This window comes from Bacteroidales bacterium (genome assembly GCA_012517825.1).
In the GTDB taxonomy this organism is placed as follows: domain Bacteria; phylum Bacteroidota; class Bacteroidia; order Bacteroidales; family JAAYUG01; genus JAAYUG01.
The window spans coordinates 1-57,671 of sequence record JAAYUG010000007.1 but is presented as its reverse complement, the minus strand read 5'-3'; the positions used below and the strand labels follow the sequence as shown (position 1 = coordinate 57,671).

46 protein-coding genes are annotated in these 57,671 nt (G+C 42.3%); 27 read left to right on the top strand and 19 right to left on the bottom strand.

The window, feature by feature from the left end; genetic code table 11:
- Positions 1 to 225 precede the first annotated feature (225 nt).
- The 8 genes from GX419_00550 to GX419_00515 form a co-directional block, all read right to left on the bottom strand.
- On the bottom strand, positions 226 to 690 hold the full coding sequence (locus tag GX419_00550; protein NLI23182.1) for a hypothetical protein: 465 nt from the start codon (positions 688 to 690) through the stop codon (positions 226 to 228).
- 73 nt (positions 691 to 763) lie between these two features.
- Positions 764 to 1,945 (bottom strand): acyloxyacyl hydrolase, encoded by a 1,182-nt coding sequence (locus GX419_00545; protein NLI23181.1) that lies wholly within the window; start codon positions 1,943 to 1,945, stop codon positions 764 to 766.
- 15 nt (positions 1,946 to 1,960) lie between these two features.
- Positions 1,961 to 4,993 (bottom strand): efflux RND transporter permease subunit, encoded by a 3,033-nt coding sequence (locus tag GX419_00540; GenBank protein NLI23180.1) that lies wholly within the window; start codon positions 4,991 to 4,993, stop codon positions 1,961 to 1,963.
- 1 nt (position 4,994) lies between these two features.
- A complete protein-coding gene (locus GX419_00535; protein ID NLI23179.1) occupies positions 4,995 to 5,921 on the bottom strand; it encodes an efflux RND transporter periplasmic adaptor subunit in 927 nt (308 codons plus the stop codon).
- A 10-nt stretch (positions 5,922 to 5,931) separates the two neighbouring features.
- Positions 5,932 to 7,215, bottom strand: coding sequence for a TolC family protein (locus tag GX419_00530; protein NLI23178.1), 1,284 nt, complete (start codon positions 7,213 to 7,215; stop codon positions 5,932 to 5,934).
- 10 nt (positions 7,216 to 7,225) lie between these two features.
- Positions 7,226 to 8,467, bottom strand: coding sequence for a HAMP domain-containing histidine kinase (locus tag GX419_00525; protein ID NLI23177.1), 1,242 nt, complete (start codon positions 8,465 to 8,467; stop codon positions 7,226 to 7,228).
- Positions 8,464 to 9,141: a response regulator transcription factor gene (locus GX419_00520; GenBank protein ID NLI23176.1), complete on the bottom strand. Its 678-nt coding sequence runs from the start codon at positions 9,139 to 9,141 to the stop codon at positions 8,464 to 8,466. The genes GX419_00525 and GX419_00520 overlap by 4 nt, the downstream gene beginning before the upstream one ends.
- A gap of 486 nt (positions 9,142 to 9,627) precedes the next feature.
- Entirely contained in the window at positions 9,628 to 10,212 is a 585-nt protein-coding gene (locus GX419_00515; protein NLI23175.1) for a hypothetical protein, read from the bottom strand.
- Between the two features lie 138 nt (positions 10,213 to 10,350).
- Between GX419_00515 and GX419_00510 the strand changes: the two genes are divergently transcribed.
- The 7 genes from GX419_00510 (at position 10,351) to GX419_00480 (ending at position 19,656) form a co-directional block, all read left to right on the top strand.
- Positions 10,351 to 11,520, top strand: coding sequence for a glycosyltransferase family 4 protein (locus tag GX419_00510; protein NLI23174.1), 1,170 nt, complete (start codon positions 10,351 to 10,353; stop codon positions 11,518 to 11,520).
- Positions 11,501 to 12,097, top strand: a complete 597-nt coding sequence (locus GX419_00505) for a ribonuclease HII (protein NLI23173.1) — start codon at positions 11,501 to 11,503, stop codon at positions 12,095 to 12,097. The genes GX419_00510 and GX419_00505 overlap by 20 nt, the downstream gene beginning before the upstream one ends.
- A 130-nt stretch (positions 12,098 to 12,227) precedes the next feature.
- Entirely contained in the window at positions 12,228 to 14,384 is a 2,157-nt protein-coding gene (locus GX419_00500) for a S46 family peptidase (protein NLI23172.1), read from the top strand.
- 9 nt (positions 14,385 to 14,393) lie between these two features.
- On the top strand, positions 14,394 to 14,864 hold the full coding sequence (gene rnhA / locus GX419_00495) for a ribonuclease HI (GenBank protein NLI23171.1): 471 nt from the start codon (positions 14,394 to 14,396) through the stop codon (positions 14,862 to 14,864).
- A gap of 162 nt (positions 14,865 to 15,026) precedes the next feature.
- Positions 15,027 to 17,450 carry an FtsX-like permease family protein gene (locus GX419_00490; GenBank protein NLI23170.1) on the top strand — a complete coding sequence of 808 codons (2,424 nt, stop codon included), beginning with the start codon at positions 15,027 to 15,029 and terminating at the stop codon, positions 17,448 to 17,450.
- 193 nt (positions 17,451 to 17,643) lie between these two features.
- A complete protein-coding gene (locus GX419_00485; GenBank protein NLI23169.1) occupies positions 17,644 to 19,032 on the top strand; it encodes an RtcB family protein in 1,389 nt (462 codons plus the stop codon).
- 120 nt (positions 19,033 to 19,152) lie between these two features.
- Positions 19,153 to 19,656 (top strand): hypothetical protein, encoded by a 504-nt coding sequence (locus tag GX419_00480; protein NLI23168.1) that lies wholly within the window; start codon positions 19,153 to 19,155, stop codon positions 19,654 to 19,656.
- Here the strand turns inward: GX419_00480 and GX419_00475 are convergent.
- Entirely contained in the window at positions 19,646 to 20,356 is a 711-nt protein-coding gene (locus tag GX419_00475; protein NLI23167.1) for a hypothetical protein, read from the bottom strand. The two genes, GX419_00480 and GX419_00475, sit on opposite strands and share 11 nt — an antisense overlap.
- Positions 20,357 to 20,426: 70 nt before the next feature.
- On the opposite strand from GX419_00475, the gene GX419_00470 reads away from it, so the two are divergent.
- From GX419_00470 to GX419_00445, 6 genes are all read left to right on the top strand, one after another.
- Positions 20,427 to 20,984 (top strand): RNA polymerase sigma-70 factor, encoded by a 558-nt coding sequence (locus tag GX419_00470; GenBank protein ID NLI23166.1) that lies wholly within the window; start codon positions 20,427 to 20,429, stop codon positions 20,982 to 20,984.
- Between the two features lie 61 nt (positions 20,985 to 21,045).
- The gene (locus GX419_00465; GenBank protein ID NLI23165.1) at positions 21,046 to 22,248 is read left to right on the top strand and encodes a FecR family protein; all 1,203 of its coding nucleotides are present in this window, start codon (positions 21,046 to 21,048) and stop codon (positions 22,246 to 22,248) included.
- Positions 22,249 to 22,735: 487 nt separating this feature from the next.
- Positions 22,736 to 25,795, top strand: coding sequence for a TonB-dependent receptor (locus tag GX419_00460; GenBank protein NLI23164.1), 3,060 nt, complete (start codon positions 22,736 to 22,738; stop codon positions 25,793 to 25,795).
- An 11-nt stretch (positions 25,796 to 25,806) separates the two neighbouring features.
- Positions 25,807 to 27,645: a RagB/SusD family nutrient uptake outer membrane protein gene (locus GX419_00455; protein ID NLI23163.1), complete on the top strand. Its 1,839-nt coding sequence runs from the start codon at positions 25,807 to 25,809 to the stop codon at positions 27,643 to 27,645.
- 162 nt (positions 27,646 to 27,807) lie between these two features.
- On the top strand, positions 27,808 to 28,578 hold the full coding sequence (locus GX419_00450; GenBank protein NLI23162.1) for a DUF4296 domain-containing protein: 771 nt from the start codon (positions 27,808 to 27,810) through the stop codon (positions 28,576 to 28,578).
- A gap of 1 nt (position 28,579) precedes the next feature.
- Positions 28,580 to 29,785 carry an amidohydrolase family protein gene (locus tag GX419_00445; protein ID NLI23161.1) on the top strand — a complete coding sequence of 402 codons (1,206 nt, stop codon included), beginning with the start codon at positions 28,580 to 28,582 and terminating at the stop codon, positions 29,783 to 29,785.
- A gap of 21 nt (positions 29,786 to 29,806) precedes the next feature.
- Here GX419_00445 and GX419_00440 read toward each other — a convergent pair whose 3' ends face one another.
- From GX419_00440 to GX419_00405, 8 genes are all read right to left on the bottom strand, one after another.
- Positions 29,807 to 30,664 (bottom strand): DUF4249 domain-containing protein, encoded by an 858-nt coding sequence (locus tag GX419_00440; protein NLI23160.1) that lies wholly within the window; start codon positions 30,662 to 30,664, stop codon positions 29,807 to 29,809.
- Positions 30,665 to 30,666: 2 nt separating this feature from the next.
- Positions 30,667 to 33,003 (bottom strand): TonB-dependent receptor, encoded by a 2,337-nt coding sequence (locus GX419_00435; protein NLI23159.1) that lies wholly within the window; start codon positions 33,001 to 33,003, stop codon positions 30,667 to 30,669.
- A 189-nt stretch (positions 33,004 to 33,192) separates the two neighbouring features.
- Positions 33,193 to 33,696, bottom strand: coding sequence for a UpxY family transcription antiterminator (locus GX419_00430; GenBank protein NLI23158.1), 504 nt, complete (start codon positions 33,694 to 33,696; stop codon positions 33,193 to 33,195).
- A 4-nt stretch (positions 33,697 to 33,700) separates the two neighbouring features.
- Positions 33,701 to 34,804 (bottom strand): GDP-L-fucose synthase, encoded by a 1,104-nt coding sequence (locus GX419_00425; protein NLI23157.1) that lies wholly within the window; start codon positions 34,802 to 34,804, stop codon positions 33,701 to 33,703.
- 24 nt (positions 34,805 to 34,828) lie between these two features.
- Positions 34,829 to 35,959, bottom strand: coding sequence for a GDP-mannose 4,6-dehydratase (gene gmd / locus GX419_00420; protein NLI23156.1), 1,131 nt, complete (start codon positions 35,957 to 35,959; stop codon positions 34,829 to 34,831).
- Positions 35,960 to 36,082: 123 nt separating this feature from the next.
- Complete coding sequence (locus tag GX419_00415; GenBank protein NLI23155.1) at positions 36,083 to 36,619, bottom strand: VOC family protein; 537 nt, start codon at positions 36,617 to 36,619, stop codon at positions 36,083 to 36,085.
- 56 nt (positions 36,620 to 36,675) lie between these two features.
- The gene (locus tag GX419_00410) at positions 36,676 to 37,038 is read right to left on the bottom strand and encodes a YraN family protein (protein NLI23154.1); all 363 of its coding nucleotides are present in this window, start codon (positions 37,036 to 37,038) and stop codon (positions 36,676 to 36,678) included.
- 3 nt (positions 37,039 to 37,041) lie between these two features.
- The gene (locus GX419_00405) at positions 37,042 to 37,953 is read right to left on the bottom strand and encodes an LD-carboxypeptidase (GenBank protein ID NLI23153.1); all 912 of its coding nucleotides are present in this window, start codon (positions 37,951 to 37,953) and stop codon (positions 37,042 to 37,044) included.
- A gap of 56 nt (positions 37,954 to 38,009) precedes the next feature.
- Between GX419_00405 and metG the strand changes: the two genes are divergently transcribed.
- Positions 38,010 to 40,046 (top strand): methionine--tRNA ligase, encoded by a 2,037-nt coding sequence (metG, locus tag GX419_00400; GenBank protein ID NLI23152.1) that lies wholly within the window; start codon positions 38,010 to 38,012, stop codon positions 40,044 to 40,046.
- A 20-nt stretch (positions 40,047 to 40,066) separates the two neighbouring features.
- Here metG and GX419_00395 read toward each other — a convergent pair whose 3' ends face one another.
- Entirely contained in the window at positions 40,067 to 41,047 is a 981-nt protein-coding gene (locus GX419_00395; protein ID NLI23151.1) for an SPOR domain-containing protein, read from the bottom strand.
- Positions 41,048 to 42,193: 1,146 nt separating this feature from the next.
- Here GX419_00395 and GX419_00390 point away from each other — a divergent pair.
- The 13 genes from GX419_00390 to GX419_00330 all read left to right on the top strand — a co-directional run bounded on the left by GX419_00390 (position 42,194) and on the right by GX419_00330 (position 55,414).
- Entirely contained in the window at positions 42,194 to 42,466 is a 273-nt protein-coding gene (locus tag GX419_00390; GenBank protein NLI23150.1) for a hypothetical protein, read from the top strand.
- Between the two features lie 81 nt (positions 42,467 to 42,547).
- Positions 42,548 to 43,621 (top strand): exopolysaccharide biosynthesis protein, encoded by a 1,074-nt coding sequence (locus tag GX419_00385; GenBank protein NLI23149.1) that lies wholly within the window; start codon positions 42,548 to 42,550, stop codon positions 43,619 to 43,621.
- 19 nt (positions 43,622 to 43,640) lie between these two features.
- Positions 43,641 to 45,179 carry a lipopolysaccharide biosynthesis protein gene (locus GX419_00380; protein ID NLI23148.1) on the top strand — a complete coding sequence of 513 codons (1,539 nt, stop codon included), beginning with the start codon at positions 43,641 to 43,643 and terminating at the stop codon, positions 45,177 to 45,179.
- Positions 45,180 to 45,181: 2 nt separating this feature from the next.
- Positions 45,182 to 46,195 carry a nitroreductase family protein gene (locus tag GX419_00375; GenBank protein ID NLI23147.1) on the top strand — a complete coding sequence of 338 codons (1,014 nt, stop codon included), beginning with the start codon at positions 45,182 to 45,184 and terminating at the stop codon, positions 46,193 to 46,195.
- The gene (locus tag GX419_00370; GenBank protein ID NLI23146.1) at positions 46,185 to 47,339 is read left to right on the top strand and encodes a polysaccharide pyruvyl transferase family protein; all 1,155 of its coding nucleotides are present in this window, start codon (positions 46,185 to 46,187) and stop codon (positions 47,337 to 47,339) included. The genes GX419_00375 and GX419_00370 overlap by 11 nt, the downstream gene beginning before the upstream one ends.
- On the top strand, positions 47,336 to 48,532 hold the full coding sequence (locus GX419_00365; protein NLI23145.1) for a hypothetical protein: 1,197 nt from the start codon (positions 47,336 to 47,338) through the stop codon (positions 48,530 to 48,532). Before GX419_00370 ends, GX419_00365 begins: the two co-directional genes overlap by 4 nt.
- Entirely contained in the window at positions 48,522 to 49,670 is a 1,149-nt protein-coding gene (locus GX419_00360; GenBank protein NLI23144.1) for a glycosyltransferase family 4 protein, read from the top strand. Before GX419_00365 ends, GX419_00360 begins: the two co-directional genes overlap by 11 nt.
- Positions 49,671 to 49,732: 62 nt before the next feature.
- Positions 49,733 to 50,833: a glycosyl transferase gene (locus tag GX419_00355; protein ID NLI23143.1), complete on the top strand. Its 1,101-nt coding sequence runs from the start codon at positions 49,733 to 49,735 to the stop codon at positions 50,831 to 50,833.
- Between the two features lie 4 nt (positions 50,834 to 50,837).
- Positions 50,838 to 51,539 carry a glycosyltransferase family 2 protein gene (locus GX419_00350; protein ID NLI23142.1) on the top strand — a complete coding sequence of 234 codons (702 nt, stop codon included), beginning with the start codon at positions 50,838 to 50,840 and terminating at the stop codon, positions 51,537 to 51,539.
- Between the two features lie 18 nt (positions 51,540 to 51,557).
- On the top strand, positions 51,558 to 52,811 hold the full coding sequence (locus tag GX419_00345; protein ID NLI23141.1) for a hypothetical protein: 1,254 nt from the start codon (positions 51,558 to 51,560) through the stop codon (positions 52,809 to 52,811).
- Positions 52,804 to 53,613 carry a glycosyltransferase gene (locus GX419_00340; protein NLI23140.1) on the top strand — a complete coding sequence of 270 codons (810 nt, stop codon included), beginning with the start codon at positions 52,804 to 52,806 and terminating at the stop codon, positions 53,611 to 53,613. The genes GX419_00345 and GX419_00340 overlap by 8 nt, the downstream gene beginning before the upstream one ends.
- A gap of 5 nt (positions 53,614 to 53,618) precedes the next feature.
- Positions 53,619 to 54,833 carry a DegT/DnrJ/EryC1/StrS aminotransferase family protein gene (locus tag GX419_00335; protein NLI23139.1) on the top strand — a complete coding sequence of 405 codons (1,215 nt, stop codon included), beginning with the start codon at positions 53,619 to 53,621 and terminating at the stop codon, positions 54,831 to 54,833.
- Positions 54,830 to 55,414 carry a sugar transferase gene (locus GX419_00330; GenBank protein NLI23138.1) on the top strand — a complete coding sequence of 195 codons (585 nt, stop codon included), beginning with the start codon at positions 54,830 to 54,832 and terminating at the stop codon, positions 55,412 to 55,414. The genes GX419_00335 and GX419_00330 overlap by 4 nt, the downstream gene beginning before the upstream one ends.
- 471 nt (positions 55,415 to 55,885) lie before the next feature.
- Here GX419_00330 and GX419_00325 read toward each other — a convergent pair whose 3' ends face one another.
- The gene (locus GX419_00325; GenBank protein NLI23137.1) at positions 55,886 to 57,319 is read right to left on the bottom strand and encodes a capsule assembly Wzi family protein; all 1,434 of its coding nucleotides are present in this window, start codon (positions 57,317 to 57,319) and stop codon (positions 55,886 to 55,888) included.
- Between the last annotated feature and the right edge of the window lie 352 nt (positions 57,320 to 57,671).

Genomic DNA, 57,671 nt, shown 5'->3' with positions numbered 1-57,671 from the left:
TTTTGTTCATTGGCTTAAAATTATCGATTCCTTTCCATAATCCTGTTTGATGAATCAGGGGGCTTGAAGAATAAAAAAAAGTTGGGTAGGATGAAGAAAAAGGAACTGCAAGGTGAGCCATTATACCCGCAGGCAATTTTAAAGAAAGGGCGCTTGCTGAAGGTAACGTTTAACGTTAACCAGGTACAAGCGCCCAGAAATCAATTATTTACGAGGTTTCGAAAACTATTTTTCTTCTTTCTCATTTTCTTCTTTAATTGTCAGCTTTTTGATAAGTTTTCCATTAGGATCAAAAACAGCTTCCATTTTTTCCTCGCCTTTACTGAGCACAAACTCATACACTTTCCCTTTGGCCGTTTCAGAAACTTCTGATGCGTCAGTTTTGTAACTCACAAATTCTTTGGCAATCGCAGTTTTTACAGCGCCAGGGATCTCATTTGCGCTGATCTTGTATTCTGTTTCCATCCAGGCTCCGGTATTGTCAAAGTTTGCCGAATAGTTTCTACCGTCCATTTTAAATTCTGCTTCCCACTCTTTGTCATTTTCCTTAGCCCATTTCACATTGGTGGCTTTGGGGAATTTTTGTGTAAAAGAAGATTTGACCACGGACGGGACATTTTTTTCAGTTTGTCCGTAACTAAATATGCTCATCAGCAGAGCAGCTGAAATAATTAAAAGCTTTGTTTTCATTGTACTTGGTTTTAAATTGTTAATTTAAACAAGCAAATGTAAACTACGATTCTAAAGGAATTTTCAAGCTGTGTCAATCACTGAGTATTCTATACCCTAATGTCCATTCTATATGGTCGGAAACGTGAAAAGCGTAATCACGAAGAATTATTCCGACAAAAATATTATCTGTTATCTGGTATTTAAGGCCAATTCTCTGATGAAAGTTCGGCGATTCATTTTTTATTTTTTTTCGGTAAAGATAAAACGCAGGTTGCAGGACCAATGATACTTTATTTGCAACGAGCTCATAGGAAGGATAGATACTTAGCTGAAGTTTGTCTGTAAGAGGACCATCCACAGGATCCAGTTCGTTTTTTTCAATTGCAACCTGGGCATTGACGGAACCATCATAAGAAACTGTCACTCCAAATCCGATTTTTGACCTATAACTAATATGCCTGTTATAACCGAATGAAATACCAAAAACCGGGAAAAAGACTCCTTCATATTTTTCCATTATGTCAATACTAACCGAATCAAAAATGACATTCTTTGCGCCGCCGTAGGCAGAAACAAGCCACTCATTTTCTCCCTGAAATTCTGGCACCTTCCGCCTTACAAGGGAGGGAGGTTCATAAAAATTATATTTAAGTCCAATCTTTGGAGCAACAGTATTTATTCCAAAATTTGGTTTTTTAAGTGCTCCATTGGAAAAATGAGTAAGACTAAAACCTGTAATAAGTTCAATCCTCTCAGTTAAATTGTATTGCAGGTTTAACCCGGCATCAATAATAAAAGATTCCCCGGCACCAATAGCAATATTATATTTATTGGTAACCGGATCAAAAGATTTCCAGTTAAAAGTGGCACCAAAACCAAGTTCGTAATTAAAACACAGCTTATCCCATCTTTTAAATGGGGCATTAAAGAATCCGTACACAGCTATCGGGAAACCTATTTCCTCCGGGTTGTAAAAATCGGCAACGTAAACCCCAATCCCCCAATTGGGATATTTATATAATTGTTGCCAAAGTTTGTCTCCTGTTGTCTGGTTGGAAAATTTCAGGGAAAATGTCTGAAAAGCATTGATTCTTGTTGCTTCAATATTGGTTCCCCTTAAGAAATTGTTTGTAGCAAATACATATCCATTCTGATATATTCCCTGTATGGATAGATTTTCCCATATCCTGCTTTTATATTTACCCGCAGAATCATTTTGCGCCTGAGAAAAAATTGAAATTGATAAAAAAAACAAGATACAGGAGATTCTCATCTAAGAGATTGAATTTTAATCTTCTTGTGTTTCCGATGCGCTATTTCTAATTATCAACTTCAAAAGGCCAGGCAATACAATTAATAACAATGGTAATGCTAAAATGAAACCTCCAATGACCGCAATTGCTAAAGGTTGATGCATTTGTGCACCGGTACCAATGCCCAATGCAAGGGGGAAAAGTGCAACTATAGCGCCTAAAGCCGTCATCAGGTTAGGCCGTAAACGAGCTGAAACAGCGCGTATAAGTGCATTATTTCCTCCATTTTTCAATTCTGATAAATACTGCTGTATTGTGAAGATAGAGTTTTCACCAATAATTCCTATGATCATAATCAGTCCGGTGTAGCTTCCCACATTCAGAGGCGTATGGGTAAGATATAAGGCAATGACACTACCTGCAATTCCCATCACGCTTATAAATAGCACGATAAGAGAATATTTCAGTTTTTTGAACATAAATAAAACAACAGCAAAAACCAGTAAGCCGCCTGCAATAAGTATCTTCAGTAATTCGGCAAACGAATTTTGTTGCTCAGCATAAGAACCTCCATAAACGATCTGGTAAGATGGAGGCAAACTTATGCTTTTCATTTTATGTTGAATGTCTTTCATCACACCTCCCAGGTCCCTGTTATTTAACCTTGCAGTAATTACTCCCATGGACTGGAGGTTTTCGCGCTGAATTTCAGAAACGCCACTTAAAACTGTAAAATCAGCAAAATCGGATAATGGAACATAATTGCCTGAGGAAGTACATATCTCAACTTGTTTTACTGCATCAAGCGGAGTTTTATTATTGACCGGGAATATCATCCGGATGTTTGTTAACTGTTCTTTTTCCGGTACCGTTCCCACAACTAATCCGTCGAGATAAACACTGATTTGTTCCTGAAGCTGTGATGGGGTGAGCCCGAATTGTTTCAGTTTTCCTTCTCTGGGCAAAACTTTCATTACCGGGCCGACAACTACAATGCCATTAAATACATCGGCAGTGCCTGCGACAGTTCGTATGCTGTCTGCCGCTTGTTTTGACAATTTCAGTAATTCGTTATGGTCGCTGCCGAAAATTTTTATTTCTATGGGTTGCACACTACTCATCAAATCGCCCAGCATATCACCTATTACCTGACCAAAATCAACAGTTAGGGCAGGTAATGTACTTTCTATTTTCTTCCGTATTTCATCCGATACCTCAACTGTAGTCCGGTTTCTTTTTTTCTTTAACTCAATAAGGTAATCACCACGGTTTGGCTCGGTAATAAAGAAGCCCATCTGCGTTCCGGTGCGCCGCGAATAAGTTTTTACTTCAGGAATTGCTTCGATGATTTTATCTACTTCGTTCAGCATCCGGTCAGTTTCCTCCAGGGAGGTGCCTGCCGGACTATTGTAATCCAGCACAATTGAACCTTCGTCCATGTCGGGAAGGAAACCTGTCTGCAATCTCGGGAAAATGAATATAATACTGATAACCAATAGTATAATGAAAACGCCGATTAAATACGGTTTTTTATATAAAGTTTCAAGCCATTTGTATTCCGGAGCATGGAATGCACGATTTTTCCCGGAAAAATTTTTATCATTGGAAAATAGCAGGTATATAACCGGCAATCCTATCCAGGTAATAAAAAACGAACATAACAGGGTTACGATCATTGTTTCCGTGAGAATTTTAAAATAAGCACCGGCAATTCCTGTCATCAATTCAAATGGAATAAGGATAACAATGGTACTTAATGACGAGCTTACCATGGCAGGGAACAGGTACTGAACGGCTTTCCCGACCAGTTCATTTGATTTTTTCTGCGGATTTGCCTCGTGTGCACGGTGAATCTGTTCCAAAACAATGATGGCATCGTCATTTATCAAACCTATAGCTGCCGCGATAGCACCGATGGTCATAATGTTAAAATCTGACCCGATTGAATGCAACACAATAAAAGTGAGTGCCAACGTTAACGGAATGGTAACAAGAAGTACCAAACTTGCTTTATACGATCGCAAAAACACGATGACAACAACAATTGAGAGCAATAATCCGATCCAGAGCACATCAATAATACTTCTGATGCTGCTGTTAACAAATTCAGCCTGGTTATAATACTGTTTCAGAATAACACCTTTGGGAAGAAGATGATTTAGTTCAGCAGCTTTTTCAGAGACCTGAGTCACCACATCAATCAGGTTGCTGTTGGGTTGTTTCACTATAGCTACAAGAGGGAAATCGCGTCCATCGGCTTTGATTTTCACGTATTCGTTTTTTTCTGAAATTTCCACCCGGCCTATATCCGAGATTTTAATCTGACGGTTGGCATCATTAAACAGGACCAGGTTTTCAAGCTGTTCTTTGCTGGAAATAGTGGCATCGGTTACCGTTAGGTAAAGCCGCTTGTAATCAATAGTATAGCCGTTCGATTTAATAAAACCGGTTTGCTGAATGGCCGAAGCAATATCCTGTGTACTGATTTTTAAAAGTTTAAGTTTTTGAATATCAGGAATAATCCTATATTCCTTTTCCCTCCCTCCAATCACCTGAACAGCTGCAACTCCATCCACACGTGATAAATACGGCTTTACAGTGTATTCGGCAATCAGTTTCAGCTCAATCTGGCTCTTGGTATCCGATTGAAGCGAATATCCTATCACTGGCAGGATGGAAGGGTTCATTTTCTCAACTGTAATCTGTACATCAGGTGGCAGAGAGTTTTTAATCTGGTTAATTCGTGATTCAACCTGTTGTTTATCAAGGTCAATGTCGGAGCCCCAATCCATGAAAGCTGAAATTTCGCAACTTCCCATGCTGGTTATACTGCGGATCAGTTTCAGGTTTTCAACTTGTTTGATAGCATTTTCGAGCGGTTTTGTAACCGTTACCATCATCTTGTCAACTGGCTGTTCGCCGTTTTCAGCAATAATCTTAATTTTTGGGAAAGTTACATTGGGGAGCAAGGACGTTTTCATCATTTTATATGATAACGCACCACCTGTTAAAATGATCAGCAGCATTACTGCTACCGGACTTTTGAATCTGACAAATATCTTCTCCATATTATTTTACGACTTTTACTATGGTGCTGTCGGGCAACCCGTAAGCGCCTTCGCTTATTAAAGTGTCATTTACCGAAATATCTGGGGAAAAGATTTCAACCATCCGATTGTTTTCAAATCCTTTTTTAACAGGTACATTGATGGCAAGGCTGTCGTGCAGAATTTTCATCACCCAAAACGCCTGCTGTGCTTCGTTGGTCAACAGAGCTTCCTTGGGAATCAACATGGCGTTAGAATGGTTTGACCGGACAAATTGAACGATGACATTCAAATTTTCAGGTACCTGTCGGTTATCCCGGACTTTTATCAGAACATCCTGCGTTTGCGTTACTGCATTGATTAAAGGCATTATTTTAACAATATTCCCATCGAGGAAGGTGCTGTCGGGCAATATAATCTTACATGCTTTATTAATTTTGATCCATTTGTTGTATTGATACGGAACATTTACCAGCACTGTTATTTCCTTATTGGCAACAATGGTGCAAAGTTGGGCGCCTTCGGCAACAAACATTCCCGTTGAATTGGCATTCAAGTCGCTTATGATGCCATCAGATGGGGCAAGGATACTTACTATTCCGCTTTTTAATGAGGCCAGTTCCTGATCAAGTCCTGAATTTTCCAACGCTCTGTTTTCTTTGGTCTGAATTTCGAAAAGAAGATCATTTTTATGCACCTCATCACCATACTGAACATTCACTTTTTTCACGTATCCGGTGATGGATGAAATAACAGCATCTTTTTTCAGAAATACTGTTTTGCCGTTTAAACTAACGATATCATCAATTTCACCATATATAACAGTTGTTGTTTTGACCGCTACCTTGGGTACATCGGTATTTATTGTCGTATCTATGGTTTTGCTTTTGCACGAAACAAAAAATCCGAGCAAAAAGGTTATTAAAATAAAATTTACTGCTGATTTCATAAAGTTCCTATTAGTAATTCCAATAATTGTATGAGATGATTAATGCCTTTTCTTCCAGGTCGAGCAGAGCGCGTTCATGCTTTTTTTCGGCCAGGTCTCTGAATATTGTTTTATAATCAATTACTGAAATTTCACCTTGCGCCAGTTTGGCCCGATAAACCTTCAGAAGTTTATCGTATTCGTTTAACTGGCTGTCGGCCAGAACCTTTCGCTTTTCAACCAAATCAATCTGTTTCAGAATGGCATTTTCATTAATCTCCTTTTGGGTGATAAAATGCTGCTTCTCAAAATCGATCGTTTGAAGGGTTATCTCCGTTTTCTGCTTTAACAGTTTCCTCTGGTAGCCATCAAAAATATTCCAGCCAAGGGTAAGTCCGGTGCTGAAACCAAACCGGTTGAACGCCGGCAGGTAAACGGCATTCATACCAGCATTGACAAAAAAATTGAGCTGTGGTTTGTATTTAAGGTTGCTGATGTTCTGTTCAGCAATAATGCCAAGACTGTCGAGCCGGTAAGAATTTACAAATTCTGAAGCTGTAACTGGAGGATTTTTTATTTGTGGTTTAATTTCCTCAAGGTCAACAATAACGGTGTCCTTAATTCCACTGAGCAGGTTCAGGTCAAACAGGTTCGTCAGGTAATCCGACTGCGCACTTTCGTAATTCAGTTTAAAATTATCATATTCAATCTGCAACAACATTAAATCTGACTGTGTATAAACAGCATTTTCAACTAATTTTTGCATTAAGTCCATTTGCTCGCCAAGTACCAGCAAAAGCTGCCGGTTTGTTTCAGCTGTCCTTTTTGCTTTCAGGCAAAGAAGGTATTGCTGACTAATTATTCTTTCCAGTTCGTGCGCAGTAAGCGTAATACGATTTTCATTTATCTGTCGCGAAATGTCGGCCATTTCAGAATAAGCTCCAAAACGGGAACCTGTGAACAAAGGTTGTCTGAGCGATATAACCGACTGATACTGTCCGCCATCGGTCAATGCCATGTCGTAACCGGAGTAACTGTTTGCGCCATTCGAAACCAGTTGGAAACGGTTGCGATTATTGTCATGTGCAATAATAGGGGCTAACAAGGCACTGGCTTCTACGTTGATTTCAGGCTTTGTAAGGATATTTCTGATTTGTTCCAGGTCAAGACCGACAATCTTATTGTTGTTGTTCGCCTGGTTAATCAGTGGACTTGATGCCTTGGCTTGTCTGATGTAAAAATCCAGGTTCCGTTGCTGAGCACCTATAAATCCGGGTAAACATAACAATACTATTTGTACAATATAGGTTTTCAATTTTTACGGTTTAAATTTTTGAATTAATTATAAAACAATGGTAATCATTCTTCAGGTAACGAATATTCAGATTACTGGTCTCACAGATTTTTTTAACAATCGCCAGGCCCAGTCCATATGACTTCGGGTTGCCACTGACAAAACGATTGAAAATAGTATCATCCGTCAGTAAGTTATTTTCACCGGTGTTACATATTTCAAAAGTTTTTGCGTTCATAAATATTCTGATATCGCCGCCAACGATATTATGATTAATGGCATTTGAAAATAAATTGTTAATTAATATATCTGCAAGCTGTTCATTCATTTCAACTATAAAATCCTGCTCTATTAGCAACTTTATATCCAGTTTTTTTGCTTCAAAAAGAATGGAAAATTCCTTTTCCTTACGGCTTACAAGCTCTTTGAAAGAGATTTCTTTATCAGTTATGAATTGTTTGTTTTCGATTTTTGCAAGTAAAATAAGACTTTGATTCAATGCAGAAAGCCGTTTTAAAGCATTTATAGATTTAACCACTCTTTGAAAGGTTTCTTCCTTCAAATCCTGTTGAAGGATTTGCTCCAAATTGAGCAAAGCAATCGAAAGAGGGGTTTGAATTTCATGCGAGACATTTTCTGTAAACTCTTTCAGCATTAAATAATCCGACTTCAATTTATGCGTTAAATTATTGATTACCTGATTCAGTCGCTGAAACTCTTCGATGCTTGTTTCTAAAAGTGAAATATTTTGATTTTGACTCAAGCCGAAGCTTTCAATTTCATGAAGATTATGTTCAAAATCGGCCCATACTGTTTTATTCATTCTTTTTGTTATAAAGAACGATATAATAAATGCTGAAGAAAGCAACGTGAAAAGGGTAAGAGCTAAAATTAAAATCAAATCTTCATTTTCAAAAGACGATTGACGCAATTTTACCAGATACCATGAATCATTAACTTTAATTTTTTTTGAATATTCCAGGAAGATTTCGTCTTCGTTCTCCATTTCATTCCGTATAATCACTTCTTTGAATGTTGGTTTGATAACAGGTGCCTCGCTGGTCTTTTGTATTTCAATAATCGGATAGAGGTTTGGAATTTCTCCTGTATTTGCGATCTCTTTCTCTATGAGATACATTTTTCCCAGTAGTCTTTCTTTCGCCCCGCGCATGATGATAATATGCAGAACAAAATATCCGGCAATCGTTACCGTAAGCAGGATGGTAGTAAAAAGTATCAAATAATTGCGGTTAATTTTCGTCAAAAATTTCATTTCTCCGAAAGTTTGTAGCCCATCCCGTAAATTGTTCTGATATAATCTTTCCCACCTGCCTGTTTTATTTTTTTGCGGATATTATTCAGGTGTGTATAAATAAAATCAAAACTATCTGCCAGATCAATGGTATCCTCCCATAAGTGTTCTGCAATTGCTTCCTTTGTCAGAACACGGTTTTGGTTTACTATAAAGAACAGTAGTATATCATACTCCTTTTTAGTAAGCGTAAGTTGCTGATCATTGATTGTGACGATTTTACTGTCTGTGTTAATTGTTATTTCGTTAAAAGTTACAATATCAGAACCAGAAAAGTTTCTTCTTCGCAGCAAAGCTTTTATCCTCGAATTTAATTCTGACAACTGAAAAGGTTTTGTCAAATAATCATCTGCACCCTGGTCGAGGCCGATAATTTTATCATCTAATGAGTTTTTTGCCGAAAGAATAATAATTCCTGCTTTGATATTGTATTTTTTGATTGTTTTTAGCAAATCAAGACCATTACCATCGGGTAAAGTAATATCTAACAGAATAATATCATATTCGTAAATAGTAATTTTGTCATATGCTTTGGAAAAATTTTCAGCCAATTCGCAGATGTAATTTTCTTTGGTGAGATAGTTGCTTATCTCAGTCAGTAATTCAATTTCATCTTCAACAATAAGGACCTTCATGAAGCAAAGTTACTGAATAATTCTAAAGGAAATCTAAAGTATCTTTTTGGAAAGCATAAGATAAGACAGACAGGTGTGAATTTTGCCTATGGGTTTGACCTCTATTAATCGGATTTTTTGTAGATTGTGAAGTAAATAAAAATTTTTTCATTTTAAATTTTTCATTGCAAGAAACAAGATTATTTATTTGATATACAGATGTTTGTTGGAGAAACTTGGCCGGTACGACTCGTTCGAATTTGACTTTTTTTCAAACGCTTCCATGGTTTTCGAAGGAGTGAAAAGAAGTTCCCTCTATTTTATGCTTTCTGATATTTGATAATTCGTTGTAAAAATGTGGTTCCCTTACTTTCTTTAATACATACTTTTTTAAGCCAGGATTGCGCATTAGGAGAGAAGCGAACTAATGCGCAGTGCGTTGGCATTTTGCGCCCCCATCCGGGCAAACCCCGCTGTAACAAAATGAAAGCCTGAGGCTATGCGGCTTTATTTATAAAAAACACCGATTAGGCCTATTCCCAGCATAAATATTTTCCCTCCGTAATGGTGATCATTCTGATCATTCAAACTCAGGGCATGATAATTGCCTTCGAACGTTAATCCTACATATTTTCTTATGGGAATAACAATGCCAAGCCCTCCGAAGATATCACTGCCAACTGCTTCAACTGTATTTCCTGACCAGATGTCTGTTTTGAAATTGGCCCCATAATACCTTACTCCAAAAGTAATAAAGGGGAAACCCTGGCTTTTTTGTCCTCCGGCCGCCAGACCAATGTGAGGCCCTATGCCATATGTTGTGGAATACCAATCACCCTGTGACTGGCGGCCATAGCCGAATCCCAGACCCAGAAAAACATTCCGTGCAACAAAACGGCTTGCACCAAGGCCAAAAATTGCTGAATTGCTGTAATGACCATGGCTGTCTTCAAAAAGAGAACCGCCACTGCTTGAAAAATTGCCCGTAATATTAAACAATCCTGCTCCCTTGTCGGTGGCATATTCCTGTGCCTGGAGCAATCCCGCTGAAAAAAAGCAGGCAAAGAAAACAACAGAAATTTTATGAATCATGTTTTTCATTTTTTAGTTGAACAATCGGTTGGTTATTCAGTAAATCGAATGTATCATTTTTCCGGCAATTAAACAAAGAATACCCCGGAATTATTTTTCTTACCTGCCTAAAAATTTGTTACTTTACAGGTAAGTTTAATGCTGTACGAAAGAATGCCTTACCGGATTGCCGTGAATACGCGTTTGCTGCTGGCCGGGAAACTGGACGGAATCGGCAATTTCACCTACGAAACCCTGAGAAGGCTTGTTACAGAACACCCGGAACATGAGTTCTGGTTTCTTTTTGACCGGCCCTTTTCGAAAGAATTTCTGTTTGGTCCGAATGTAAAACCGTTGGTCATACCTCCTCCTGCCCGTCACCCTGTGCTCTGGCACATATGGTTTCAGTGGTCTTTACCCCTGGCAATACGACGGATAAAGCCCCACCTTTTTTTATCGCCCGACGGGTTTCTGCCGCTCCGCTGCTCTGTGCCCTGCATACCCGTTATTCACGATCTGAACTTTGAACACCGCCCTCAGGATCTTCCTTTTCTTACCCGCACCTTTTACCATCATTTTTTTCCGCGCTTTGCCAGAAAGGCCGCCCGCATTGTCACCGTCTCGGAATACAGCCGGACCGACATCTCCCGTACCTACACCATTCCGGAAAGCAAAATTGACGTTTGTTACAACGGCGCTTCCGAAAGGTTTGTTCCGCTGCCTCCCGACGAACAAATGAGGGTCCGCAGAACGTTTACGGGTGGAAGCCCTTATTTTATAATGGTTGGTTCGCTTCACCCCAGAAAAAACATTGTCACGGCCCTGAAGGCATTTGAACTCTACCGCAGGGAAAATCCTTCCGGCATCAAACTGGTTCTTGCAGGTCCTGCCTGGTTTGGGAAAAAGGAAATACACCACACCTGGAAAAAAATGCAATACAGGACGGATGTGATTTTTACCGGCAGGGTGCCCACAGAAACCCTGCATCGGCTGCTGGCCTCCTCCCTTGCCCTGGTATGCATTTCCCACTTCGAAGGTTTCGGAATTCCACTGCTTGAAGCGATGCACTGCGATGTTCCGGTTATTGCTTCCCGGGTAACTTCGTTGCCCGAAGTGGCCGGTGATGCTGCCCTGTACGTTGATCCGAACGATGCGGCTTCGGTGGCACGGGCTATGGAAACCCTCAGTAACGATGACAATATCCGTCAGAGCCTCATTGAAAAAGGACGCCTGCGCCGCAATGTTTTCAGCTGGGACCGCACGGCCGGCCTCCTCTGGCAAAGCATGGAAAACGTTCTCAGGAGCAACCATGATGCAACTGCACTATAACCCTTCGTGCATTGAGGCCGGATGCGATGAGGCCGGCAGAGGATGTCTCGCAGGACCGGTCTTCGCTGCGGCCGTAATTCTTCCTCCCGATTTCCTGGAACCCCGCCTGCGCGATTCAAAAAAACTCAGTCCATCCCTCCGCTACGAACTGCGTGAAATCATTCTCAGCAAAGCCCTTGCCTGGGGCGTAGGCATGGCCTCACCCGCAGAAATCGACCGGCTCAACATCCTCAGGGCAACTTTCCTTGCCATGCACAGAGCCATTGAGAAGCTTTCCCCCGTGCCCGACCTCCTGCTGATTGACGGAAACCGCTTTGTACCTTACAAAGACATCCCTTACCACTGCATTGTCAAGGGAGATGACCTCCTGGCTCCCGTTGCCGCCGCATCGGTACTTGCCAAAACCTTCCGCGACGACTATATGGTGCAACTGCATGATGAGTTTCCCCAGTACGGATGGAACAAAAACAAAGGGTACCCTACCCTGTTCCACCGCCAGGCACTCACCCTCAGCGGCCCCTCGCCCCATCACAGGAGATCTTTTTTGCATCCGGTTCAGAAAGAACTATTCACATAAAAAAAATCATTAGTTTTGAAACCAAAGTTTGGTGTTGGAAAAATGCCCTGTTGACCTGACGTGACCACCCGGCAGACCAACGGAAGTTTCCTTACAGATGTGCAAAACAATAACCTTTTAAACGTGTAATATGAAAAAACTGTTCCTGTTACTGGCGCTCGTCATTTCTTTCTCATTCCGGCTTTTTGCCGACGAAGGCATGTGGCTTCTTCCGCTGGTTGAAAGGCTGAATATCACCAAAATGCAGCAGCTTGGCCTCAGGCTTACGGCCGAAGACATTTACAGCATCAATCACTCCTCGCTGAAAGATGCTGTGGTTGCTCTGGACCATGGCATGTGTACGGCTGAGTTTATTTCGGCCGAAGGGCTTCTGCTCACCAACCACCATTGCGGTTTCAGCGAAATACAGGCACACAGCACCCTCGAACACGATTACCTGACCAACGGCTTCTGGGCTATGACCCGCGACCAGGAACTTCCCAATCCCGGAAAAACCGTTACCTTTCTTATCCGGATGGAAGATGTAAGCGACCGCATCCTTTCAGGCCTCACCTACGACATGACCGAAGATGAACGCAGCAAAAAAATTAAAGAAATCAGCGATAAGATTACCAAAGAAGCTACCGACAGCATCAACAAATACGAGGCAAAAGTGGAATCGTTTTTCGAAGGGAATAAGTTCTATCTTCTTGTTTACCAAACATATAAGGATGTCCGGCTGGTCGGAGCCCCTCCCTCCTCCATAGGTAAATTCGGGGGCGATACCGATAACTGGATGTGGCCCAGGCACACAGGCGATTTTTCCCTGTTCAGGGTTTACTGCGCGCCCGATGGCTCTCCGGCTGAATATTCACCCAACAACGTTCCCCTGAAACCCAAAAAATTCCTGCCCGTATCCATCAAAGGGGTACACAAAGGAGATTATACCATGATCATGGGGTATCCCGGAAGAACCGACCGGTACCTCCCTTCATGGGGAATACTGGAAACCCAGCAGATTAACAATCCCATCCGCATCAAAGTGCGAGGTATGAAACTCGATATCTGGCAGCGCGATATGAACGCTGACCCGAAAATCAGGCTCCAGTATGCCGACAAATACGCTACTTCCAGCAACTACTACAAATATTCCATCGGGCAGCAGAGAGGGTTCAGGCTTCTGCCCCTCATCGGAGAAAGGCAGGCACTGGAAAAAAATTTTTCTGACTGGGTTGCGGCCAATCCGGAAAGAAAAGCCCGATACGGCAACGCCCTCCAGCTGATCCGCGATGCATACGACGGGAGAAAAGAATACGTTCAGGCTTCGCAATACCTGATGGAAGCCCTCTACAACGGTATTGAAGTCCTCGAATATTCGCTGGTTATCGATAAACTCTATATGGCCCTGCGGTTTGGAAAAGACAGCGCCGCACGTGCTAAAGCCTATGCCGACGAAATCAAAAAGAATGCCCATAAATTCTATAAAGACTATAACCTGGAAACCGATAAAAAGACAGCCGCGGCCATGCTGAAACTCTTTTACGATAACGTCGCCCAGGAATTTCATCCCGATATTTTCAGCACCATTCAGAAAAAATACAAGGGAGATTTTAACCGGTATGTCGATTACCTGTATTCGAAATCCATTTTTGTAAAAGAAGATCTGTTTCTTAATTTTCTCAGCAAACCGGATCTGAACAAACTGGACAAAGACCCGGTAATCGTTCTGCTGAAATCATTTCTTTCGAAATACTTTGAAATTGATGCCATGATGTCGCGTTTCAATGCAAACCTTGATCGCGGGCAAAGACTTTTTCTGGCCGGCCTGATGGAAATGCAGAACGACAGGGTATTTTACCCCGATGCCAACAGCACCATGCGGCTTACTTATGGTACCGTGGGAGATTATAAGCCCATGGACGCGGTGTTTTATGATTACAAAACCACCCTGGCAGGCGTGATCGAGAAAGAGGATCCGGGAAGCCTTGATTTTGCAGTGGAACCCAAACTGAAAGAACTGTTCAGAAACAAGGATTATGGCCGCTACGGAGAAAACGGGGAAATGCCGGTGTGCTTTATTACCAACAACGACATCACAGGAGGAAATTCAGGCAGTCCGGTTATGAACGCAAACGGAGAACTGGTAGGCATTGCATTTGACGGAAACTGGGAAGGAATGACCGGCGACATCCAGTATGACCCTGAAAAACAGAAAACCATCTGTGTCGATATCCGGTATGTACTTTTCATTATTGACAAGTTTGCCGGAGCCTCGCATTTGCTGAATGAAATGCAGATTGTTGAATAGATTCCGGCCATGCCGCATCACGTAACCATTTACACCGACGGCGCTGCTAAAGGAAATCCCGGCCCCGGAGGATACGGTATTATCCTTGTCTCCGGCAATCACCGCAAGGAAGTGGCCCGCGGGTTCCGGCTTACCACCAACAACCGGATGGAACTTATGGCTGTTATCGAAGCCCTGAAAATGCTTAAATTTCCCGGAACTGTTGTCGACATCTACAGCGATTCACGATATGTGGTAGACGCCGTGGAAAAAGGCTGGGTATTTGCATGGGAAAAAAAGAACTTTGCCAAAAAGAAAAATGCCGACCTGTGGAAACAGTTTCTTGAACTCTACCGACGGCATCAGGTAAAATTCCACTGGCTGAAAGGGCATAACGACCATCCTGAAAATACCCGCTGTGACCAGCTTGCCGTTCAGGCGGCTTCTGCTACGGGCACGGAAGAAGATACCGGCTACCAGCCCGAAAATCAGGAAGAATAAACCCGGGCCTGTCTGATTTCGTACATCCGGTTGTACGAAAGCGGACATTTTAATCACCAACCAGAGCATTTGATTTTAGCTTAACTATTTGTAGACTATTGTATTGCTTGCATTGGTATATAATTTGTTTCAAGGCTTTGTTGAACACATAATAAGCCGCTTATGTTTACCAGTTTCTTCAAGGTTGCCCTGCGTGTTTTATGGAGGCAGAAAGGATATACTTTCATTAACATCACCGGCCTTGCCATTGGGCTGGGCAGTGCCATCCTGATCCTGCTCTACGTTCTGGGAGAAAAACATTATGATACCTTTCATACCAATGCAGACAATATCTACCGACTGTATCTTGACGGAAAGATTGGGGAAGACCGCCTGCGCGGTGCATGGACCTGTGCACCTCTGGGCCCAACCCTTAAAAAAGATTTTCCTGAAGTTGTGGACGCCGTGCGAATTCAGGAAACCGGCAATACCCTTATAAAAATTGATGACAAAAGCTTTCTGGAAAACAACATCCTGTATGCCGATTCGGGCTTTTTTACCATGTTCACTTTCCCGCTGCTGAAAGGTGACCCCAAAAAAGTTCTCACGGAACCCAATACAGTAGTTCTTACCAAAACCACCGCCTCCAGGATGTTTGGCGACGCCGACCCCGTTGGAAAGCTGATCCGGTTCGAAACCGATACTACCTGGTACCGGATTACCGGCGTTGCCCAGGACCCACCGGTCAACTCCCAGTTCCGTTTCAATATGATAGTCACCTTCAGGTCAATTAAATACTATGACCTCACAAAGTGGATCAGCAACAGCTTTTATACCTATGTCCAGCTGCAAAACGGCTTTCCTGCGCAACAGCTGGAAGATAAAATTCCCGACATGCTGAAAAAATATATCGGAAACGAAATAAAATCCATGATGGGAATCGAACTGGAAGATTGGCTCAGTGCAGGCAATCAGTACGGTTACAAATTGCAACCGCTGCTTGATGTACACCTTGATAATTCGGTGCAGGGCGGAATTGTTCCTGCCGTGAACAAACGGTACCTGATAATTTTTTCCTTCATTGCCGCCTTTATCATCATCATGGCATGCATCAACTACATGAACATGGCCACGGCCCGGTCGGCCACAAGAGCAAGGGAAGTCGGCATCAGAAAGGTGGCAGGTTCTGACCGCAAAACCTTGATTTTTCAGTTTCTTACCGAATCGGTAATTATTACTTTCCTGGCCCTCATTCTTGCCGTTATCCTTGTGGATCTGGTCACTCCATGGTTTAATAATACCATGAACCTCTCCATCAGCCTGAACCTTTTCGGAGGCTCCCTCATGTGGGCTGTCCTGCTTACCGCCGCGGTAGTAATCGGAATTCTGGCCGGTATATACCCTTCCTTTCTTCTTTCAACCTACTCTCCGGTCAAAGTGTTAAAAAGTGGTTTTTCGCAGGGAAAGGGTAATTCCTCTCTGCGCAGAATCCTGGTTACTCTTCAGTTTGTTATTTCCGTTGCCATTTTGTGCGGAACGGTTGTTATCTATCAGCAGTTAAAATACCTGCAAACCAAAGATCTTGGCTTTAACAGGGAAAACCTGCTGGTAATCGAACGGGGTGGTTCCCTTCGGGAAAATAATAAAGTTTTCATCGAAGAGGTAAAGAAATTTCCCGGTGTAACGAACGTTTGTGTCAGCACCGCTATTCCCGGCCGGCTGAACAATTACAACGGGTATGGTATGGAAGGAAAGGAAGCCAACAAGACCTACCTCATGCAGACCTTCTGGACAGACGATAAATTTGCCGAAACCTACCAGCTCAAACTGGTGGAAGGCCGTTATCTCTCGGCCGATTTTGCGACTGATTCCTCTGCCGCAGTTATTAACGAAGTGGCAAAACGGCAGTTCGGTATTGAAGATATTTCCAAAACACGGTTTATCCTGCCGGCCTTTGAGGGTTCATTTAAATTTCTTCAGGTTGTTGGTGTTGTGAACGATTTCAACATCGAATCCCTTCGTTCCGAAATTAAGCCTTCCATCTTTATAATGCGCCCCAAGGACTGGAACTGGGGTTATATCTCCATCCGGCTGAAACCGGCTGATATGCAGAACTCCATTTCGCAGATCGAAAACCTCTGGAACAAATTGACCAGCAATGAACCGTTTCAGTATTTCTTTCTCGATGATGAACTGAACAAGCAATACCAGGAAGAGAAACGCACAGGAAACCTTGCCCTGTTTTTCACTATTCTTGCCATCAGCATTGCCTGCCTCGGCCTGCTGGGACTTGTTTCCTATTCAATTGCACGGCGGACAAAAGAAATAGGCGTCAGAAAAATCATGGGCAGTGACCCCTGGTCGATCGTGCTTCTTCTCTCTTCGGAAACCATGACCCTGATTGCCATCGCATCCCTTATTGCCTGGCCTCTGGCATGGTTCTACCTGAAAAACTGGCTTACCGATTTTGCCTATCGCATCCATCTGAACCCGCTGGTTTTTATATTAACCACCTTTCTGGTAATCCTTATTTCTGTCGGCACCATTCTGTGGCAAACTTACAGGGCCGCTTTGCGCAATCCGGCTGAAGCTCTGCGGTACGAGTAAGTGCATGCGAACTTCCGTCAGGGGTTTCTTCCGTTTCCTGATAAAGGATTCAGGATAAAAGGCCTGTTTTGATTATCTTAGCATGTGATAAAATGGCGCGATGAAACCACATGTTTTGCAAACACAACACCTTTAAATAGAATTTTATAAAACATGTGGGTTCCATCCGAAATTTAAGATCAATTTTGTCCGGATGAAAAAAGTTCAGTTGAAAGCCAGGGAGTTGAAGAAAGCAGGAATAGGGAATGCTGATGCTTCCCTCATTAATAAAATTCTGCAAAAGCATTACCCTGGGCTCCGGAAGCCGGAAGCACTTGAACTCTTAAGGGAATTAACCGCCTTTCCTTCTCTGCGTGAACAGCATCCCCTGCTTTCAGAGGTTCTTTTTCCTGCCGCGAAGAAGGCTCCGGAACGTCCGCAAAAACTCAGAGAAGAACCTGTACCTTATACCCTTTTTGGAAAAGAATATATAGATCCGAAGGCCATTCAGCAAATGGAGCTTGCCGTGCGCCTGCCGGTCGCTGTATCGGGCGCCCTGATGCCCGATGCCCATGCAGGCTATGGATTGCCTATCGGAGGGGTACTGGCAACCGAAAATGCAGTGATTCCGTTCGGAGTGGGAATGGATATCGGCTGCCGGGTTTGCCTTTCCGTCTTTGCTATTCCTCCGGAAAAACTTTCGGAAGCTCATGACTATTTTAAGAAGATTCTCATCAGGAATACCTTTTTTGGCGATGATTACTTTAAAGGGCACAAGGAACATCCGGTGATGGACAGGGAAGAATTCAGGGAAATTCCCCTGCTGAAAAAGATGAAAGACAAGGCGTATGAACAGCTGGGTACTTCCGGCCACGGGAACCATTTTGTTGACATTGGGATCGTGGAGGTTCCCGACCCGTCACAGCTTCCGGTTCCGCCAGGCCTTTATGTCGGCATACTTTCCCATTCGGGTTCAAGGAACCTGGGAGCCGAAATCGCCCGGTATTATACGCGAATTGCCAGAGAAAAATGCGGACTTACAGGCGAAGCAGGCAATCTTTCCTGGCTTGATCTCCGGAGTGCCGAAGGTCAGGAGTACTGGAAAGCCATGACCCTGGCCGGTGATTATGCAGCCGCCAATCATGAATTGATCCACCGGCGAATTGCAGAAGAACTCGGCGAACCATGGATTCTCCGCATCGAAAACCATCACAATTTCGCCTGGAAGGAAAAAGATCCTGTCAGCGGACGCGAAGTGATTATCCATCGAAAAGGTGCTACACCCGCCGCAAAAAATGATACAGGAGTTATTCCGGGAACGATGATTGCTCCCGGGTATCTTGTCCGAGGGCGAGGAAATCCCCTATCCCTTCATTCCTCATCCCATGGGGCCGGGCGCCGCATCTCGCGAACCCAGGCCAGAAGCCAGATTACCAAAAAAGAACTCTACGAAATGCTTCAACAACATGGTGTGGAGTTAATCGGCGGTGACATTGACGAAGCCCCTACAGCGTATAAAGATATAGGCGAAGTGATGTCGCTCCAGGCCGAACTGGTGGATATTCTCGCCATTTTTCGCCCCAAAATCGTCAGAATGTGCTGACAAAACCGAAACAAAGCACGAAACACAATACAAAATTCGAAGCCGGAACACAACATAAAAAAACAAAGGATTTGTATTATCTTCGCCCCCTGTTGATTCATTCTTTTAAAACTTTATAATATGAAGCGGATTCTGATTCTGGTTTTCGTAATAACCCTGGCAACGGCAAGCCTTTCGGCACAATGCCCTATGCCGGTAGGAGGCAAACAGGTTAATCTGGGAATCGGTCTTTCCGGATGGGGACTTCCGGTTTATGCCGGTTTTGATGTGGGCGTACACAGAGATATAACTGTTGGCCTGGAAGGTTCTTTCCGGTCATATGTCGAACGCATTAATCATGTGAACTATACTAATTCCATTATTGGAATCGCCGGAAATGGCAATTACCATTTTAATACCCTTCTTGACATTCCCAGCCAGTGGGATTTTTATGCCGGTCTGACCCTTGGTTTCTATATATGGTCCTCTCCTGCGGATTATCCGGGTACCCATGCCACAGGAGTTGGTCTGGGCGGCCAGATCGGTGGAAGATATTTCCTTAATAAAAATTTCGGGCTGAATCTGGAACTGGGCGGAGGAAGTACAACAGCCGGAGGCAAATTCGGCATAACCCTTATTCTGTAATACCTTTTTCTTCTTCATATTCCCCTTTCCCCACCGGGAAGAGGGGAATTTTCTTTTTAACGCAGAGATCCATCAAGGCCCATAGTATAAGGCTCACACCCAGCATTTCTCCTCCTTCCTCCAGAATCGTTTGAACAAACTGGCCGTTGCTCTTATAAGGAAATAAATTGGCCAGTTCATCCATAACCGTGGCAGAGCCTGTGAAAATGACCACCCCTGCCAGGCTTCTCCACAAAAGATGCATGTTCCCCCTGAACAAATCCCGTAAAGACCAGAACAGGTAAACCAGGAAACCGAACAATATGGGCCCCAGAATAAATCCCCATATGCCGGAATACCACCATCGCGAACCGGCCCTCACATCGTTCGGCATAATGGCATAACCAATCGTCTCGTGCACCATAATGATCTCATCGGCCGACAGGAAAAGAAAACCTGCCGCCAGAAGAAAAAGTGCCCAGAATTTCCGGCTGCTGATGTTTCCGAATGTGAAAGCCAGCCCGAATAAATACCAGCTGACAACAAACAGCTGAAGGGATGAAAACCACGACTGGATGGTATTTTCATCCTCAATACATAACAGCTTGTGCAGGTACCCTTCCGGATTCCCATAGAAGAAACCGAAAACATATCCGGTCACCAGAAGGCATTCAATTGCAACAAGAGAGATAAAAAAATACCGGTTTGTTTTTATCTTCACGGTTGAAATGTTGAGTTTGTTTTTTCGAAAAATTCAGATCAATTTAACAAAAGATTTTCATTAATTTCATATGAGTCCTCTTGAAAAACAATTATGGGAGAAAATACAAGAAGGGGACCTGCATGCTTTCCGGATTCTTTTTGATACCTATTACCCTTTGCTTCTCAGCTATGCATATGGCATTCTGCTCGTAAAGGAAGATGCCGAAGAAGTGGCCATGGACCTGTTCAGCGATCTTTGGAATCACCGTACCACCATACAGATTGACTTCTCCCTGAAATCATACCTTGTCAAAAGCATCCATAACAGGTGCCTAAACCTGCTCAGGCAACAAAAAACCAGAGGAAGCAAAGTGAACCTCGATCTGTATGACCTGGTTCAGACGGAGCTGACTGACAAAGGAAATTCCATAGTGGAAAATCTTGAAGGTAAAGAAATGGAAAAAGAAATCCTTCATGCCGTTGACAGCCTTCCTTCGCAGTGCCGTGAAGTATTTTACCTGAGCCGGTTTAAACAGATGAAGATTAAGGAAATTGCCGCCTACCTTAAAATTTCAGAAAGCACTGTGAAAACACAGCTTGCCAGGGCACTGGAAAAGCTTTCCGCACGCATAAAGAGGCATGAGTAATTTTCTCAAAAGTTTTTTTAGTTGATTGTAGACTTTCAGGAACCGTTTATTGTCTTATTATATGCTGAGAAGAACCATGGAAAACAACGAAAATGATATTGAAAGAATCAAGGAACTGATAGGAGGATATCTCGCAGGTTCTCTTTCAGATGAAGAAGAAAATGTTCTCCTTATTTCTGTCAGAAACAATGCGGAATACCGCCGGCTGTTTGCAGAAGCTCAGCAGGCATGGCAGGTGGCGGCGTTGGCTCAGCCTCCCGATCCCGGAATTCTGGAATCTCAATGGGACAAACTGAAAAACCGAATCCAACCATCCGCCCGTAACATTTCCTCTCTGGTGCGTTCTCTTTCAGGAAGCAAACGCACAATCCGGATATTGCTCACCGGCGCCGCTGCTGTAATTGTTCTTTTGATCGGCTCTGTCTTCCTCTTCCTGTCAAAACACAGTGAGATGATGCCAAAAGATCAACCTTTGCATTTTACTGTAAATGTGCCAAATGGTACCCGTTCGGAAATAACACTGACCGACGGTACCAGGGTATGGCTCAATGCAGGAAGCATTCTGGAATATGCCCCCGACTATAATCTGAATTCCCGTGAGGTAAAATTATGCGGTGAAGCGTTTTTTCAGGTGGTTACCAATAAAAATAAACCTTTTATTGTAAAAACTTCCGGAATCAGTATTACAGCCTTCGGAACATCATTTAACGTGAAAGCATATCCTGACGATCGAACAATTACGGCTACCCTGGTGGAAGGAAAAATTAAAGTGGAAGGAACAAAACCGGATAAAAAGAAGTTTGCCTACATTCTGGCACCCAATCAAAATGTTGTAATTGAAAAAGATCCTTTGCCCGTTCAAAGGGAAGAAAAACCCGGTAACGAAAAAGACGATGCAGCAAACCAGCAAAAACTGATTCCTCCGGTTTACAAAAGCATCCGCCTGAATGAACAAATCAACCCGCTTCCCTATATTTCATGGAAAGACAAACGATGGGTCATTGAAAAAGAATCGCTGAATGACCTTATTGTCAGTCTGGAAAGAAGATATAATGTTAAAATTTCGTTTGATGCGCAGGAGCTCAGAAATTTTACTTTTACCGGCATCATTCAGAATGAAACCTTTGAACAGGTGCTGAAAATTCTCCAGCTGACTGCACCCATAAAATACGACCTTGCACCGGGAGAAGCACGGATTTATGCCGACCAAGAGCGTCTAACCCACTTCCGCACTTTGATGAGCAATAGCCAAAATACCCAATAAACCTGTTTTTATGTCTAACCTAAAACTAACCACCCCATGACAAAAGCACCCTAAAAACAGAACCGACACCTCGCAAGGCGAAATGCCGGTTCATAATGGCCTTAATGTCGGCATACCGGGCAGGGTATGCCATCCATTAATGTTTAACCAATTCATTTACAAAAGTATGAAAATAAAAGATTCATTCCCGGGTTCTTATCCGGGTATTCTGAACAAAATATTTCTAATCATGAGGATTTCAATGTTACTGATCTGCGTGTTCACGTTTAACGTAACAGCTACCAGTGTTTTTTCCCAGGGAAGTAAGTTTACGTTTGATGCGCACAATAAAACAGTCAGGGATGTCCTGAAACAAATTGAATCCCAAAGCGACATCCGTTTCTTTTACAACGACGGATTCCTTGACCTTAATAAAAAAGTGGAAATGAATGTCGATGATATGAGTGTGGGTGACATTCTGAATAACCTGACAGCAGGTACGAACCTCATGTACAGGGTGCTTGAAAACAACCTGATTGTTATTGCTCCCCGCGAAAGCACGCAGCAGAATGTGATCACAGGGAAAGTCACTGACGCTTCCAGCGGAGAACCCCTCCCGGGAGTAAACATTGTCATTAAAGGGACCACCATTGGCACTACATCCGATATCAACGGAAAATTTACCATTTCTGTGCCCAATCAGGATGCAGTACTGGTGTTCTCCTTCGTCGGCTATGTAACGGCAGAGATACCGGTTGCCGGCAAAAACACTCTGGAGGTGGCTCTGGAACAGGAAGTACAAAAACTCGATGAAGTTGTGGTAGTGGGTTACGGTACCACAAAAAGGGTCACTCTTACCGGTTCTGTCAGCTCGGTGCAGGGAGATGAACTCAAGCAGTCTCCTTCTACCAACTTCAGCAACACATTGATTGGCAGGGTTCCCGGGCTTGTAGCCATAACCCAGAGCGGGGAACCGGGCTATGACGGAGCTGTTATCCGCATCCGGGGCGCCAATACATTGGGAAACAATGACCCGTTAATTGTAATCGACGGTATCCCTCACCGTAATATGGAACGCCTTGATCCGGCCGATATTGAAAGCTTTACGGTTCTGAAAGATGCTTCAGCCGCCATTTATGGTACCCAGGCCGCCAATGGTGTAATTCTGATCACAACCAAAAGAGGTCAGACAGGAAAACCCAGAATAACCATCAATGTCAACGGTGGTTTCAACCAGCCTACCCGCATCCCTGATATGGCCGACGCTGCTACCTATGCAACCATGCTGAACGAAATCGCTTATTACAAATCTCCGGCCAACGGTCGGTTCCAGGTTTACACACAGGACGATATTGACCTGTTCCGTAATGGCAAGGACCCGTGGGGACATCCGAATACCGACTGGTTTCACACCGTTTTTAAACCCTGGTCAAACCAGAATTATGAAAACGTTTCTATTTCAGGCGGTACCGAAAGCATGAAATATTTTATCTCGCTTGGCAACAAGTTTGAAGACGGCTATTACCATCATAGCGCAACCTACTATTCCCAGCAGGATTTCCGAAGCAATATCGACGGAAAAATCTCCCAGAATATTGACGTATCGTTCGATGTATCAGGCCGGCAGGAAAACCGGAATTTCCCAACCCGCAGTGCAGGAGCCATTTTCCGTATGCTGATGCGCGGAAAACCCCAGATGCCTGCCTTCTGGCCAAACGGTATGCCGGGCCCCGATATCGAGTATGGCGATAATCCGGCTGTTACATCCACCGATGCTACCGGATATGACCGCGATAAACGGTACATCCTCGAAAGCAACCTGAGAATGAATGTCAGGATACCCTGGGTAAAAGGCCTTTCTGTCCAGGGAAATGCCTCCTTCGATAAAGCTTTCCGGTATCAGAAGCGCTTTGAAACACCCTGGTATCTTTATTCATGGGATGGAAAAACGTATGACGCAAATGGTGTTCCTGTTCTCATCAAAGGGAAAAGAGGTCTGGATGCTCCTCAGTTGACACAGCAGGCAGAAGATGGGCAGCAGATTACCTATAACCTGTTTGCTACCTATGAATTCTCTTCAGGAGACAACCATTTTAAGGTGATGGCCGGTACCGAAAGCCAGAAAGGAATATTCAACTGGTTCAATGCTTTCCGCAAGAATTATGTTACCAGCCTGATTGACCAGTTATTTGCCGGTGCCACCGACCAGTATATGTCAAACAACGGATCTGCTTCCCAAAGTGCCCACAGAAGCTACTTCGGCCGTGTAAATTATGACTATGCCCAGAAATATTTGGCTGAATTTGTTCTCCGTTACGACGGCTCCTACATGTTCGAAAAACAATACGGTCTTTTCCCGGGAATATCTCTTGGATGGCGCATCAGCGAAGAAAACTTCTGGAAAGATTATATCAGTTTCTTTGACGATTTCAAACTCCGGGCTTCATGGGGTCAGACAGGAAACGACCGCATTTATTATGACGGCGCTCTTCAGGAATACAAATACCTGGCACTATATGAATTCATTGCTAACCGCAGTTATGTGTTCGGCGTGAGCAACGACAACAAGCTTCTGTACGAAAGAGCCGTTCCAAACCCCAATGTTACCTGGGAAGTGGCCAATCAGTCCAACATCGGATTCAATGCAACCTTCCTGGACACCCATATGACACTGGAAGCCGATTATTTCTATAACCTCCGCACCAATATTCTCTGGAGACGAAATGCTTCGGTTCCGTCAACGGCAGGAATGTCTCTTCCTCCTGAAAACATAGGGAAAGTTTCCAATAAGGGGTTTGAATTCATTCTGGGTTACAGAGGTTCTGCCGGTGATTTCCGTTATACCCTTTCATTGAACGGAAGTTATGCCAAGAACAAAATTGTCTTCTGGGATGAAACACCGGGGATTCCCGAATACCAGAAATCTACCGGCCGCCCGATGGGTTCTTCCTTATATTATGAAGCTATTGGCGTATTCAAAGACCAGGCAGCTGTTGATGCCTATCCGCACTGGGCAGGTGCACGACCCGGTGACATTATTTTCAAGGACGTCAATGACGACGGAGTTATAGACGGTCTTGACCGCGTAATGAATGAAAAAAGCAGCCTGCCAAGGTTTGTCGGAGGTTTTTCTGCCAGCCTGGGATATAAAAACTGGGATTTGTCCATGCTGATCCAGGGTGCAGCCGGCGCCGTGGTTTATATTAACCCTGAGTCCGGTGAAATTGGCAACTTCTATGAAGAATATGCCAAAAACCGCTGGACCCCCGAACATCAAAGTATAACCTATCCCCGCGCATGGAACCGCGATAACGAATACTGGAGAAGCCAGGCTAATACCTTCTGGCTCAGGCCAACCGATTATATCCGGTTGAAAAACCTCGAAATCGGATATACTCTTCCTGCAAAAATCAATACCAGATTTGGTATACAGTCCCTGCGCATCTATGCCAATGGATTCAATCTGCTGACACTTGACAAAGTGAAACTGATCGACCCGGAAGTAACCGCCGGAACATCCTATCCGCTCCAGAGGATAGTTAATCTTGGACTGACATTAACCTTTTAAGCACGAGAACTATGAAAAAGCTAATTCACATAACGATACTGATCGCATTTGTCAGCGTCATGGTATCCTGCCAGAAAGACTTTCTCAGTCTGAAACCACTGTCTGATTATTCAGATGCCGACGTCTGGAAAGACCCTGCCCTGATAGAAACCTTCGTCAATACAATGTACCGGAATGCTCTGGGTTTCCCATTTTCCATTGAACGGCTTTCCGACTACGTTGATGAATCAAACTTTACTCCCGACTGGGGTGTAACCGATTTCAACAAAAGCCTTATTACCGCCGACGGGTTGATGGGATGGGAAGTTGACTGGGCAACACCTCATACCCTGCATTACCGCTGGGCTCCGCTTTATGCAAATGTCAGGGCCTGCAATATTTTCTTTTCCAAAATTAAGGACGCCCCTTTCGACGATGAAAGCTTCCGTCAGCGGCTTATGGGCGAAGTCTATTTCCTGAGAGGTTATACATACCATTATCTGGTTGCCCTTTATGGCGGAGTTCCGATTATCACAGAACCTTACAGCCTTAACGATAATTTTGAAGTTGCCCGCAATACATACGAAGAGTGTATCAATTTTATCGTTAGTCAGTTTGACTCAGCCGCCATGTATCTGCCCCTTTCATATCCATCAGCTCAGGCAGGCCGGGCAACCAAAGGCGCGGCCCTTGCGATGAAAGCAAGAACCCTCCTGTATGCAGCCAGCGATCTGCATGCCAACATGTCATCCTATGCTTCCGGGTACGCACATCCTGAGCTCCTCGGATATCCTTCAGGTGACCGCCAGGCACGCTGGACAGCAGCAAGAAATGCCGCCAAGGCTGTAATGGATCTCGGCATTTACGGATTGTATAAAGAAGACCCCAATCCCGGCGATTCCATTGCAAAAACCATCTCTGATTACTTCATTTCCTATGGATATGAAAATGAAGACATCCTCCTGCAGTATTTCACGCCAAAAACTGACGAAGACTGGGATGGATATAACCCTGCCCTCTATTGCGGCCCGAACGGATACCATAACTGGGGAAATAACTGCCCTCTGGGTGAACTGGTTGACGACTATGAAATGAAAGACGGATCAAAATTCGACTGGAATGATCCGGCTATGAAAGCTGATCCCTATGCCAACCGCGAAGCCCGCTTCTATGCAACTGTCCTTTACGAAGGAGCCAAATGGAGAAAACGTCCAACCGATGTTCAGGTTATTGACCCCTGGGACAGAATTCAAGTAGGCCATGTTTACAATCCTTCCGGTGATATGATTGTCCCGGGTGTTGATACACGGGAAGGGCCTATCGAAAACTGGAACGGAAGTTATACCCATTATTACACCCGGAAATTTGTCAATCCCGAAATTGACCCGCAATATGTTAAACAGGATGTTCCGTTCCGTCATATCCGTTATGCCGAGGTGTTGCTGAACTATGCCGAAGCCTGCATTGAAACCGGTATGGAAGATGAAGCCCGCTACTATATTAATCTGATAAGGAAAAGAGCCGGCCAGCCTCCCATTACGGAAACAGGTGCAGCTTTGCGTGAGCGTTACCGCCATGAACGCCGTATCGAACTCGCTTACGAAGATCACCGTTTCTGGGACGTACGCCGCTGGCTCATTGGTCCTCAGGCATACCATCAAACCCACGGAATTGATGTAAGGTATGTTACCGATCAGAATCCTACCAACTACAGAAAACCTGACGGAACTACCTGGAGTGCACCCGTTTATACTCCGATTGAAACTCCGGGTGATGCCCGCGCCTGGGACAATAAAGCTTACTTCTTCCCCATTATGCGCGACGAACTGAATAAGAATACAGCCCTTGTGCAGAATCCGGGCTATAATTGATATTTGTTCTGCACTTAATTTGTCGTATATAAGTTGGCTGGCTGTCACACCAGCCAACTTTTTTTCCGTATATATCAAAACACAAAGTTTCGGGATATCCTCTGACTTTTTTCTGTCTCAGCCATTTCCCTCTTTTTACTTTTTCTCATTACCTTTAGCCGCATGAAATGGAAATTTTCGTTTGCACTTTTCATTTTCCTGTTTTCCTGTTCGGACAACAGCAACAAACACCTTATTCCCGACCGTGATATGGTTAAAATTCTTACCGAAATCCATAAGGCGGATGCCATGGTGAACCTTCCCATGATCCGAAGCAGGTTCGGTTCGGTTGATTCCATTACCTATTCAGACTATATCCTCAAAAAATACCATTATTCAAGAGAATTGTTCGATTCCACCCTGGCTGAACTGTCCGGTAATCCTGAAAAGTTTGAAAAGATTTACGAACGTGTATTGCGAAACCTGAGCCAGGAAGAAGGCAGGCTGAACCAGGAAGAAGAAAAGGCTATGCTTCCGGATGAAGGAACAGACCTCTGGGACCGTAAAAGAAACTGGTCATTCCCGGCTGACGGTTCCCGTGAAATGATAGAATTTGACCTGCCGGTCAAAGGTCCGGGAACCTATACCCTGTTTTTCCGGGCAAAACTGTACAACGATGACGGTTCAATGAATCCCCGTACTATGGTCTGGTTCTGGTACGACAACGGAACACCTGCCGGCTTTCGCAGAATGTTTCCTGTCAAACATTTCCTGCGCACCGAAAAATGGGAAAACTACACGATTTCTTCTGATCTCACGGATACACTTTTTACCCGGATACGCGGATATATTATTCATTCCGATCCTCTTCCCGGAGAATGGAGCAAACACTGCGAAATACAGGATATAAAACTCCTTTTCAAACCGGCCGCACCGACAAATAAAAAACAGTAATATGCCCATTCGCCGGATCGGAGCAACGTGGGTTTTCCCGGTTACTTCACCCCCTTTTAAAAACGGGGTAGTAGAAGTGGATGAACAGGGAACCATCCTGTCGGTAGGATCGCTCCCGTCGCAAAAATTCGAGAAAGCTTCCACTGAATTTTATAACGGATTTCTTGTTCCGGGTTTTGTTAATACCCACACCCATCTGGAGTTTTCCTGGTGCCGCAAAATGATATCCATGCACAGCGGTCTTCCCCGTTTCCTGGCAAGAATGGCCACCCTCCCTGTGCTCCCGGAAGAGGAAATTGCATCAGCAATTGACAAAACCATCCTGGAAATGTACCGGGAAGGAGTTTCTGCGGCAGGAAATATTCTTACTACAGAGGCCGGTATACCAAAAAAAAACAATCTCCCACTCCGGCTGTATCATTTTATTGAACTCCTCGACCTGCCCGCTTCCCGTGTAAATGTATGGGAAAAAGGAATGGAGATCTTTTACAGGTTCACAAATTACCCATCAGGTTTTCCGGAGTTTTCTTCCGTGTCGGTTACTCCCCATGCCCCATATACCGTATCAGTAAAACTCTTTTCACTGATAGCTTCCTTTGCCGCTGAAAAAGGTTTCCCTCTGAGCATTCATAACCAGGAAACCGCTTCGGAAAATGAATTCTTCCGCTCAGGGAAAGGAGATCTGGCAAATACACTGAAAAAACTCCATGTACGGACCGAAGAAGGCTTTCTCGGGAAGACAGGTTCCCTCCAGGCCTTTCTTCCCCTGCTGACGGAAGTGACACGTGTTCTGCTGGTTCACAATACCTTTACAAACGCACAGGATATTGATTTTGCCCTGTCATTGCACAAGCAGTTGTTTTGGGTTCTCTGTCCCAATGCCAACCTCTATATTGAAAACAGCCTGCCTCCGGTAGACCTTCTTCGCAAAAAAAACTGTACCATCTGCATCGGGACCGACAGCCCTGCGTCAAACAACCGGATTTCCATGCTGGATGAACTCAAAACCCTCTCGGTATTCTTTCCGGAAATATCCCTGCAGGAACTCCTCACATGGGCCTGTTATAACGGGGCCAGAGCCCTTGGTATGGAATCCCTGCTTGGTTCATTTGAACCGGGTAAAAAACCAGGCATTGTTTTAATGGAAAATTCCGACCACCGGAACCTGCGCATTACCCATCAGACAAAAACCCGGCGGCTGGTTTAACCCCGCAGATGTAAAAAGGATTTATGGATTATATATTCTGGAAACCCTTCTTACAGGGTAGGTAGCAAAAAAACCCATCGCCCCGTTGGTAAGATTTGTTGAAACATTGGCCGGCTGGCCGCTGAAAGGCCCCGATCCCCTGCTCATATCAATTACCTGGTCAATAAAGAAAAAATACTCTTTTGTGATATTGGCAATTTCCAGAGTAATCCTGTCGCCAGGTTTTGGCACTTCATCCTGCTTTCTTGCTACCAGATACTGCACCGGCACACCCATTGAATAAACCCCGTTGAAATATTCATCATCCAGCAAAAATACTTCATTGAGCGTATCCTGAAGCAATGTACCGTTTTTATAAACGCGGAACATATAATAGTCACGCGTTTCAGCAGGATCGGTGGCAAAGAGACGAATTTCCCAAACCTTGGTGTAAAACATCTCCCGTTCAACAATTTGTATGGAATCAGGATATCCCAGGTAATGAACAGGACCGGTGGCTGAATACTCCTCAGCTGTGCCATCTCCGTTTATATCCACATTGGATATGTGCAGTGTATAGGTGTGACCCTGTACCGCGAAAACATCCGGTTCGGTTTTGTACAATCCGGCTGAATCCGGATCTTCTTTCAGCAAATACGTAATGTTTCCGTCAGCAATGGTTACCAGAGCTCCGGAAACCGGCTCCAGAGGTTTATTATAGAAATAATCAGCACTGCGTGAAAGTTTTACTGTATGTGCCATGGTATCCGTGGTAAAATACCCTTCAACCACCAGTCGCGTATAGGTCGAAGGAAGATCAATATTGATCCGTTCCGTACAATACGTCAGCAGAACAATTGCTGCGGCAAATCCCCCGGTTAATTTCACTGTTCTCTTCATAATCAGAATCTGAAGTTATACGTCAAAGCCGGCACAACCGAAAACAGATAAATCTTCTGGGCATAGGTTCCATTGGGAGTTTTATCATCCTCAATAAACTGTATCGCCCAGGTGTTTTTTCTCGCGTAGGCGTTGTAAACCGACAGATTCCATTCCCCCTGCCAGAAGTGTTTGGGATGTTCTTTCCCCTTCAGGGTGACTGATAAATCCAGTCTGTGGTAATCGGGCAGCCGGTAAGAATTTCTCTCCGAATAGATCGGATAAATTATATTGCCAAAGGAAGCCCTTCCTACCGGAAAAGTGGTGGGAGCACCCGTGCCATATATCCAGGAAGACCCGATTGTTATCCTCCGCGAAAGCTCGTAGTTGAGCACAATATACACGGTATGCGGTTTGTCATAAGGCGCCAGGTAGGTTTTTCCGTTATTGATGGCCGGAATGGTACGTTCGGTATGCGAAAATGTATAGCTTATCCAGCCATTCAGCCTTCCTTCCGGTACCTGAACCATCCATTCGGCGCCGTATGCCCGGGATTCCCCAAACCGCAGTTCTCCTTCCAGTTTACGGTTTCCGTATAAAAGGGCATGATCACGGAAATCAATCGTGTTTTGCATCGCCTTATAATATATTTCGAAGGAGGCCTGCACCTTATGTTTCATAAAATCGCGGAAATAGCCCAGCGCCACCTGGTCAGCCACCTGCGGTTTAACGTTGGGCGAAGCTGAAAACCAGAGATCCAGCGGGGTGCCGGCTGCCGAATTGGAGGCCATCTGGTAGTACTGCCGCGTGCGGGAATAACTTGCCTTGAGCGAGGAAACATCGTTCAGCTCATACTTTAAACCGATGCGCGGCTCAAACCCGCTGTAGGTATTGAAAATTTTCCCGGCGTCATACACCACCGAATCAGTGGCATTATACTGATCATCAAAATGGTAAACCACACCTCGTCCCAGATTCTGGAACAAGGAAAAACGAAGACCATATTTGGCCGAGAGGCGCCGGCTAATAGTTTGCTCATTCGACATGTACACCGCATGCTCAAGTGAATATGCGGCCGGGAGCACATAGGTAGGGAAAACATCACCGGAACTCACTCTCCCCGGGTTCAGGATATGATAGGTAGATTGCATCCCAAAGCGCACTGTGTTTTCCGGATTGGGATACCAGATGGCATCCAGTTTGCCTGTAACATCTTCCATGTTATAAGTCCAGAGAAAATTGACCCCTTCGATAAAGCGAAAACCAAGAGCATAGTCGTACCGCGAATACAAAGCCGTTGCATTGGCAAACAAACGCTGGGAGAAAAGATGATTCCATCTCACGGTCACGGTCTTGTTGCCAAATTCCATCGATGCGAAATTGTTTTTAAAATAGTCACGCCCAGCATAGGCCGACAAAAAAATCCGGTTCCTGTCGTTAACTGCAGCATTGGCTTTGGCGGTAAGGTCATAAAAATACAATCTGCTGTCGCGCAATTGTTTGTCAGATGCCAGGGGAGTAAATATGTCAAGATAAGTACGGCGACCGGAAATGATGAACGAGGAGCGGTCCTTCAGAACAGGCCCTTCCAGGGTAAGCCGGCTGGAAACCGAACCTATGCCCCCTGTACCGGAGAATTTCTGGTTATTTCCTTCTTTCATCCGCACGTCGAGAAGCGACGAAAGCCTTCCTCCGGCCGATGCCGGGATGTCTCCCTTGTATAGCTTCACATCCCTGATGGCATCGTTATTGAAAACAGAAAAGAACCCCATCAGATGGGACGCGTTGTAAACCGGAGCGTCATCCAGTAGAATAAGATTCTGGTCATATCCGCCGCCCCGTACACTGAAATTGGTGGTACCTTCACTGGTAGCCGTCACCCCCGGCAGCATCTGAACCACTTTCAGCAAATCTACCTCCCCCATCAGTGCGGGCACATTCCTGATGGTCTTCGTGTCGAGCCTGTTGGAACTCATCTCTAATCGGGCAACATTCGCATTCGGTTTTTCCGCTGTCACAACTACCTCCTCAAGCTCCTTCGGTTCAGGCTGAAGCTGAATATTGACCGTCCTGTCAGCCTGCAAATCAATCGCAATTACCTGCGCTGTATAACCAACATAAGAAAACTCAAACGTATAGCTTCCTGCCGGAAGGCTGAGGGAATAAAAACCAAAAGAATTGGCAATGGTACCGGTTTTCAGCTCTTTTACAAAAACTGTGGCGCCTATTAATGCTTCGCCGTTTAACGCATCCCGTATGTATCCGCTGACAGTAAACCGTTTCAGCAACTCATTGTTTTCCGCCATGCCCGGCAAAGGAAGCACATACATGAACATTAGTGCCAGTTTCCAGAAACGCATAAAAACTTTTTCTATACAACAACAAAATTAGTCACATAGTTTTCGCAAAAGCTATACCAAATTTTGTCAATTTTTTAAAAATGAGTTAAATAATCAATGTACCGCTTAAGAAATCATCCATGAATTTGTCCGTTTGAAATACAAAGTGTACGAAAACGTACAGAATAAAATCTACTGCAAAACCGGCAATTATTTTCGCCTTACATAATTAGCCGGAAGAGAAACCAGAATGGTTCCGGAGATATGATCAATCCTGAGTGCAATAACTGATTTACTGCGGAATTCAACCATTTCGCCCTCGATATCCTTTAGCGGACCGTAGCGTATAACCACTCTCTCTCCCGGCAAAAGGGTTTCATCCGTAACTTCCATCTCGGCCTTTATAGCCAGAAGATCCTTGACCATCTGAATCTGACGGTCAGGAATTACCGCAGCCCTGCCTTCAAATACCACATACCTTACTGCGCCTGCTGTATTTAAGGCTTTATAGTATTCGGCAGGCTGAACATGCACAAAAATGTAAGATCGGAATAAGGGCTCTTCCACCCATTTCTTTCTGTCGCTCCACTGCTTCAGGGTTTTCCGGAGCGGAAGAAACGCTTCAATTCCTTCTTCCTGCAAATATTTCAGAACTTTCTTTTCCCACCGTGGCCGCGTATAAAGAGCATGCCACACCTTGCCGGTCGTATTCATCAGCTTAGCGTTCCTGACTTTTCAGATAATCATTATACGTCATCTGTATCCCCGCGGGGAGATCAATTGTATGATGATATCCCAGGGAATGAAGCTTCGAAACATCCAGCAATTTTCGGGGTGTGCCATCCGGCTTGGAATGATCCCATTGAATTACCCCAGTAAACCCTGTAACGCTTTTTACCATCTCTGCCAGCTCCCTGATTGTCTGATCCACACCGGTACCAATATTGATGTGGGTATTCCTTATTTCTTTATTGTTGTTCCTGGCTTCTGCCAGCTGCCTGAAGGAAACCTTCTGCATAATGAACACACAGGCATCGGCCAGGTCATCGGCATGCATAAACTCACGGAGCGGCGTTCCCGTTCCCCATAGGGTAAGCGTTACGGTGCCATCTGAAGAAGACTTAATTCCATATTTCGCCAGAACTTCCAGTATCTCATCTCCTGAACTTTGTCCTGAAATTCCATTTACAGGACGGGCTGTCAGATCTTTCTTAATTCCATCCCAATCGCCCGTTTCAAGACAATGGGCAAGGTGCATTTTTCTGATCAGTGCAGGCAGTACATGCGAGGTATGAAGATCATAATTGTCGTTGGGGCCATACAGGTTGGTAGGCATTACCGATATAAAATCCGTACCATATTGAAGATTGAATGATTCACAAAGCTTGATGCCTGCAATTTTTGCAATGGCATACGGTTCGTTGGTATATTCCAGTTCACTGGTGAGAAGAGACTCTTCGCTGATTGGCTGGGGTGCAAGTTTCGGGTAAATACAAGATGATCCGAGAAACAACAGTTTTTTCACCCCGTATTTCCAGCTGCAGTGAATAACATTATTCTGAATCTGAAGATTATCGTATAAAAAATCAGCCCTGTAGGTATTGTTGGCAATGATGCCGCCGACTTTTGCCGCGGCAAGAAATACATATTCGGGTTTTTCTTTCCGGAAAAAATCATCCGTGGCCTTCTGGTCTTTCAGGTCAAGTTCCTTATAAGTACGGGTAATCAGATTGCGGTATCCTTCCCTGGCAAGCCGCCTCATGATAGCCGAACCTACCATTCCGGTATGACCGGCAACATAAATTCTGGCGTTCTTCTCCATCGTAACCTGTGTTATAACAATTCCTTACTCAAAATAATTCATGGTGCGGAAGCCCGCATCCTTCAGAAGCTTTTCCTTCTGCATCAATTTGATATCGCCTGCCAGCATGTCTCTTATAAGATCATCAAGGCTGTACCGGGGTTTCCATCCCAGGGTGTTTCTTGCCTTGGAAGCATCGCCGATCAGCAGGTCCACTTCGGTAGGCCTGTAATAACGGGGATCAATCTCAAGGACAACCTGTCCCGGCTTGACCACAGGCTTCACCTGGCATGGATTATCCATGTCAACCGCTGCTACAATGCCCTTCTCATCAACTCCTTTCCCGCTGAATTCAACAGTAACGCCGGCTTCAGCAAAAGTTTTCCTTACGAATTCGCGAACCTCTGTTGTCTGGCCTGTAGCAATCACATAATCATCGGGTACAGAATGCTGCATAATCAGGTACATGGCCTCAACATAATCCTTGGCATGCCCCCAGTCACGGCGGGATGAAAGATTTCCCAGGTAAAACTTGTTCTGAAGCCCCAGTACAATGCGCGCAACAGCACGGGTAATTTTCCTGGTTACAAAGGTCTCACCCCGGATAGGTGATTCATGATTGAACAGAATTCCATTACAGGCAAAAATATTGTATGCCTCACGGTAATTTACGGTAATCCAGTAGGCATAAAGCTTTGCCACTCCATACGGGGAGCGGGGATAGAAGGGCGTTTTTTCTGTTTGAGGAATTTCCTGCACCAAACCATACATTTCGGAGGTTGATGCCTGGTAAAACTTTGTCCTGCCGGCCATCCCCAGAAGCCGGATTGCCTCAAGCAGCCGCAGTGTACCCAGCGCATCCGCATTGGCAGTGTATTCCGGCGTTTCAAAACTTACTTTCACATGGCTCTGCGCCGCCAGATTATATATCTCATCCGGCTGCACTTCCTGTATAATCCTGATCAGATTCGTGCTGTCAGTGAGATCACCGTAATGCAGAATAAAATCCCGTCTTTCATCGTGCGGGTCTTCATAGAGATGGTCAATCCTGTCGGTGTTGAAAAGGGAACTGCGTCGCTTAATGCCATGCACTTTGTATCCCTTTTTCAATAAATATTCTGACAAATAGGCTCCGTCCTGGCCTGTGACTCCTGTTATTAATGCTGTTTTCATCAAAAATTCAAGGGTTGATAATTATTCGTTTATAACCGGAAAGCTGGAAAACAAACCGGAACAGCAGAGAAACAACAAACAACAACCAAATGTTGTCACTGCGCAAAAATATATCCTGCAAAAGGATCAGTTGGAACGGTAATTTTCCAGCAATTCAAGCTCACAGCCAAGCATTTGCATGGCATTGATATAACTGTATGCTCCTCCGTCCCATCCTCCGTTCTGATCGGTGTGCATTCCCTGCATCTCAAACCTTCTTTCCAGTCCGTCAATTCCTTTCACCATGAAAGCAATGTGATGGATTCCTTCACCTTTTGTGTCAAGAAACTCCTGCCATGTGCTGTTCCCACCCAGCGGCTCGATAAGCTCAATCTGAATGTTTTCCAGATTGAAAAAGGCAAGCTTGGCCTCTGCACTGCTGGGCGTGCCTTTGTACTTTGTCGGCCTTGAAGGATGCGATTTGGCAATGCTGACTTCCGGAACATCCATCCCCAGCACCATCGCCCAGTTTTTCCGGGCCTTTTCAATGTCCTTCACAACAATGGCTACCTGCGCCATTTTATGGTTCTGAATCAAGGCATCCGCTTTCATGGTTGGAACGCTGTTGGTTGTTAAAAGACAGACTAAAGCTGCAATGATAATTAAAGTCAGGTTTCGTTTCATATTTTGTAAATTTTATAATCAAAGGTATTCAATTTTCAAAAGACTTTATTCATTGTTCAGAAAAGAGGGCCGAATGCATCGGGTATATGATGAATTAATGGTTTTCCCTCCGCAAATACTACTTCTACCACATCAAATCGTACCGGCATATCAATATTGTTCAGCCGGATATATTCATCGGCTGCCTCAATTATGTTCTTTTCCTTGCGCGAAGTAACCCTGTCAATGGGGTCGCCGTAACGATCGGACGAAAGCGACTTAACCTCAACCACAACCAGTTCTTTTCCGTCCTGCATGATCAGGTCCAGTTCCTTGTGCCCGCTCTGCCAGTTTCTCTCCAGCAGGCTGTACCCTTTTTCTGTAAGTTCCTTCAGTGCAAGGTCCTCTGCAACGCTCCCCTTTTTTCTGTTGCTTTCCATTTTTTATTGCCTTAAGAATTGCACGGTAATTTCTCCGTCCTTTTCGTCAACCTCTGCCATTCCTCCCAATGGAAAGGCAAGATTTCTCTCCAGATGGCCGGCCGGAAAGCCAAAAACAACAGGGTAATCATATTCCGAAACCGCCTCCGAGATAATAGCGTACGCATCTTTTCCAAACGGGATCAGATTATCTTTCATTTCGGTCATGCCCCCAACGATCAGACCCCGGAGATGCGCAAGTTTTCCTCCCTTTTTGAGATTTATCATCATCCGGTCGATGTGATAGAGGTACTCGTCCACATCCTCAAGAAAAAGGACTGCATCGTCAGTATGGATATCATACAGTGTTCCCCGCAGACTGTATATGACCGAAAGATTGCCGCCGGTGATTCTTCCCGAAAAGCGCCCCGGCCGGTTGAACGAATGAACAGGAAACCGCATGGCTGGCAATTCTCCGAACAAAAGGGATTGCAGCGATTCAACCGGTTCCGTTTTCTTTTCCGGTGAAGAAAAATGTATGGGCATGGTGCCATGAACCGTGACAATCCCGAACTGCTGATGAACAAGCTGGTGCAGGGCTGTGATATCGCTGTACCCCACAATCCACTTCGGATTTTTGCAGAAATTCGAAAAATCAAGATAGTCAAGAATGCGGACAGTACCATAACCTCCCCGTGCACAAAAAACAGCCCGGATGGAAGGGTCATCAAGGAACTTTTGTAAATCCGCAGCACGTTCCCTGTCGCCACCGGCAAACTGATGATAAGATGAATACAGGTGTTCTCCTTCAGCTACTTCCAAACCCCAGCCGCGGAGGGTTTCAACAGCCGGAGCCATTTCCTGACGGGTAACACTCCGCGCAGGTGCCGTAATGGCTACCCGGTCACCTTTTTTCAGAAAAGGGGGCAGAATCATGGCTGGAATTTATAATTTTGCCAAATTATTGATTTCTGTTTAATCATTGTACAAATATGCCACACGAATTTAAACGTTTTACCATCACTGCCGCCCTGCCCTATGCCAATGGCCCTGTTCACATAGGCCATCTGGCCGGGGTATATATCCCTGCCGATATTTATGTCCGTTACCTCCGCCTGCGTAAAAAGGATGTTATTTTCGTCTGCGGTTCCGATGAACACGGTGTGCCAATCACCATCAAGGCACGCCAGCTGGGGGTCACGCCCAGGGAAATCGTTGATAAATATCATGAAATAATCAAAAACTCGTTCGAAAAATTCGGAATCTCCTTTGATATTTATCACCGCACAACTTCTCCCACCCATTACAAAACAGCTTCCGACTTTTTCCGCACGTTATACGACAAAAACATTTTCATTGAAAAGACGACGGAACAATATTATGATCCCGAGGCTCAGCAATTTCTGGCCGACCGTTATATTATGGGAACCTGTCCCCGCTGCGGAAACGACAAAGCCTATGGTGATCAGTGCGAAAAATGCGGCACCTCCCTCAGCCCGGCCGAACTGATCAATCCCAGATCGATGCTGAGCGGAAGCACTCCGGTACTTAAAAATACCACACACTGGTATCTCCCGCTGGATCAGTTCGAACCGTTTCTTAAACAATGGATTCTGGAAGAACACAAAGAGTGGAAACCCAATGTTTACGGTCAATGCAAATCATGGCTCGACCTGGGCCTTCAGCCCCGAGCTGTTAGCCGTGATCTCGACTGGGGCATCCCGGTACCGGTTGAAGGTGCCCGGGGAAAAGTTCTCTATGTCTGGTTCGATGCACCGATAGGCTATATCTCTGCCACAAAAGACCTCACTCCTGACTGGGAAAAATACTGGAAAGACCCTGAAACCCGGCTCATTCATTTCATCGGAAAAGACAACATCGTTTTCCATTGTATCATCTTTCCTGCCATGCTGAAAGCGGAAGGAAGTTTTATCCTGCCCGACAATGTCCCGGCCAACGAATTCCTTAACCTGGAAGGCGATAAAATTTCCACCTCGCGCAACTGGGCAGTGTGGCTGCACGAATACCTCGAAGAATTCCCCGGAAAAGAAGATGTATTGCGGTACACCCTCTGCGCCAACGCTCCGGAAACCAAAGACAACGACTTTACCTGGAAAGACTTTCAGGCACGGAATAACAACGAACTTGTTGCCATCCTGGGCAATTTCGTAAACCGTACATTGGTTCTGACGGAAAAATACTTTAAAGGAGCCGTCCCTCCCGTTATTGCTCTTGAAACGGCCGACCGGGAAGTGTTCGATCAAATGCCTGTTATCAGGAAAAATCTTGAAGAAAACCTCGAAAATTTCCGTTTCCGGGATGCCCTGAAAGAAGCAATGAACCTTGCCCGCCTCGGGAACAAATACCTTGCCGATACCGAACCATGGATAAAAATAAAAACTGATCCCGACAGGGTGAGCACAATCCTGAATGTATCGCTTCAGATTACTGCCAACCTCTCCATTCTGCTGGAACCCTTTCTTCCGTTTACTACCGAAAAATTGAGGAAGTTTCTCAATGTTCCGACCTTTGAATGGGACCTTCTGGGACGAAGCGATCTTCTGCAACCAGGCCACCATATCGGAAAATCCGCCTTGCTTTTTGAAAAGATTGATGACGAAGCCATCACCAGACAACTTGATAAACTCGCGGCAGCCAAAAAAGCTAATGAAGCTGCTGCTACCGGAATTAAGCCTGCCAAAGCTTCCGTTTCGTATGATGATTTCGCAAAAATGGACATCCGTATAGGAACAGTTCTCCATGCAGAACCCGTTCCAAAAACGGATAAACTCCTTAAACTCCTTGTTGATACCGGCATTGACAAACGAACCATTGTTTCAGGCATCGCTGCCTGGTTCAGGCCGGAAGACATCATCGGAAAGCAGGTTACTGTTCTCGCTAACCTGGAACCAAGAACCATAAGGGGCATTACATCCCTGGGAATGATTCTGCTTGCAGAAGAACCCGACGGAAGACTTGTTCTGGTTACACCTGAAAAACAGGTATTGAACGGATCGGATGTGAAATAATACCCGGGGCCCGGCGTAAATCAGATACTTAAGAGCCAGACCGAGGATAATTTACCGGAAGATTTAATCTCGTTCAACGCTTTCAATGCCTGATCGCGACTGGAAAACCACATGACCGACACCCGGTGCCAGCCGTCAGGCGTTGACAGAATTTCCGTTTTATACCCATCCAGCGTCAGCTTGCTGCTGAGTTGCTCAGCATTTTTGATATCTTTAAAACTTCCGGCTATCAGGTAATACCTGGCGGCTGAACTTTCTTTTGACCCTTCCGAAAGACTTCTTTTTGATTCGGGTATTACCCTGACCGGAGAAACCGTATCGGGCTTTCCTGCTTCATCCTTTTCCCCGGAACCTATCACTACCGGCGGACGAATATCAGTTGGCGCCGGCTGCGGGGAAATTCCGAGCTTCTTGAGAACATTCCCAACCAGAGGCTGATTTGAAACCGAAGGAATATACACTATTATAACAACTGCCAGAGCCAGCAGGGCGAACAAGGGAACAAGAAACCGCGCCGGAGATTTTTTGCGCGACACAGGATGAGGTTCTTCTTTCATCGTTTCATTTTTTACAGTCTCCTTCACAGAAACTTTCGGAAGCCCGGCAACTCCCTCTCCAACCGTTTCGGGATTAAAATTGTTTTCAATGGTAAAATGAAAATCAATCCGCTCATCTACCGTTAAATAGAAATAACCAAGCCCCGGAACCTCCGCCCGGTTCCCCCCAAGAACAATTTTCCGGGTTTCTTCAGCAAATTTAATGAGCATGGCATGAGCCTCATCCTCAGGGATATTCCATGAGGATGCAACAAAACCGGCCATCAGGCCATTGTCTTTCACCATCCTGTCATCAAAATAAAATGATTTAACAGGTGGCTTGACAATACCCTGTTTCTTATCCACCCCGGCAGGCAGATACTTTGCCTTAAATCCACCTAAACCCGGAATGATGATGCAATCGTGCCGGTAAAACAGAGTGATGAGATGATCTGTGAATTCCAAGCCTGCGAAATTTTATACAAAAATATCAATTAAACCCGAATTAAGCATTAAGTCCCGATATTAAACTTTAACCCGATTGCATAGCAGGAGTGTAAGCGTACTGATGTGCAGCGGGCTGGCCTTTGGCGAAAGCATCCGGGCTAATCCCGCTGAAACGCAGTGGAAGCGGCCCGCAGGGCACATTGCGCTGTTTTTAGTGCGTAATGTGGGTTAAAAGCAATAAGTTCATGTCATGAAAATACAAAGATCATCAATTCAGACCAGTGTTTACAGTACACCTGCCATCATCGGATGAGCACTTTCAAAGAGCTTGATATACAAATATCGATGGAAGGCAAAGGAAAAGCTACTGACAATACTTTCTTTGAGCTTTCTTTCCAAGCTTTAAAAAAACGGAGGCACATTTACTTCTACCCTGCAAACCATGGTCTGGAACAATTCGTAGAATTGATGAACTTTTGATGCATACTATATTATCCTGCATACATTTTCGCATTCTTTGTTATTTTTGCCTGCATTTAATAAGGTCATTCATATTGATTGGACCTTCTTTTTTAAATAGACCTCTCTCAGGCACTTAATGAAACGATATGTGACTGAGGAGGCTAAGCTTTCCAAAAAGATAAGTGATTTTTTATAATGCTAGCTTATATTAAGACTACTGATTAAGTTTAAATTTGCTAATTTTAAACCAATGAATTATGAAATCACAAAGACAAAAACATTAGCTTCGCTGAGCTTGGGAAGCATGCTGCCCTCGGTTCAAATACCTTTAAGGCGAAAGTAGCCATTGAAGCATTGCATCGGCGCCGTATCACTTCCACAACCATCGGTTTAACAATCACCTTCGGTCGTTCCTTGCTATGACAAATGTAAAACGAAAAATTTATGTATTTTTAACCGTCTATAAAAAAGTCCGATTAATATGGGTCCAAACCATAGAACAACCGACTATGTCATCATGGTATTGGTCGAAAGTATCCGACAAGCCTCTATAAGTCCTTGGAGTCTGGATAGCTATTAGTATTAACATAAATTGAAGATGGTAACAAAAGAAAAAAGTTGGCAAAAAAGAAATATACATCATAATAAAAAATTATATCACAAATCTCATGGTTAAAAAATGGAGGGTATTAAAAACTTTACTTGAATACTGGTCAGCTGTTGCCTGAGCCTTCGGTAAAGGAAATAGTAGACGTAGTCCGCAGGCATGTAACCCTTTCGGTCGAGGCAAAAGGCGAACGCGACGGCATCATCCATCTGCGTCGGCATTTTGCACAATACTTTAAAAACCTGTCGCACTTTCACGATACACGCATCCGACTGCTCAACGCAACCACCCTCGCCGAAGTAATGGAAATGCTTCAGGAAATTGAGGAGAAGAGAGGAAATGGATTAAAGTTAGGTGGAAATAGATAACTTTGTAAAATTATATATGATATTACCACGGACGACATAATGTTTGCTTTTAGAAGGTAAAAAAATTGAAAATATTATATTATGATTTCGGATAATATTAGTTTTGGACAAATTTTGTCTCAACTTTGGAAAAAAAGATTATCCATTATCAAGATTTCATCAGTTTTCTTTGTAATAGGTTTTCTTTTTGCAATATTAGTGATAAAAAAGTATACGGTTACGACAGTAATCATACCCCAAACATCTAATGCATCCAATTTAAAAATAGGAAATTTGTCTTCACTTGCATCAGCTGCAGGTTTTGATTTAGGTTCGTTGACATCGGGCGATGAAATAGTATCGCCTTTAGTATATCCGAAGATTGTGGGTTCTGTACCTTTTCAACTGGAACTGTTGCAAACTAGATTTTACTATCCCAGAATAAAAAAAACCATTACTTTGCAGGATTATTACCTTGAATACAAAAAAAAGGGGGTGGGAGAAATTATATTAAAATATACTGTTGGCATTCCATCATTGATAATGGATGCCCTAAAGAAGGATTCAAAACAAACGGATACATTAAATCGACATTTTATTATTATTGATAAGGATATTGAAAAAATCAGAAAGAAATTGGAAGATGATATAGTTGTTGAGATTAACCTAAAACTTGGTATAGTAACAATTAGTGGCACTTTTGATGATCCGGTTTTTACGGCCTTGGTAGTTGATAAAACCAGGGAAATGTTGCAGAAATACATTACTGCCTATAAAATCGAGAAGGCAATGCAAAAAATGAAATTTCTCGAGGAGCGATATACCGAGCTTAAAAGTCAGTTTGAACAGGCACAGCAAAAATTGGCCATATTCAGGGATAGGAATAAAAATATCAGTAATCAGCTTGTTAGAACCGAAGAAGAAAAGTTGCAGGCCGAATACAATCTTATTTTTTCAGTATATTCCAATATTGCTGCGCAGTTGGAACAGGCAAAAATTCAGGTTAAAGAGGATACGCCGGTTTTTACAGTAATTGAGCCAACGGTTGTACCCTATAAAAAAGCCGCTCCTAATCGAATTTTTATTATCCTGGCCTGGACAGTTCTTGGCGCTTTAATAAGTGTTGGAATAGAATTTTATCGGATGCTTAAAGACGATTTATTGCAGCTTAAGTAATCATTATAATAATCCATTCATGAGTTTTTCAGGCAGAGCTAAAATTATTAGCAATACATTGATGTTGTACATACGAATGTTGCTAATACTTTTGGTATCTCTGTATACGGTTCGTTTACTTTTAAATATTCTGGGTGTCATTGACTATGGGATTTATAATGTGGTGGGGAGTGTTGTTTCAATGTTTTCTTTTATAAGCTACTCCCTGTCTGTTGCTACCCAGCGATATTTTTCATTTGAAATTGGATGTGGCAATAGACAAAGGTTAATTCAGACTTTTCAAATCGTTTTGATCATTTATGGCACACTGGCCATTTTTTTATTTTTTACCATTGAAGTACTTGGTTATTGGTTTTTAACCCATCAATTGGTAATACCTTCCGATCGCATTGAAGCTGCAAAATGGATTCTGCATTTTTCCTCGTTGTCATTTTTAATAACCATAATGACTATCCCTTTTAACGCAATGATTATTGCAAAAGAAAGGATGGAGGCTTTTGCACTGATTAGCATTCTGGAGGCATTACTTAAATTGATAGCAGTGTATTTGTTATCTGTAATTTCGGCCGATCATCTTAAGACATACTCAATTTTAGTGTTTTTAAGTACTTTGTTAATCAATCTTTCTTATTTTATATACTGTAAAACACGTTTTTCCGAATGTATCCTTAATTTTTTCTGGGACAATAAAATTTTTAAGAGCATTATATCTTTTGCCGGTTGGAACTTTTTTGGTTCATTAGCTTCTGTGGTTAATAGTCAGGGAATCAATCTGCTGATTAATATCTTTTTCGGACCGGCTATCAATGCAGCAAGAGGAATTGCTTACCAGGCCAATGCTCTTGTTAATCAATTTGTTCTTAATTTTTCAACAGCGCTCAATCCACAGATTACAAAGCTATATGCTGCGAAGGATTCGGATAATTTACGTAATACAGTATTTTCCGGTTCGAAGTTTTCTTTTTTTCTGGTTCTTATTATTGCAGTTCCCTTGCTGTACGAAACCCAATTTGTTTTAAAAGTCTGGCTGAAAACGGTTCCACCTTTTTCAATTCTTTTTTTTCAGTTGGTTGTGGTTAATGTTCTGATAGATTCGCTCTCGGTACCCTTTCAGGCTGCTATTCAGGCTACCGGAATAATTAGAACCTATCAAACCATAATTGGTGGTTTGCTTCTAATGAATCTTCCTTTGTCTTATCTGTTTTTTACGGCAGGCTATCCACCACAAAGTTGTTTTATCATTTCAATTGGGATATCCATTATAGGTTTTGTTGCCCGATTGTTTTTTATTCAACATCAGTTGCAGATGTCAGTTGCTCTTTATTTTAAACAGGTTGTGTTAAAAATTTTTCTGGTATGCTTGCTGATATTTCCTTTCCTTTGGATTCTTAAAACAAATATTATAATGTCTCCGTCTTATCTTTCTTCAATTGGTTTTATTTTTGTTTCTGTTTTTGTTTCTGTTTTTGTAATTTATTGGGCTGGTTTTTCTCGTCATGAGAAGAACTATTTATACCAATTATTTGTGAGATTTATCCAAAAAATTAAAAAGCAATAAAAATGAATCTCAAAAATGTTGTTAAATCGTTGATAAATAAAAGGTATTTTCGTTTTTTTCAGAAAATCAATATGTACCGAGTTACATACAATGCTTTTCGCTACGATGCACTACGCTATATAAGCCATTCGAATTCATTTCTGAAATTTGATACTGAAGATAAATTATTGGGTCAGATTATTGCTGAATATCATGCGATTGAAAAAGGTATTTGTATGCCCCAACGTCGAATGGGATTTGGAAAGCAGGTGATCAACAATCTGTTGGATCATTGTATGATTTATTTAAATCGTTATCCCCTTTACCATGATCAAATAAAACATGCGGTAGCGGTAATATTGGAATATCAACGAATCCATCATGGGGTCGGTTTCAAACTGGATGATGATCTTGAAGAAAAGATGAGTCAATTGAAAAGACAAATCAATTCAGCACCGGCAAGGCAGGTGACAAGCACAAAAGAAGCTTTTTTTTCAGAACGATATAGCTCATTTGACAAATTCTCGGAAAGCAGGCATAGTGTCAGAAATTTTACCAGTGAACCAGTTAGTTTAGAGAAAATCAAACAATCTGTTTCGCTGGCACGGAACAGTCCCAGTTCCTGTAACCGGCAACCATCAAAAGTATATATTGTACAGAATGAGCAATTGCGCAGACAAGTTCTGGAACTTCAGAATGGTAACCGTGGTTTCGGACATCTTGCTACTACTGTTTTGGTAGTCACCGAGAACCTGAGTTATTTTCTCAGCATCAATGAACGTAACGAAGCATACATTAATGGTGGTATGTTTGCCATGAATCTGCTTTATGCTCTGCATTTTAATGAAATAGGGGCATGTCCATTGAATTGGTGCGCTGAAAAACAAAATGATATATCCCTCAGAAAGTTGTTGGATATACCGGATAATGAAATTATTATCATGTTAATAGCATGTGGGCAGGTACCCGATACGTTTATGTTAGCTTCATCACCCCGTAAATCAGTAGACGAGATAATAAGAATATATGGAGAGTAAAAAAGCAGAAAGAATTCGTGTTGGCATATTAACCTTTCATAGGGCTCATAATTTTGGGGCTCTGTTGCAGGCATATGCCTTGCTTTCTTTTTTACAAAAATATTTTCCGGAAACAGAAATAATCGATTACTGGCCATCATACCATCAGGATGAATATACCCTTATCCCAAACTGGAAAAAAAGAACATTTGTTGAGAAAATTAAAGGAATTCTTGTTTTTTTGCTGGGCTTTCCGAAAATTTTAAAAAGGCGGGCAGGTTACCTGAATTTTATGAAGGAGTACTTGCATGTATCCGATAAGGTAAGGTATCCCGTTGCGGGGGCATTGGCCCACTGTTCCTATGATGTGGTAATTTATGGCAGCGACCAAATCTGGCGAAAAATGCATTTTAATAACCAATACTTTTTTGATGATGTTTATTGGGGTTTATATCCCCATAATGTTGGGGTGAAAATTGCTTATGCTGCCAGCATGGGAGATGTGAATCTTACTCCGGATGATATTCCTTACATTAGGCAGTCGGTTCAGAATTTCAGGTATATTGGGATTCGTGAAGATTATCTCATAAATAAACTAAGACAAATCATTGAGGCAGATTATCAGCAGGTAGTGGATCCCATTTTTTTACTTGATAAACAGAACTGGGAAAATATTATTGATCAAGCAGCATTTAAAATACCAAACGAAAAGTATATTCTTTTTTATCACTTATCATTCAACAATAGTGCGTTGCAGTTTGTAAACAGACTTGCCAGAATTACCGGTTATCGGATAATTGAAATAAGAGGGAGGGTAATACCCTATTTGATGGGGAAACGATACTTTCATGGGGTATCGCCTCTGCAATTTCTGGCCCTGATCAGAAATTCAGAAATTGTGGTTACCAATTCGTTTCATGGCACTGCATTTTCTGTCCTGTTCGAGAAAAGTTTTTATTCCGTATTAAAGCCTGTGGAGAATAGCCGAATCAAATCATTATTAAAAATGTTGAATCTTGAGAATCGGATTGTGGTTGACGAGGGAGTTGCATTACTGGAGGAACCAATAAATTATTCACAAGTAAAGCGTATGTTATCGCACTATATTCAAAATTCAAAGGATTTTGTCCTTAGAAGTGTTCAAAATACAACTATACTATCATGAAGTGGTTAGCTTATTCTTTATATAAGATAAGTCTTTTGTTACTTGCGTTGACCTCCATGTTTGCATGGATGTTTTGGTACTTAAGTATGCCTGTAACAATCTTTGCTTTTGTTGCAACTGCTTTGATGCTTATTACCAGTCCGGAGGAATTCATTAATAAAAAAACTTTACTGATACCGCTTTTCATATTGTTAATTTCCGAAATTTATATTATCAGAGATAATGAACTCCCATCTTTTTTTTCAGCGATATTGCGAACCCTTATCGTTGGTTCAGTTATTTTTCTTACAGATGCTAAGAAAAAAGAGATTATCCGTTTTCTAACCAAAAGCATAGGTCTGATCTTATTGATTTCTATGTTTTTTTGGTTTTTATTTTTAATGGGAGTTAATTTACCTTATACTGTTACTGTTTTTCAAAAGGGAAGGTATTTGTATGAAAATTATTATTTCTTTTTATACGATTTGAAATTACAAGTATTTTTTGTACCTCGCTTTTCGTCCATTTTTCCTGAACCGGGTTATTTGGCATTAATAACTACTTTTCTGATCGTTGCCAATAAATTTAATTATAGAAAATTTTGGGTTTTTGTTTTGCTGATAGCTACCCTCATATCGTTTTCGTTAGCTGGCTATGTTCTTTTACTGCTTTCTTCGGCGATATATTACATTGGACTGTCCAATCATTCTGTTCGCAATTTTATCATTTTGGGGGTACTGGTAGGAAGTTTTATAGTTTTTTTCATGAATTACAATGACGGGAATAACCCCGTCAAGATATTAATTTTTGATCGACTCAGGGTTGAGGATGGGGACATAGCAGGAAATAATCGTACCACATTCTTGTTTAAAGATTATTTCAAAAGCTTTATCCATAAACCGGAGGTGATCTGGGGTATTGGCTCAAAAAAATACGCTACCATGACATGGGGCGGAGGTACAGCAGGAATTAAGGTATTCATTGTAATGCATGGAATTATCGGGTTATTGCTGATGATACTGTTGTACGTCAGTTATTTTATACAATACCGGAGCAAAGTAGGGATTAATATGCTCATTACCTATTTTGTATGCTATCTTCAAAATACCTATCCTTTGGCCGAAATTACCCTGATTATCTTTATTACGGGTTTGGCATACCTAAAATCTCTACATGACCAACAGGCAAAGCAACAAATAGCATATGGTACCTAAGAAAATTCTTTATGTAACTTGCAGTTCGGCATTGTGGGGCGATAATAAAGCACTTCTCCATATTTTCGATCATATGGATGAGGATATTGTGCCTTTTGTTGTTGTTGGTTCGGATGGGCCTTTTTGTAAGGAACTCGAAGAAAGAAATATTTCATATTCCATTATTAAAAATTTTTTTCATGTATGGCCATCAACCAGTAATTTCAGGGATGTAATGCTTTTTTTCCCTCGCCTGATAAGGATGATTATTTTTAATTATAGGGCAAAAAAGAAATTAATAAAACTGGCTAAGCACTTAAACCCGGATATTATTCATACAAATGTTGGTCCCGTTCATATCGGTTATTCTGTTGCGAAATTATTAGGAATCCCACATGTTTGGTATTTGCGTGAATTTCAAACTCTTGACTTTGGTATGATTCCGTTTCCCACTTTTTCTTCATTTAAAAACAAAATTCAGGATAGAAACAATTTTGTGATAACTGTTTCCCATGCGGTCCGAAATTACTTTCAGGTTGCTAATGCAACGGTAATTTATGACGGAGTGGTTTCAACAACATCTCCATCGTTAATTGCCGACAAACAAAAATATTTCTTGTTTGTCGGACGCATTTCAGTTGGAAAGGGAATTATAGGTCTGGTTGAAGTTTTTAAGGAATTCTGTCGGTTCGATTCAACCTATCAGTTGTTGATTATTGGAAATGGATCGGCAAAAGTTGAGCGGCAGATACATCAGTTCATTAATCGCAACCGACTGGAAGAAAGGATTAAATGCTTAGGCTATCAAAAGGATGTAGCACAATATATGCAAAAGGCAACCGCTACCATTGTGCCATCGTATCACGAAGCATTTGGATTTGTTACAGTGGAAGCCATTTATAATGGTTGTCTGGTTATCGGCCGAAATTCTGGTGGAACAAGCGAAATTCTCGGGGAGAATCAAATGGGATTGTTGTATGACAATGACAAACAACTCATGGAATTATTGTTAAAACTGACGCAAGAAGGTATTGACCGATATCTTCCCATGATTAAGTTTGCACAGAGTAAAGTTATCCAAATGTATTCGGTTCAAAAAAATATTGAAATGCTGAAATATTTTTACAATCGAATCATGGAAGAAAAAATCAAAAATTAGGGTACCTGAAGTTTCGGATAAAGTGTTGAAATATTTAATGTTAATAAGAATCTGATATTGAGATGGAACGTCTGTCACCGATAAAATTCATTGCCTTTTATTTGCCCCAATTTCATGAAATAGAGGAAAACAATCGCTGGTGGGGGCCAGGTTTTACAGAATGGACCAATACCCGAAGAGCACAGCCTATTTTTAAAGGACATAGGCAGCCAAGAGTTCCTTTGAACAACAATTATTACGATTTATCGGTTATTGAACCACTAAAACATCAGGCAGAACTTGCTCGCAGGTATGGAATATTCGGATTTTGTTTTTACCATTACTGGTTTAATGGAAAATTGTTGCTGGAAAAACCTGCTGAGAATTTGTTGCAGCATAAAGATATCCAAATCAATTTCTGTTTCTCATGGGCCAATGAGCCATGGACACGGACCTGGAGCGGTAAGGGTAACGAAGTGCTCATGCCTCAGAATTATGGAGATAAAGATGATTGGATAAGACATTTTAATTATTTGTTGCCGTTTTTTCAGGATGAAAGGTATATTAAAGTTGATGGTCAACCTATGTTTCTTATCTACAAGTCAAAATCGATTGAAAATTGTAAGGAAATGATGGAAACATGGATTGAATTGGCTAAACAGCATGGGATGCCGGGAATACACTTTGTTGAAACACTTAGAGATGCATCCCCCGATTCTCGAATGCTACCTTTTTCTGCAAAAGTTGAATTTGAACCTGCTCGCAGTTTTAACAACGATTACGTTAGTCTGAATATAAAAAGAATTCGAAGACTTGTGATTAGAACGCTGAATAAGTTATTCGGGACAAGCATTCCCTATTATGCTGTAATAGAATTCAAAAACATAGCCAATAAATCATTGCGCAAAATATCATCCAAGGGTACCTATGGTGGAGTATTTGTTGGCTGGGATAATACGCCTCGTCGTGGTATCGAAGGATTGGTTGTTACTGAAGCTACCAAGGAAGAATTTAAAAATTATTTACGCCAAAAAATAAAAATCGTTCGTAATATTTATCAGACCAGTTATATTTTTGTCAATGCTTGGAATGAGTGGTGCGAAGGAGCTTACCTTGAACCTGATACAGTTAACCAGTATCGTTATCTTGAAGCAATTCAGGAAGTATTAAACGAAAATTTATAAACTTATGGTGTCTGTTTGTCTGATTACATATAATGGTGAAAAATATATTTCTGAACAACTGCAATCAATTATTGATCAATTATCGGATAATGATGAAATAATAGTTTCGGATGATGGTTCTTCCGATAGCACCCTAACTATAATTCAGGCTTTTAATGACAAAAGGATTAAAATTGTGCCTCACGAACCTTTCAGGAATCCAACCTTTAATATGGAATTTGCTTTACAGCATGCACAGGGTGAATATATTTTTATGAGTGATCAGGATGACGTATGGCTCCCCAATAAGGTAAGCGTTATGGTCGATGCGCTGCAGAAAGCCGATTATGTTATCAGCGACTGCTATGTTACTGACGAAAATCTTAATATCATTTACAATACCCGATATGTGCCCGAACTAAAAATTCATAAAAACAAGTTCATGGCCTTATTTTTTACTACACCCTACCAAGGGAGTTGTGTGGCTTTCCGAAGAAAAATTCTGGAAAAAGCATTGCCCTTCCCCAAATATATCCAATCCCACGACCGATGGGTGGGAAACATTGCTGCTTTCTTTTATAACGTAAAGTTTATCCCGGATAAATTGATTTATTATCGTAGACATGGGAGTAATACATCTCAGTTTAAAAGTCCCAATTCTATCTTCAAAAGAATATATTACAGATTAGGCTATTGCTGGGGATTAATTACCAGAATCTTTAAATAAAACTAACCAGTTCTGTTTATGTACAATGTATTTGAACGCCAGTTGGCTCGTTGGTTAAATCGTTTTCCTGCTTTAAAATCTTTTATTAAGCGACTGTATCAGGCTTTTAATTTTATTATTTACCGTAAAAAATATGAGGTTTATACCCATTTCCAATTATTTCCCCTCCTCGATAGGGAATCGTTTTTTGGATATTATGATAAGTCGCCGGAAAACCGAACCGGCGAATATGTTATTTTCCATGCCTCCCCTTTCCCTACAACAAAAAAACCGTCTTCAAGTCAACCTATTACTATTGTTTTATACGACCTGCAAAAAAAAACAGTGCTTCGATCATGGAATTCTTTTGCCTACAATTGGCAGCAAGGTTCCAAAATTCAATGGATTGATGATTACAAATTTATTTTTAATGATTATGACCCCCTTGAAAATAAGTTTGTTGCAAAATTAATTGATGTTGCCAAAGATTGCACCGTTAGTATGTATCCTTTTCCTGTTTATGATGTATATAAAAATGTTGTACTGTCGCTCAACTTTTCCCGTCTTGCCTTATTGCGTTCCGACTATGGATATATTAATATTAAACCAATTATAGACTTAAAAGATGTCGATTCCGATGGAATATATAAGGGAGATTTGGCAAATAGTTCTTTTGGACTATTTTTAAGTCTGAGAAAAATCATGAATCTTCATTATGATCCTGTTTTTGAGTCGGCAATTCATAAGGTTAATCATATATTGTTTTCCCCTGACGGTGAATATTTTATTTTTTTACATCGTTATTTCCTCAACGGCAGAAAATACGATCGTTTAATTCTTTCAAATATACAAACGGGAGCATTAACTTTACTTTCTGACCATGAAATGGTAAGCCATTGTTTCTGGCTTAGTACATCCCAGATTATTGCCTACATGCGACGTTATGACCATGGCGATGGATATTATATAATTGATATCCATACAAAAAAAATTGAAAAAATATTGAATCCCGATATGAATAACATGGGTGATGGGCACCCCAATGTTTATGGTAACTGGGTAGTCTTTGATACCTATCCCGATCGGGCACGTCATAAACATTTGTGGGTTTATAATTTGCAAACTGAACAACTAACTGAAATAGGTTCCTTTTACGAATCATTGAAGTATTACGAACAAACCCGTTGCGATTTACATCCTCGCTGGAATTATAATGGTACAAGAATATATTTTGACTCGGTTCATGAGGGAATGAGAAAACTTTATTTCATAAATTTTACTGTCCATGAATAGCATTGCCTGTCTTTTGCCGGTATACCTCAACGATTTACCCCAATATGTGGATAAGGCTATTGAAAGCTTGTTAAAACAAACGGTCAATGTTGACCTTATAATCTTATGCGACGGTCCTATTGCTTCTGAACTTGAGCAAAAGTTATGTAATATTCAAGGACATGTAAATATGCTAAAATTCCCCACTAACCGTGGTCTTGCTGCGGTTCTCAACGACGGAATTCGCTATTGTATACAGCAGGGTTATGAGTTTATTGCCCGCATGGATGCCGATGATATTGCCCTGCCCCATAGAATTGAAAAACAGATTAATTTTCTGGTAAATCATCCCGAGGTGGATGTGGTAGGGGGGGCTATTGAAGAAATCGATGAACAGGGTAATCCCAAAAATAAAACCATACATTATCCCTTGACTCATCAAGACTGTTATCGTTTTTTCAGCAAACGTGATCCTTTGGCGCATCCTGCCGTAATGTTCAGAAAACGATTCTTTGAAAAAGCCGGATGGTATAACGAAAAATATCGTAAAAACCAGGACACACAGCTTTGGTATCAGGGTTTTAAAAACGGATGTATTTTTGCCAACCTGCCCGATGTTATTCTACAGTTCAGAGTGAGCGATGCATTTTATAAATCACGTCGCGGGGGATATAGAAGAGCCCTGCAAATGTTGAAAGACAGAATAAAAATTAACAAAGACCTGAATTATAGCCCCATAGCTAATGTATATGCTTTGGGTATGTTTTTTATTACAATAGCACCTACCTTTGTGCGAAAATTGGCTTATAAAATTTTAAGATAATTGTTATGATCCCATTCTCACCGCCTCGTATTGATCAGTTGATTATTGACGAAGTGATAGATACCCTTAAATCCGGTTGGATAACTACAGGGCCCAAAACCAAACTTTTTGAAAAGCGACTTACGAAATATTCGGGTTGTAAGGCAACCCTATGTCTTAATTCAGCAACTGCGGGGCTTGAGCTGATGCTTCGCTGGTTTGGCGTTGGACCCGGCGACGAGGTGATTGTGCCTGCATATACCTATTGCGCTACGGCCAATGTGGTGGTGCACTGTGGCGCCAAACCCGTGATGGTCGACGTCAATGCCCACGATTTTAATATCAATCCTCAAAAGGTGAGGGAAGCTATTACTCCCCGTACCAAGGTTATTATGCCGGTTGATATTGCCGGTTTCCCCTGCGACTACGACGATCTTTACCAGATTGTTAACGATAAGGATGTCCGTAACCTGTTTCGGCCCAGTAACGGAGTACAGCAGCAGTTGGGGCGAATACTCATCCTGGCCGATGCAGCCCATTCGCTGGGTGCAAGCTATAAAGGTGCCAAAATAGGTTCTGTAGCCGATATTACGGTATTCTCGTTCCATGCTGTTAAAAATCTCACTACGGCCGAAGGGGGAGCTGTGGCCCTGAATTTACCTGATCCTTTCGACAATCAGGCACTGTATCAATATTTGTGCATTTATTCCCTTCATGGCCAGTCAAAGGATGCGCTGGCTAAGATGCAAAAGGGGGCATGGCGATACGATGTCATTGAGGCGGGTTACAAGGCCAACATGACCGACATTCAGGCTTCGATTGGGCTGATCGAACTTGCCCGCTACGATAACGATACGCTCGTTAAACGCAGACAGGTGTGTGAGTTCTATAATCAGCATCTGGGGAAGTATGACTGGGCTATCTTACCCCCATTGACCGACGGCGATAAGGTAACATCTTATCATGCCTATCTGCTGCGCATTAAGGGAGTCGACGAGAGCCAGCGCGACCGCATTATTCAGAGGATTTTCGATCGGGATGTTTCGGTTAACGTGCATTTTCAACCCTTACCCTTGCTTACCGCTTACAAAAAGCTGGGGTATGATATCAACGATTATCCGGTAGCATATCGCAATTATGCTCAGGAAATATCGTTGCCTGTTTTCTACGACATTACAGATCAGCAGCAACAACAGGTTGTTGAGTCAGTCGTACAATCGGTAAAAGAGGTTTTAGCATGATACGTTTTTTGGATATTCTGTTTTCGTTGTTGGGATTGATTATTCTCCTGCCCGTGTTTCTTATAGTAGCTGTATTAATAAAATGCAGCAGTAAGGGTCCGGTATTTTTTTTGCAAAAACGGGTGGGCAAGGGTAATCGCGACTTTTCGCTTATCAAGTTTCGCACCATGTATCAGGATGCCGACCGAAAAGGACTGTTGACTGTTGGGCAAAGGGATCCGCGTATTACGCCGGTAGGCTATTTTCTGCGTAAGTACAAGATCGATGAATTACCGCAGTTGATCAATGTTCTCAAGGGTGACATGTCGTTGGTTGGCCCTCGTCCCGAGGTCCGGAAGTATGTTGACCTTTACAACGACGAACAACGTCAGATATTGAATTTTCGTCCCGGCATTACCGACCTGGCCTCGATCAAGTATGTCAATGAAAATGAAATTTTAAGCCAGGCCGAAGACACCGAGGCTTATTACATCCAGCATATTATGCCTGATAAAATACGGCTCAATCTCGAATATTTACGACAGCCTACACTGAAAAAATATTTTTCGATTATTTTTAAAACCTTTTTTAGCATAAAATAATAACCCATTTTTGGGTTTAAAGAAGAATGAATATGGCGGGCAGAATATTTCTTTCCGAGCCTCATATGGGAGGAGGGGAGCTTGATTTTATTCACGAGGCTGATTATTCCGGATCAAATTGAGCCACCAATTCCGGGACAAACTGAGCCAGGAATTTCGTGTGAAATTGAGCCACTCCTGTTTTGTGCGCGACGTGATCGCACAAAACAGGAAAAATAGAGACTTGCTTAAAAAATATTCTGTGAATGACCTTATACAGATGCTTTCGGATCTTAAAATGATTAAAATCAATGATAGCTGGCATTTAAATGAAATAACCAATTCTGCAAAACGTCTTTTTGAAAAATTTGAGATTCCCATCGAAACATAATACGTATTCCCTTTCAAAGATAGAGCTTAATTGGAAGAAAAATCTTCCTCCAAAAGGCTCTGTATCATAGTCGTAAAAAAAGATATATGCTTTTTCTTTTTTCAAATAATATAATACAGGATCGATATACCTAAACCAATTCTATTTCCATAAAATTCTCCTGAATCAATTCCTATTCCTATTTTGCATATAATTCTATTGATCCAGTTAATATTTTTTTCAATTGAACAATAAATTGAATGTTGAACTAAAGGAGGACTAAATAAAAGATGCCTTCCACCATAATTTTTGGAATAAGAATATTTTAGTAAAAATGCTGAATTTAGCGAAATATATTTAAGTGCAACATAATGAGCACAAATTCTGTTATTAGAAATATTGTAAGGAGTGTTTTCGTCAGTAAAAATGATAGGTGAAGTTATAAATGGATTACCAAGTGTATATTTTTTGTAAGTATATGATTTATAAATTGCATTATTAAAATAATCATCAAGCCCCCATATATCACCGTTAACAATAGGTAAAGAAGGATCGGTCACTGTATTAACATATTCATAATTTATACCTATTTTTTGCTTTAGCGAAATTTGTAAACCCCACAATCCATCCATTGCATTCCTGAATCCCAGTCCCGTAATATCTTCAATAAAATTTTGCCAGTATAACAATATCTTCGTTCCATTTTTAAATAGATAATCGAATGAAATATCGCGCGTACCAAGGTGATTTCCTATGCGGTTATGGCTTTCAGTATAAGGTAATTTTGAATCAGCAGAATCACTTTCCAGTGCAAAACACACTTTTATAAAGTCGCCTAAGGAACTGGGTAGTTTGCCATATTCAGGCGAAACACCAGCCCACTGGGCAATATGATGAAAACCTAAGTTTATATGATACTTTTTATCTCCCCCAATCCGGAAATAAACATACTTTTGATGAAAATAAACATTTTTTACATATCCATCATTCCCAAACCATCCGTGTGCCAATCCTCCCTTAAAATGAACAAAATGCTTCGTAAACGGCACTTCTGTCCAATTTGTCACTCCAATTGAAACCTTTGGTAAAGTCCTTGCATTCGCTGACCAAATAACAAATCCGCTACTTAAATCAGGATCCTGCATACCAAAATGTTCTTCCTTATTTCCTGCAAAAGCAGAAAACTTCCCCCATGTTACACCTGCATAGCCCTGCTGGATCCATGTCTTCCATGTTCCATCCCATCGCAGAAATCCCTCCAATCCCCCATTTAGTTTTAGATTTTTCTTCCCCGTATTAATAGAATCAATTAAAAATCCACCGTCCAAATAACTGTTAAAATTTTTTGGAGAAAAACGACCGTATTTATTACTTATCATCCAAAAAGGGAGACTTCCGTTTGTACCAGCTAAAATGCCGGATTCCAGAAAACCTCTGTAATAAAGATTTTGGGAAAAGGATGGAAGATATATTATCATAAATAAAAGAAGTGTTTCCCAAATATTTTTCCAATGGTACCCAAAAGGCACCATTCTTCTTATTTTCCTTAAAGTCATTCTCATTTTTTTGTTTCGCTTTATGATGTTGTTTAAAATAATTACAAAGTTACTTAGCCTAATAACGCAATTTTGGTTTTATTTTTTGTATTGCCTTTTAAACATTTTTTTGCAACCTATTATGCCGTGGTTTACTATTCCAGAAGAAAAACAAACAAGCAATCAGCATTCCAAAAACTCATAAAAACAAGGTTTTCAAATCATTTCCTCATTATTGCAGGTTTTTAAACCAGGTTTTTCGATTCAATTTAAAGGAATCTTACTTTTCCTTCAAACCTTTCACCCATGCTTCCATACAAAAGGAAAATTTTCATTGCAACCAGGTATCTAAGTAACCTGTTGATTTTCTTTG

What these genes read in the sequence shown, in the direction of transcription:
- GX419_00385 (NLI23149.1), top strand. Translation starts at nt 42,548, where the DNA reads ATGATTTCGGATAATATTAGTTTTGGACAAATTTTGTCTCAACTTTGG.
- GX419_00355 (NLI23143.1), top strand. Translation starts at nt 49,733, where the DNA reads ATGGAACGTCTGTCACCGATAAAATTCATTGCCTTTTATTTGCCCCAA.
- GX419_00330 (NLI23138.1), top strand. Translation starts at nt 54,830, where the DNA reads ATGATACGTTTTTTGGATATTCTGTTTTCGTTGTTGGGATTGATTATT.
- GX419_00445 (NLI23161.1), top strand. Translation starts at nt 28,580, where the DNA reads ATGCCCATTCGCCGGATCGGAGCAACGTGGGTTTTCCCGGTTACTTCA.
- GX419_00375 (NLI23147.1), top strand. Translation starts at nt 45,182, where the DNA reads ATGAATCTCAAAAATGTTGTTAAATCGTTGATAAATAAAAGGTATTTT.
- GX419_00410 (NLI23154.1), bottom strand. Translation starts at nt 37,038, where the DNA reads ATGGAAAGCAACAGAAAAAAGGGGAGCGTTGCAGAGGACCTTGCACTG.
- GX419_00500 (NLI23172.1), top strand. Translation starts at nt 12,228, where the DNA reads ATGAAAAAACTGTTCCTGTTACTGGCGCTCGTCATTTCTTTCTCATTC.
- GX419_00340 (NLI23140.1), top strand. Translation starts at nt 52,804, where the DNA reads ATGAATAGCATTGCCTGTCTTTTGCCGGTATACCTCAACGATTTACCC.
- GX419_00415 (NLI23155.1), bottom strand. Translation starts at nt 36,619, where the DNA reads ATGAAACGAAACCTGACTTTAATTATCATTGCAGCTTTAGTCTGTCTT.
- GX419_00460 (NLI23164.1), top strand. Translation starts at nt 22,736, where the DNA reads ATGTACAGGGTGCTTGAAAACAACCTGATTGTTATTGCTCCCCGCGAA.
- GX419_00325 (NLI23137.1), bottom strand. Translation starts at nt 57,319, where the DNA reads ATGACTTTAAGGAAAATAAGAAGAATGGTGCCTTTTGGGTACCATTGG.
- GX419_00490 (NLI23170.1), top strand. Translation starts at nt 15,027, where the DNA reads ATGTTTACCAGTTTCTTCAAGGTTGCCCTGCGTGTTTTATGGAGGCAG.
- GX419_00370 (NLI23146.1), top strand. Translation starts at nt 46,185, where the DNA reads ATGGAGAGTAAAAAAGCAGAAAGAATTCGTGTTGGCATATTAACCTTT.
- GX419_00545 (NLI23181.1), bottom strand. Translation starts at nt 1,945, where the DNA reads ATGAGAATCTCCTGTATCTTGTTTTTTTTATCAATTTCAATTTTTTCT.
- GX419_00405 (NLI23153.1), bottom strand. Translation starts at nt 37,953, where the DNA reads ATGATTCTGCCCCCTTTTCTGAAAAAAGGTGACCGGGTAGCCATTACG.
- GX419_00515 (NLI23175.1), bottom strand. Translation starts at nt 10,212, where the DNA reads ATGATTCATAAAATTTCTGTTGTTTTCTTTGCCTGCTTTTTTTCAGCG.
- GX419_00380 (NLI23148.1), top strand. Translation starts at nt 43,641, where the DNA reads ATGAGTTTTTCAGGCAGAGCTAAAATTATTAGCAATACATTGATGTTG.
- GX419_00365 (NLI23145.1), top strand. Translation starts at nt 47,336, where the DNA reads ATGAAGTGGTTAGCTTATTCTTTATATAAGATAAGTCTTTTGTTACTT.
- GX419_00540 (NLI23180.1), bottom strand. Translation starts at nt 4,993, where the DNA reads ATGGAGAAGATATTTGTCAGATTCAAAAGTCCGGTAGCAGTAATGCTG.
- GX419_00465 (NLI23165.1), top strand. Translation starts at nt 21,046, where the DNA reads ATGCTGAGAAGAACCATGGAAAACAACGAAAATGATATTGAAAGAATC.
- GX419_00425 (NLI23157.1), bottom strand. Translation starts at nt 34,804, where the DNA reads ATGGAGAAGAACGCCAGAATTTATGTTGCCGGTCATACCGGAATGGTA.
- GX419_00535 (NLI23179.1), bottom strand. Translation starts at nt 5,921, where the DNA reads ATGAAATCAGCAGTAAATTTTATTTTAATAACCTTTTTGCTCGGATTT.
- GX419_00450 (NLI23162.1), top strand. Translation starts at nt 27,808, where the DNA reads ATGAAATGGAAATTTTCGTTTGCACTTTTCATTTTCCTGTTTTCCTGT.
- GX419_00360 (NLI23144.1), top strand. Translation starts at nt 48,522, where the DNA reads ATGGTACCTAAGAAAATTCTTTATGTAACTTGCAGTTCGGCATTGTGG.
- GX419_00520 (NLI23176.1), bottom strand. Translation starts at nt 9,141, where the DNA reads ATGAAGGTCCTTATTGTTGAAGATGAAATTGAATTACTGACTGAGATA.
- GX419_00510 (NLI23174.1), top strand. Translation starts at nt 10,351, where the DNA reads ATGCTGTACGAAAGAATGCCTTACCGGATTGCCGTGAATACGCGTTTG.
- metG (NLI23152.1), top strand. Translation starts at nt 38,010, where the DNA reads ATGCCACACGAATTTAAACGTTTTACCATCACTGCCGCCCTGCCCTAT.
- GX419_00505 (NLI23173.1), top strand. Translation starts at nt 11,501, where the DNA reads ATGATGCAACTGCACTATAACCCTTCGTGCATTGAGGCCGGATGCGAT.
- GX419_00435 (NLI23159.1), bottom strand. Translation starts at nt 33,003, where the DNA reads ATGCGTTTCTGGAAACTGGCACTAATGTTCATGTATGTGCTTCCTTTG.
- GX419_00485 (NLI23169.1), top strand. Translation starts at nt 17,644, where the DNA reads ATGAAAAAAGTTCAGTTGAAAGCCAGGGAGTTGAAGAAAGCAGGAATA.
- GX419_00550 (NLI23182.1), bottom strand. Translation starts at nt 690, where the DNA reads ATGAAAACAAAGCTTTTAATTATTTCAGCTGCTCTGCTGATGAGCATA.
- rnhA (NLI23171.1), top strand. Translation starts at nt 14,394, where the DNA reads ATGCCGCATCACGTAACCATTTACACCGACGGCGCTGCTAAAGGAAAT.
- GX419_00430 (NLI23158.1), bottom strand. Translation starts at nt 33,696, where the DNA reads ATGAATACGACCGGCAAGGTGTGGCATGCTCTTTATACGCGGCCACGG.
- GX419_00345 (NLI23141.1), top strand. Translation starts at nt 51,558, where the DNA reads ATGTACAATGTATTTGAACGCCAGTTGGCTCGTTGGTTAAATCGTTTT.
- GX419_00350 (NLI23142.1), top strand. Translation starts at nt 50,838, where the DNA reads ATGGTGTCTGTTTGTCTGATTACATATAATGGTGAAAAATATATTTCT.
- GX419_00455 (NLI23163.1), top strand. Translation starts at nt 25,807, where the DNA reads ATGAAAAAGCTAATTCACATAACGATACTGATCGCATTTGTCAGCGTC.
- GX419_00470 (NLI23166.1), top strand. Translation starts at nt 20,427, where the DNA reads ATGAGTCCTCTTGAAAAACAATTATGGGAGAAAATACAAGAAGGGGAC.
- GX419_00440 (NLI23160.1), bottom strand. Translation starts at nt 30,664, where the DNA reads ATGAAGAGAACAGTGAAATTAACCGGGGGATTTGCCGCAGCAATTGTT.
- GX419_00480 (NLI23168.1), top strand. Translation starts at nt 19,153, where the DNA reads ATGAAGCGGATTCTGATTCTGGTTTTCGTAATAACCCTGGCAACGGCA.
- GX419_00525 (NLI23177.1), bottom strand. Translation starts at nt 8,467, where the DNA reads ATGAAATTTTTGACGAAAATTAACCGCAATTATTTGATACTTTTTACT.
- GX419_00335 (NLI23139.1), top strand. Translation starts at nt 53,619, where the DNA reads ATGATCCCATTCTCACCGCCTCGTATTGATCAGTTGATTATTGACGAA.